Raw genomic sequence first — 40,401 nt, 5'->3', positions numbered from 1 at the left:
AAATAAAGTTAACAATTTACCAATATTTTTTGATTATCGACAAGGCTTATGAAAAACAAGATTTTCTCCGTTAGAGATCAGATAGCAGACGTTTTGCGCTCAGATATTATCTCTGGAGAATTAGCTTCTGATACTAAATTAAATGAAATACAGTTGGCTAAACGCTTTGAGGTGTCTCGGGGGCCAATAAGAGATGTTATTTTGAAGCTGACCAAAGAAGGGTTGCTTATAAGCAAAAGCAACGTAGGAGCATCGGTGAACCGCCCTCTGTCGCCAGAATTACAAAAACTCAGTATCGAGCTAAGGAGAAAAATAGAAGAATTTGCGGTTAAGGAGGTGATAGGCAAAGCAACAACTGAACAAGTTGCCTACATGGATACTTTAATTGACAGGATGGAAGCGCATTTTGAGAAGCAGGAATATACTGAATTAACCAAAACAGATATTGCATTTCACCAGTACTTTATTGAATTGGCGGGCGGTGAGGATTTATTTAACCTATGGTACCCAGTTGTCATCAGAATGCGTATGAATTACCAGCGTATTAAAACTTCCGGTAAACTAGTAGAAGAACATCGTGATATTGTCGAGGCCTTCAAGCTAGGTGATGTTAAACAAGCTATGGCGGCTATACGTAAAAATATAAAGTAACCATATGTACATCACTAGCTGCAAACGCTAATGCGCGGTCGAAGTGTCTTTTACGCGCGCGTGTTAAGTTTCATAAGCTATTCATAAATTCAATTTTTTGGTGAGTAAATGTGCGGTTTGTTTCATTAGCTCGAGACTTCCCGCCTCATCGCCGCTATTGTTAATTTTAGTAAGGTGACTAACCATTAATGCGGCGATTTGCTTTCCTTCGGGCTGCCCTACTAAACAAACTGATTCCCTGATGCCTAACAAATGTTGGCTTGGCGCCTCCCATTGCTCTGTTTTAGCGATATATGCCAGTTTATCCTCAAATGCGTTTCTGTCTTCGCATGATAACTCATGCCAATCAGGCACTTCATCTAAGATCACTTGTTGTACATATTTACTGCTGTGGGCAAGTAATAAGTTTCCCGGGTTGGACGCATAGCAAGAAAAAAGGCTTCCCTCTGCATAATTGAGCGACACACTATATGGATTTCGTGCCTGCACCAGAACCATTGCCTGGCTTTGGTATAAAACAAATAGCTGACAAGACAATTTTCCATATGCAGCAAGCTCTTCCATTAGTGGTAGCGCGTGTTTTCTTATTTCATCTAAGGGGGATATTGAGCGGGAAAGGTTATATAGCTTGAACGACAAACCGTATTTACCATTAGACTCATTTCGATTTAAGTACCCACTGGCTGTTAGGTTAACCAATATTCGATATATTTGATTTGTTCCCTTGTTAATACCTTTGGCAATTTCTGATTGCGAGCAGGCTTTGCCTGATTGCGCAAGAAAATCCATAATTTCAAAGCATTTATCTACTGCAGGAACCGCATACTTTTCTTTTTCCACAAGGTTTTTTCCAAAGTTGATTTACCAATAAATTAGAAAAAAAATTTTCACAGGCAAGCCAAGCACAATCAATGACAAAATTATTCATATATGAAAGCCACATATTTATATGAATTTCATATTGCATTAACGCAAAAATCGCTCAATATTGTCAACATTAAACATGAAAATATATTTGATAGAACTGGATTGATGGAGTGAAAAAATGAGTAAGCATGAGTCTAAAAAAGAGTTAACTGACGCGCAGATTGCTGATTTCAATCGTGATGGATATGTAATAGCGAAGGGATACTATAACCAAAGTGAGATCGAGAAACTGCAAGATAAAGCGTTTAATGATGATAGCCTTTATCAGAATGCCTGGGATAAAAAAGACGCGTCGGGGACTGTCAGTAAGGTGTGTTTGTGGCAAGAACTAGGAGACGATTTTTATTCAATGTTCTCTCGCGGCAGACGTTTAGTTGATGCGGTAGAAGATATACTGCAAGAACCAGTATTTCATACAACCACGAAAATAATGATGAAGGAACCGTTTGTCGGCGGAGCTTGGGAATGGCATCAGGACTATGGTTATTGGGCAACCGACAACTACCATTTATACCCAAAGTTAGTAAGCTGCATGATCGCAATTAACCGTGCTACCGTTGAAAACGGCTGTCTTCAAGTACTTAAAGGGTCACACCATATTGGCAGAATAAACCACGCTAAGACAGGTGATCAAAAAGGGGCTGACATGTTATTTGTTAATGAAGCTCTGAAGCATTTAGAACTCGTAAATGTTGAGCTTGAGCCGGGCGACACTCTCTTTTTTCATTGCAATTTGCTGCATAAATCAAATCAAAATAAATCCAAAGACCCTCGTTGGGTAATGATTGCAGCATACTGCGCAGAGTCTGCCAAGCCTTTCAAAGAAAACTCTTTGAAATATCGCCCGTTGCGAAAAGTTGAGGACTCGGCAGTCTTATCTTGGCCTAATATTTCGTAGTCGGAGACTGAATAGATACCTTTGCTTTTGTTTAATAGCCTGTAGCCTAGGTACTGGCTATTTTTCCTTTTAACACCGTTGTAAACGCAGTGGATGAAGCCCGTTTGCCTTCCACTGTGCTAAATATAAATTGCCTTGTTGGTCTTGCTCGATACCATGACAATGAAAGAAATGCTTTTGGTCACTTTTCACGGGCTGACCATCGCTTGGAAGATCGCCCCCTAGAACCGATACCAGAGTATCATTTTCATCAAAAATACAAATGACGCCCGAGTTATCTTCTGGTTTTGAAGGATCGCCTGTCCAGCACACTGTAGCAATCATGTGATGTTCGTTAAAAATAGGCGCATGAATAAAGGCGCCTGGCACATGCAACGTACGCACGAACTCACCGTCAAGCGTATACCATTTTAAACAATGATCGGCCCGCGAACTCACTAGTAGTAAAGGTTCGTTACCTCGATAGTCGAAAGTAATGCCGTGACCATTTTTAATGTTTTCTTCGCTATTAGCACTTCCATTTGCGAATTTTCGTATAAAACGTCCATGCTTGTCGTGCTGTAATATAAAGTCGCTACCGTAGCCATCTACAATATACAAGTCACCTTTCTCACTCACAGCGATATCAGTAGGGTTATAAGGCATATCGCTACTATAAACCCCTATGGTTTGAGGATGCCCAATTGAGAACAGTACTTTCCCTTGCGCATCTAGCTTCGCGATAGAGCCAGCCTGGCGAAGCATTTTATTGTAGGGCGAATCCCATTTATCGTAGCTCTGTCCATCCCAATTAGGATTTACCACCCAACCACTATCAACTATAAAAATAGCCGATGTGTTACCTTTACCTACTACCTTAATACCATGAGCGCCTGGCCATTGCTTTCCCCATGTATTCACCACTTTTCCCTGATTGTTATACTCGATAACATTGTGATCTGTATGGTCGGTAACCAGTAGCAATCTGTCGTCTAAAAAAGCCAGTGCGTGTGCATTTTCAGGTTTAGGTTTGGTCGGGTCATGTTCCCCCCAACTTTCGTCAATCTTGAACGTCCATAGGTTTTGTCCTAGCAAAAGATTACCCCTTAAGTCATTTAATTAAATTTGATTGCAAGCCAGTTTTAATAGAGTTTCACTTTGCCTATTGCGTCTTCATACATATTCCCATCACTTGAAGTGAATATTGCACGTAGCATATAGTAGTGCCCTTTCGGTAAGGAGTCTGAAGGTACTAGCCCCTCAGTTGAAATAACTACATTTGCTTGCCCGGTAACGTTATAGAGAGCAGCGCTATCAACAGCGACTCGATCCTCTACTGGGACATTGCTGGGCGTTTGGTGACGAAGCCAGAATTGCACTCCACCTTCATCTGCTGCGACTACTCGATGCCTTCCCCCCGCGTAGTATTGCGCTTTAATATGAAGAGGCTCGCCAATTTTGATACCTTTTCTATCAAGTTCACCTTTTTGTAGTATACGAATAAATGGTTCACGCAAATTTTCGCTGCTTTCACCGCTTGAATTAAGTTGCTTAATGACTGGATGCACAGAGGGGTGTACAGGCTTTTCAACGCCTACACTAAGTACAGTATTATGCTGTGGTTGAGTTATCTCAGTGGTTTCACCGTTTCGCCAGCGCACGGTAACTTTTTTAACTCGATGAGAGGCCCCTAGGCCGAAGTGCGCAATATTTAAAAAGCTCTGTGAGAAAACCTCCCCAGCGGAACCCACGCGACGAAATTGTTTGCCGTTAGTTGTTTCTAATTCAACATGTGCGCCTATCGCATCAACGTTTTCAATTGGTGAGTACCCTACGTTTATGAGTGCATAGTTTGCAGAAGTACTAGAGTCATTGGTGAATAAATTCCAATACCCGTGTTCACTTCCTGAGAGTAAATCAACCCGTCCATCTAAGTTAAAGTCAAAAGCCTGACCCATATCGCCAAAGCCAGGCCCACCATGGTCGCTTGCACCATGCATTGTTGTCATTTCAAAATATCGTTGCTGCTCATTACCACTATGCTTAGTAACTGCATTTTGTGTTTCAGTATTGCCCACCGTAGCACCTGAGTTAATAAGCATACTGTCTGCAATACGCTTATCTACCCGCCCCCAACGATAAACAAATAGATCCTGAAAGCCATCATTATTGAAATCACCCGTAGTCACACCCAGTGCGTTTCCACCCTTAGGGATACGCCACCGCTCAGAAACATCGACAAACTTCCCGCCTTTGTTTTCTAGCAGAACGTCATCCTCGTTGCGATTTTCTGGTTCAAACGCGGTCTCAGCGGTTTCAACGCCTTTTAGGGTAAAAAAGTAAGACCAAAATATATTGCCGTTTCTTACTAACTCAGCCTTCCATTTTCCTTCTTCGTCGACACCAAAATACACCCCATTTTCTTCTCGCTTTGAAGGCCAGCCCTCTGCCATAGATGCGTTAAAGGTGAACTCGCCGCCTGAAGGAACAATATGTGGTTGCTTGTTGCTACCAAGGTATAAAGGATAATCTTTTCCCCTGAAGCCTTGTTGACCTAAGAAGTAATAATTAGTCAATAGAATGTTGCCTTCGGCGGTAAAACCAAACGCATCAGAACCGTTATACCCTCTCGTTTTAATTGAAAAGCTTTTTTCAATTGGGTCAAAATCGACGGATGGATTTTCACCAAAACCGTGCTCGAACTTTTTACCTCTGGCCAAATACAGATCCAAATCGCCGTCGTTATCAATATCTATATCGGTAATTGCCATAACACCTCTAAGATCAGCAAGTGAAGCTGGCAACATTTCAGAGACATCAGTATAGGAAAAGTCACCATTTCCTTGCCAAAGCGACAAGGGACTGTACATGATAATGTCGTCGATACCGTCTCGATTAAAGTCAGTTACTGTGGTGCGCGACGCTCTTATATCTTCAAGCCCATCAACTCTTCGTTGATTAAATCTTCCATTTCCAACATTTTCAAAAAATAAATGTTGCGGCGACTTTTTAAATAAACTTGTTTCGTTCATGATAAATAAATCGAGATCGCCGTCTAGGTCCATATCTATCCATCGCGCCCCTCGACCTCTGCCTCCCATGTTGATTCCCGCATCACCGGTGAACCGAACTAAGTTCATTTCATCGTTCAAATAGAAATAGGACACCGAGGGGTTTTTACCATTGCCGCCGCCGCGGCTTAGAAACAAATCAAGGTCGCCGTCCTTATCATAATCACCTAACGCAGTGCCATGGAGATCCTGCATAAACCAACGAGAGAGTGCTGTGGGGTGCTGGGTAACTGTACCGTCGCCATTATTCATATAGACTTTACTGGTCTCAGCATTGTGATTATTAACAATAAAATCATAGTCGCCATCTTGATCAATATCGGCAACGCTTGGCCCGCCATATTTTAAAGACTTTACCTTCGCTATCCCTGCAGCCTCAGTGCTATCTATAAAATTGGGAAGCGCTTCAATAGAAGTATTTTCGATATGCCACGAAATTACTTTTAGTGGCGTATTCAATGTTCGTAGGCTTAGCGTGACTTCGCCGGTTTTGTCTAAGTCGATTAATGTACTAATAACCTGATGACCTTGTTCTGATACATTTAAATTATCAGCAAGTATTTTAGGGCCTTGATAAAGCGAAAGACTTGCGTAAGACGCTGGGTTATCTACCACGAAAGTAATGCGCTTTGGACCCGCACTTTCGATATTGATGGTAAATTCTAAAGGGCGCGCAGGTGCTGCCTCTGTACTCTCGGATGACTTGTTGCTATACGCAGAGTTCTTATTCGCAACTGAGGTAGCATGATTTCCTGCACCACATCCCGCCAATAAAGCCATACCGCTAGCAATTGCTAACGTCTGCACTATCTTGCGCCCCATACTTTCACCTTTTCTTGAAGACAACCCTTTATGCACTCAGAGGACTTTGCATTTTCTACTATCCTCTGCATCCTTTCCGAACCCCCACATTGTATACAATTTACATTAAACAACAATAATTAAATAATTTATCAACACATTGGTTGCAACATTTGGATGAGCTTCTGGTTTAGTTTTTGTTACCTAAATCTTAAGGGGCGTTTAGCGAGATTAAGCTTACCGACGTATCCGCCAGTTGGGCTTTATCTATATTAATTTTCTCAGCGATCCATTTACTTCCAAGCACATAGGCTTTGGGCGAATTGATTGCTTCAACGCAGCGCAGTACATCGCCTTCAAAATGCCAAATAGAGCACTCTCTATCTGAATCAAATCGCGTAATTTGGTTGTCTGTATTTTTAATTAAGCCGGCTATTTGCAATTTGCTATCAAACTGATCTGACCAAAACCACGGCGTTGCATTGTATCGACTTGGGGTTGAACGAGAAGCATCAATATTAAACTGCTCAAGCGTTGAAGAAGGAAGTTCAACATCAGCGGTTTGGCTATATTCTTTAGCGCTACTGGCAATAGACTCTGCGGCGATTTTAGCCTGATCTACAGCATTTTGTACCGATTCTATATGGGTGCTGTCACCGTATTCATGGTGTTCAAATACCGTGCAATCACCAATAGCCCAAATGTTTGAATTACTGGTTTTCATCCTCCCATCTACACGAATATATCCTTCATCTAGCTGTAAGGCTGCATGTTGCGCAAGGTCTGTATGAACTATGACACCCACCCCAACAATTAGGCAATCAACATTATATTTCGCGCCGCTTTTGCATAGAACTTGGTAGCTAGCGCTACCTCCCTTTGTGTTGGAATTTTGTGAGAGCTCTATAACACTATCATTGCAGATGAGGTTTACCCCTCGGTTGCTATGTAAGGCGCTTATAAACTTCGATACTTCTTCACTCGCTACTCGTGCAAGAGGGCGTCGCGCTCTTTCAATAACCGTAACTTCAGCGCCTATTTTTCGAAGTGATGCTGCTGTTTCCAGACCAATATAGCCAGCTCCTAAGACTAGCGCATGAAACTCTTGCTTCGTTTTATGCGTATTGTTTATGAGTAATTTCAATGCTATCGCGTCATCCGCGTTGCGCATTACCAAAATGTTAGTCGACGGTTTTTTTCTAACATCCTGAATTTTGATATTTAGTCCTTTAATTGGCGGGATTACAGGGCTTGCCCCCGTCGCTAGTACTAAGTAGGTGTAGGTTAATGAACGCTTTGTCGTAGGGTCTTCAACAGATGCATATCCAGCAGCTTATTGTGAACGTTAACATCCATCACTTTAAAACCTAGCATCAAGGTTATATTGGCTTTCGCGTAAGCATTTTCAGACTTAATTTTCAAAGGCGGCTCATCTACAGGCGTATCGAGGTAGGCTTTAGACAACGGCGGACGATGATAGGGCAAGTACTCGTCAGTATCGATGACTACTATTGAGCCTTCAAAACCTTGCTTACGTAATGCAAAAGCGCAGTTCACTCCTGCGTGACTCGCACCAACAATTACGCATCGCTGCAGCCCGTCATTTTTGCTTTCTCCTTCATCTATATTGTTGTCACTGGATATAGTTTGCCTTGTGCCCGCGACTACTTCTGAGAAGTTCATGTATTACTCCCTTACTACTTTCACTTCAAGCCCATCAATATCTTCAGATAGTGTAATTTGACAACAAAGCCTGCTTGCCTCCGATACGTCGTCGGTGAGCTCTAACATATCTTTTTCTATTTCGCTGGCTTCACCTACCCTAGCTAAGTCTTTTTTTGCCACATGTACATGACAGGTAGCACAAGAACAAACGCCGCCACAGTCTCCACCTATTCCAGGCACATCATGTTCAACAGCCAGCCCCATTACAGATCCAGCTAGCCCTTGAGTTTTTATTTTCTCGCCATCTGCTGTTAAAAAAGTTACGTTAATCATTAGATTCTCCATGTAGTCAGTGTGACTTAACAAAAACACGCCATTTTCAAAAGTTTCTTAAACGCGTCCAGTTAACCGAACAAGCAAAGTTTGAAAACCAACTTTGCGCTTCACGCCCCCCCACTGCTCAATATTTTCAGTGGCTTCAATAACGTCTACTTTGGCCACCCTGTGGGCGAGTTCCTTCACCCAAATGCGCATCAGTGCGCGCGCGTGAGTGGCACCTAGGCAATTGTGTATACCAAATCCAAAAGCCACATGGGGGTTCGTCTTGCGGGTTAAAACTAGGTTATTGGGTGTATCGAAAACTGTCTCATCGCGATTTGCCGAAGCCCAGCAAAGAGAAATACGGGAATCATCAGGAATATGTTGCTTTGCAACCTCTCCTTCTGCCGTAGCTACACGACCCATATGAGTAAGAGGGGAGAAGTAACGAAACAGCTCTTCAACCGCAGAATTTAGGTGCTCAGGATGCTGATTAATAAAATTGAGCGCATCTGGATTATCGGAAAAATAAGCTAGCGTATTAGTAAGCGAGTTGATCACGGTATCCCTCCCACCGGCAAACGTTAAGACCAAAATCCCTTTAATCTCTTCATCAGAAAGGGCCCTCCCCTCTACCTTTGCATTCAGTAATAAACCATAAATGTCATCTCTTGGTGCGCCTTTAGCTTTTTGTATTTGAGCATCCAAGTAGTCGTAAAGTACGTCCGCTTTTTCTGCATCAAGAGGATTATCATTGCTCCTGAAAACGTGCGTTCCCCAACTTATCCACGTTTTTGCTTCATCCATGGGAACGTTCAAGAGCACTGAAAGCGCGCGAGATTGAATCGTTAACGCTATATCAGTTACTGCATCATAACTATTCTGCTTGTTTTTATGAGCCGTGCCATCATTAATTGTTTGACTTACCACATGCTCAACAATCGCCCCTAGCTTATCTTGATACTCCAGGGTGGAGGGTCTTTTAAACCAAGGCTCTAATAAACTTCTGAAGTATTTATGTGATGGCGGATCAAGTTCAAAGGGTATTTGGCGTATGTCTCGAATAGAGACTTCAGAGGGGACAACTATTCTTCCAGGCTTTGCTTCAGATTGGAATAAATTCCAGTTGTGCGCGGCTTTTCTCACTTCTTTTAGGCCCAGCACCATTTTTACTGGGTCATTTTGATCATCAATGTCTAAAAATCCTTGATTTTGACGCAGTAAACTAAATGAATCCTTAAACTGTCCAACTTTGTTCTCATCAAAGTTAGAGAACGGACACTTTTCGGTGGTAATTTCGCGCGCTTGGCTAGGCGCAACGCTGTCGCTGTCGCACCTTAAAGGTTCTTGGTGGTTGTTGCTACATTTACTCGGTTGCACTGATTGTTCCCCATCAAAGCCTTTTAATAAGGCATTACGTATGGGGAAACTCTAGCAACATACGCTTGATATTAATGGCAGCTTTTTGCAGAAAAGTATCACGAAAATGACGTAATTATAGTGCGCAGTGTTAATGATAAAATTTTGGTATCACCACGCCTTACTTGTAAACGAAGAGCGGTACTGGCGAGGTGTAACGGAGAAGTTTTTTCTAAACTGTGAAATAAAGTGCGATGGGCTGGAAAAATTCAAGTCGTAACCAATTTGCGTGATAGATAGACTTGATTGACTAAGTAGTCGCGCAGCGCTGTGTAATTTGTGTTTCATAGTGTATTCAGAGTAATTAACTTTGAAAATATGTTTGAACATCCTTGAAAAATGACAGGGAGATAGGTGACACAATTTTGCCGCTTCAGTGACGGATAGATCCACCGTAGTTTTGCTTTCGAACAACTTAATGAGCGGTAGCATTTTTTCATATAAAGGTGAACGAGTGATAGGTAGCGTTTGGTTAGTTTCGACCGACGTGCCGTATTCAGCGATAGTACTAATAAGTAAATGCAGCAACGACTTACTTCTCGGGCTCAAAGGATTGTGATGATAACTCTCGTATAACCACTTTACCTGTTGTTGGATTTCTCGAATGCGTTTGTTAGGTAAGCGTAGATGTAAGCCTTGATTGAAAAAAGCACTCACTTCTGCAATGTTGCTCCCTTCGAGCACCTCTGGCTTGAACTGCACGATAAACCAAGACTTAGCTCTTTGGCTGCACTCAAAGTTATGAGTTTCTGCTGCGGGGGTGAAAACAATATCAGCGTCATGCAGTTCAGATTCGCCTTGGCTATAAAAGTAGTTCCCCTCAATTTCTTCAAATATGATGAACTCATGAACTTGATGGAAGTGGGTCGAGCACTCGTACGGTTCGTCTTCTGCAAACTTGACATGATGAACCTCGAACTCATCGCCATCTTCTATACAATAAGGCTCACAGTATGCAACTTGGTTCATTTTAGCCCCCTTTTTCATATCCAACGTAGTGCGAGAGCGCTTAGTTTGTAGCAGTTCAAACGCTCACGTTCTATACAGTTTTTAATGTGTAAATTTGGTTTAACTCCGGTACTTAACTTGCTGCATTTTGGAATGTTCCCGCATCCAATACTTGCTTACGAGGAATAAATTTACATATATAGTTCCAGTTCCAACTTGCGTCGTATTTGTGGCAAAGTCCCCAACTAAGTCCTGGAGGGGGAGTATCTGCTTCGCCATCTCTATAAAGACCAATGGCTTCAGGCGCCCCTTTGACATAAGCTTTAATGTCGAAGTTGATGCCATCTTCGGCAAACTGAATAGTATTTTTCTCAGGCCCATCGGTCGTCAAAAGTGAGACTATGCCGTGGCCATAATTCCACACCACCACTTCATGACCGCTGTTAGATATAGGGTTGTATTCAGATTTTATGTAAGGTCCAAGAGGCGAATCTGAAATGGCAACACCATGTTTTATTTCCCTACCTCCCATGTTCATTCCTTCGCCCATCGTTTCGCCTTTGTAGTAAAGGTAAAACCTATCTCGAAAAAACACCAAACAAGGGTCGTGCACCTTGTGACTATCAAAGCTTCCTTTCGATTTCACTTGGAATCGATTATCTTGTGTACCCAACCATTCCCCATCTTGCGCTGGTGATAATATTGGCTCACGCGATTTCTCCCAGGGTCCAAAAGGTGTATCTGCAACCGCTATCGCTATATGCTCAAACTGTCGGTTATTATAAGGCGCTTGCACGGTTTGATAGACAAGATAGTACTTGCCCTCGTGCGCTAGAACTTCTGGCGTAAATACTGCTCGGTCGTCATAATTACCCGCTTCTCCGCGATCAATAGCCACACCATGTTCCGTCCAAGTTTCACCATCTGTAGAAGATGCGTGCCATACCGACGTTAAGTCCCAAGGAAAAACCTTGTCGTTTGGATTGCTTGAACTAAAGCCAACTGTCTCGCCCTCGCCCCGGGTATACCAGCAGTGATAAACCCCCTCTACCTTTATTACGGAAGAGGGATCACGCCTTATTACGCCTTCTTCAAAAGCAAAGTCACCTTTTAAAGGCTTAACATCAAACTCTGTCATCCATTCTGGGCCTTGTGCATCATATCCTCGTTCCAATGCACGCTTGCTGGCCAAACTTAGTTTTTTACTCATAAACGTCAACCTCCTCTAAACGTTGCGCACAAAACTCGTTGCGAACCCGCTCGATAGCATTGGCACTAACAATTGCACCTGTGTGCTGTACCACTTCCCTCGCGGCCATATCAGCCGCTTGAATACTCTGTGCCATCGTATCGCCAGTTAAACGACTTATTAAATAGACACCCGCAAATGAATCTCCTGCTGCTGTGGTATCAACTTGGGTGGGCGCCGGATTAAATACCCGGTGGTGTACTAAACGCTTATCTTTGTATCCGTACATTCCTTCGGTACCGGCTTTAACTACATATTCACTGCAGCCAACTTTCGTTAAGTACTCCACCACGTCATTTACATTTTGGTGCTGATAAACACTTTTATGATCGTCTAGCCCCGGAAGGGCAATATCTGAAATACGATAGGCTTTATCGAACCATATTTGAGCGTGCTGAGACCCGTTCCACATAGACGCTCGATAGTTCGAATCGAAAGCCACTAACGCCCCTTTCGCTCGGTGTGCTTCGATAAGAGCTAAAAGCTCTTCTTTATCGGCATCGCTTAAAATACTCAATCCAATTCCGCTGAAATAAACCATATCCATAGCTTCCAGCGCATTTGATTGGGCTTTATGCAACGACATCATGACTTTTGCCGCTGACTGATCTCTCCAGTAATCGAAGCTTCGCTCTCCATATTGATCGGTAACAATACTATACAAGCCTACGTTTCTGTTTTTACTGCGCGCTACCATTGATGTATTGATGCCGTGTAGTTCGAAAAACTTCATCATTTGATTACTAAAGGTATCAGTCCCTATTGCACTAAAAAACGAACATTCTGTATCGGGCTTCCATCGTTTAGCATAAATTAGGGCATTTAACGTATCGCCTGCGAAACCTAGTTGATAGCTATCGCCTGCACTATGCACAAGTTCTACCATGCATTCACCTATAGCCATTAACCGTTTCGCGTGTGGTTGTGCTTTCATGCTCATCAATTTTATCCTTTTGCTAGTTGCTTACTGGCAAAGTAGGCCTCAATCTCTTCAATGGTCTTGTTTTTGGTTTCTGGCATCAGCTTGAACAAAACTATAAACCCCACAACCCCACAAATTGTATAAAACAGGAAGATGTCGGCGGCCCCCATGTTACTAAGCTGCCAAGGGAAAAATTGCTGCACTAAATAGCTTACTAAGCTAGCAATCAAAGCAAAAACAGGAATAGCAATTCCGCGAACGCGTGTTGGGAATATTTCAGAAAAAAGTACCCACATAACCGGTCCGATAGAAAAGTGAAAAGCGGCGATAAAGCTAGAGATACCCACCAGCACTAACATACTATTCATAGTGGTAGACGCCTGTAGTATTTCACTTTCGAATTCTTTTGCTAAACCAGAGCCGATGGTTTGCTGCAATGCGTTTTTAAATGAAATATCAGAATGATAGATAATGCCCTCTAAACTCTTAAGCGCACCTAGCTCATGGTTGGTATTTAGCTGTGCTAAAGCATCAACATTAATCTCATACACAGCACTATCAAATCCTAGGTAGCAAGCGAACAAGCTTAAAGCGGCCCACGCTAACCCCCAAATAATTAAAGGTCTTCGCCCGATCTTGTCAATTAACGTTATTGCCAAAGCCGTGAAAAAGAGGCTAATTAGCCCTATAATAGCAGCTTGAAAAAACGCAGCGTCAGAACCTATTCCAACCTGTTCAAAAACAGTAGGAGCATAAAACATAATGGCATTAATGCCTGTAATCTGCTGTACAACAGCTATCGTAAACCCTACTAGCGCAGCCGTTTTAGCAGGCCCTGAGAATAGGATTTTAAATGACTCTTTAAGTGTGGCACTGCTGCCACCTTCTGCGGCAAGCGTACGTTTAATTTCACTTAGCTCTTGATTGGCCTGAGTCTCTGGCATCATACTCTTCATTACTGCGAAAGCCTCTTCATCGCGCCCTTGCATAACCAACCAACGCGGACTGCGAGGCACTTTAAACAGTAATATGAACCACAGCACCGCAGGAACTATTTCTACGGCAAGCATCCAGCGCCATGTCTCAGTGTCGATGGCGAGAGCTTGTACCCAAGGCAACGCGGACTTACTTAACTGCACAATTCCGTAATTAGCAAAGTAGGCGCAAGAGAGACCTACTACAATATTTATTTGAATCATGGAGACCAGCTTGCCACGCCATTTGGGTGGGGCAACTTCACCTATGTACATTGCTGCTACAGAAAGAGATGTAAATGCTAACCCACCAATAAATCGCGCCGCGACTAGCGTTTCGAAAGAATAAGCCATTACTGAAAAAACGGCTGAAAACAGGTATAGGAAGGCGATAAGAATTAAGGTTGTTCGACGTCCAAATTTATTACAGAGGTGACCAGTTACTAAAAGCGCGAATAATACGCCAAAGCCAGGCGCACTAACCACAGCTCCAATCTCCAAATCACCCAAGCCAAATTCAGTACTTATGAATTTAACGGTACCCGATATTAATGCAGCATCTAAACCGAAGACAAAACCACCTAAGGCTACAATTATCGCGTTAGTAAAAATTTGTCTGGTGTTCATTAATCCTCACCCTTATAGTTGTTAAGCCCACGTTACTCTCCGCAAACCTTTTGTAACAATCATAGTAACTCAACAACCAACAATTGTTAACAATAAAATATATACAAAATAGATTTGCTCATTAATAACCCAATAAACAATAACTTAAAGGAAGAAAGAGCTATTCTTACCTTTTTCCTTAGCATAATGAAATTGCTCATAATTTCACTCAAAAATTGACACCCCCCCCAACTTTACTCACAAAATATTTACATTATTCATTTCCTCGGCGATAAAAGTTTGCTATTAATTGTTAACAATGTACAATTAATATATTGATTTATGTAAAGGATAGTATCGTGACAGCAGTCCCTATCAACACATCGAAGCTTTCGGCAAGTTATATCAAAGATGTCGAAGTCAACTACTACCTCATTCCTCTGCCTGAAGTGTTGAGTGACGCTAAGCATGGTGATCATACGCATTTTGAGCTAATTACCTGCACTGTCACTTGCAGCGATGGTATGTCAGGGACTGGCTATACCTATACGGGGGGAAAAGGCGGGAAAGCAATTTACAGTTTAGTCAAAGATGACTTGTCTAATTTCCTCAAAAATAAAAATGCCGATTGTGTAGAAGCTATTTGGGAACAAATGCAATATCACTTGCACTATGTTGCTCGCGGCGGGCTGGCTAGTTTCGCTATTTCCACCGTCGACATTGCACTTTGGGACATTCGATGTAAGCGGATAAACCAACCTCTGTGGCGACTTGCCGGAGGGGTCGCTGATCGTACTCCCTGCTATGCTGGCGGTATCGATTTAAACTTTGATAAGAAAAAACTCATAAGTCATATTGACGGATACCTTAATAAAGGATTTAAAGCGGTAAAAATTAAAGTTGGCAAAGAGAACGTAGAAGAAGATATAGACCGAGTAGCAGCTATAAGGCAACACATAGGTCCTGATATTAAATTTATGGTTGATGCGAACTATTCCATGTCTCCGGCCCACGCCATTAGTTTTGCAAAAGCCATTGAGCAATACGACATATATTGGTTCGAGGAACCTACTATACCTGATGATTATCAAAGCTATGCGCGAATTGCAGAAGCAACAACTATCCCCATCGCTATGGGAGAAAATCTTCACACTCTTTATGAATTTAACTATACCGTTCAGCAATCAAAGCTGGCCTACTTACAGCCCGACGCTTCCAATATAGGTGGCATCACAGGTTGGCTCAAAGTCGCCTCATTAGCCCACATCAATAATCTGAAAGTATGTAGTCACGGCATGCAAGAACTTCACGTTTCACTTATGGCCTCACAACCTAACGCTGGAATGATGGAATACCATTCATTTCCAATAGATGCCTATACAACTCATCCCGTTTCACTCGATCACCAAGGCTACGCCATTGCGCCTGAGACAGTGGGTACCGGTGTAATTTTCGATGAAGTGAAACTCTCACCTTATCAAGAAAAGTAAGGATAATTAGCTATGTTCGCAGCACAATACGCAGGTGACAAGACGTTTAATATACAACAAGGGACTGCAATCCCTCCTGGTCCTGGCGAGGTTCGCTTGTCGGTTGGCTATGTAGGAATTTGCGGCACCGACATGCATATTTATCACGGTGTGATGGATGCACGGGTGTCGCCACCTCAAATTATTGGACATGAAATGTCTGGTGTCGTAGCGGAAGTAGGCGAAGGCGTTGACAATGTAACGATAGGTGACCATGTCGTAGTTCGTCCTTTAGACTACTGCCTAGACTGTCCCGCTTGCGATGCGGGTCATTCTCACGTTTGTCAAAATCTTAAGTTTATGGGAATAGATACACCAGGGGCTTTCCAAAGCTCTTGGACCGTAAAAGCAAGAACACTGCACAAATTACCTAGCAACGTATCTTTGAAGATGGGCGCATTAGTCGAACCATTAGCTGTTGCTTGTCACGATGTCTCTCGAGCTCGTGTTGCAAAAGGCGAAGACGTTGTTGTTATAGGCGGTGGTCCAATAGGTCAACTTGTTGCAATGGTTTCTAAAGCTAGGGGCGCGAACGTTATTATTTCTGAAGTTAGCGAGACGCGCCGAAAGTTCTCTGAAGAGCATGGCATTGATACCGTTGATCCTATCAATGAAGATATCGTCGAGAAAATAAATAACGCCACCAATGGTAAAGGGGCCGATGTGGTATTTGAGGTTTCAGGCGTGCAGCCTGCCGTGGATGTTATGACAGACATAGCTGCCGTACGCGGGCGAATTTGTATGGTAGCCATTCACTCGCAGAAGCCCCAAGTCGATTTGTTTCAATTCTTTTGGAAGGAATTGGAGCTTTTAGGCGCTCGCGTGTATGAGCATGAAGACTTTGAGCAAGCAATAAAACTGATTGCTGATGGCGCGCTTGATCTATCTCCATTAATTAGTTCAGTGAGCAAACTAGACAATATTGCTGACGCATTCGCTTCTATGGATGGTAACCCCTCTGGTATGAAAGCCCTCGTTTCACTGGGAGATGAGAATTAAATGCAAACTTTATTCGATTTATCTGGAAAAACTGCACTAGTAACTGGCTGTAGCCGGGGGATAGGGCAAGCTATGGCGATAGGGCTGGCAAAGGCTGGCGCTGATATTATCGGCGTGTCTGCGAGCCTTGCTTCATCAGGTTCTGATACCGAAAAAGGCGTGCTTGAAGCCGGTCAGAACTTTACCGCTTATCAGTGTGATTTTAGCAATAGAAAAGACCTTTATCGTTTTATAAATGAGGTAAAGGAGGCGCATTCAAATATTGATATCTTGGTAAATAATGCGGGCACTATTCTACGCAATCCAGCTATTGACCATAGCGATGAATATTGGGATACGGTGATAGAAGTAAATTTAAACGCCCAGTTTATATTAAGCCGTGAAATAGGTAAGCTCATGGCTGCGAGCCAGCGTGGCAAAATTATTTTTACCGCTTCATTGCTGACATTTCAGGGCGGGATTACAGTACCAGGCTATGCCGCAAGTAAAGGTGCTATAGGGCAGTTAACTAAAGCCCTTGCCAATGAGTGGGCAGGACAAGGTATTAATGTAAATGCTATCGCACCAGGCTATATTGCTACTGACAATACTGAAGCACTGCGCAACGACCCTAGCAGAGCAGAAGCAATACTTGCGCGCATTCCTCAGGGTCGATGGGGTGAGCCGGAAGACTTCATTGGCCCTACCGTATTTTTAGCATCTCAGGCATCAGACTATATGAACGGCGCAACGATTTTAGTCGATGGCGGATGGATGGGAAGATAAAGTATGTATCAACATAGCAAAAAACACTTCATAGATGGCGAGTACGTCGCTTCTGCCTCACAAGAGCATATTTCAATTACGAGCCCAAGTGACGGTAAACTAGTCGGCGAAATCCCTATGGGTTGTGAACAAGACGCTCAGTTTGCTCTTGAATCAGCGCAAAGCGCTCAGCCACTGTGGGCGAAAAAAACTGCCAGAGAGCGTGCTACAGTGTTGCGCAAGTTCGCACAAGAAATCAGAGAACATAGCGATACACTTGCCCCTTTACTTGTTAAAGAACAAGGAAAGCTAATTGGTGTTGCCGAAATGGAAGTAGCGGTCACCGCAAGTTTTATCGATTATGCATGCGATAATGCATTAACTATCCGTGGCGATATTCTGCCTTCAGATATTGAAGACGAGAAAATTTACATTCACAAAGTCCCTCGCGGTGTCATAGTTGCTATCACCGCATGGAACTTCCCACTGGCATTGGCCGGACGTAAAATTGGACCAGCGCTTGTTACTGGAAACACTCTCGTTTTAAAGCCGACCGAAGAAACGCCACTAGCAACCCTCTTGTTAGGCGAACTTGCAATTAAAGCTGGCTTACCAAAAGGTGTTTTGAACATTGTAAACGGAACGGGCGCCAGTGTGGGGCAATATCTCTGTGAGAGCCCCATCACCAAAATGATCACGATGACAGGAAGCACCCGCGCAGGCGAAAGCATTTACAAGTCTGCAGGTAAAAATATGATCCCTGTGATGCTTGAACTAGGCGGTAAAGCACCATTTATCGTTATGGATGATGCTGATTTAGAAAAAGCGGCAAATGACCTTATTGATACTCGTTTCGCGAACTGTGGGCAAGTATGCACCTGTGCTGAGCGCCTTTATGTACATGAAAATGTTTACGATGCTTTTGTAGAAAAGCTAATTCCTAAAGTACAGGCCATAAAAGTTGGTGATCCAATGTTAGCCGATACGCAAATGGGACCTAAAGTAAATGCTCGTGAAATTACAAACATCCGCCATTTGTTAGAAGAAGGTTTGAAACAGGGGGCGAGAGTATTGTGTGGTGGCAAAGAGGCAACCGTTGAAGGGTTTGAAAAAGGTCATTGGTTTGAGCCGACGCTAGTTGGCGATGTGGCCCAAAGCAATGTGCTCATGCACGAAGAAACCTTCGGTCCTATTTTGCCAATAACAAAAGTAACGAGTATTGAGCAAGCCATCGCGTTTACGAATGACAGCGATTACGGCCTTTCTGCATACCTTTATACCACCTCGCTAAGTAATATAAACAAGGCGATTGCGGAAATGGAAGTTGGTGAAGTCTACGTCAATCGTGGAATTGGCGAGCAACACCAGGGCTTTCACAACGGTTGGAAAAAAAGCGGTATGGGCGGAGAAGATGGCCAATACGGGTTAGAACAGTACCTCGAAAAGAAAACCGTTTACATGAACGAAGCTAAATAATAAGTATCATTTTCAAAGCAATTCAAACCTACTAAGCCTCCTATATCTAGCTACCGCTATTTATATGGAGGCTCAACTTGCCAATGGTTATTTAGATAACAATCTGTGCGGCCCAATTAGAAAAACAATTGGCACGATATCAAGAGGCAGCAACTATTATGAAAATAGAAACGTTCAAAGTAATTGCCATACTGACACTAATGGCATTATCGACATTTAGCTTTGCTCAAAATAATAGTCAACCCAATATCTTATGGATTGTTACAGATGATCACCGTCCAGATTCGATACAAGCTTATAATCGAGCGACAACAGGCAAAAGTGAAAGCCCATTAGGCTATGTCTCGTCACCAAATATCGACATTCTCGCCTCTGAAGGCGTCATGTTCACACGCGCTTACAATAACTCTCCAGCGTGCGGACCGTCTCGAACGTCAATGCATACTGGTCGTTATCCGTTTCGCAATGGGAAGTATGCCTGGGAGCATACGCACCAAGAAGCAGATTTTACGAAACCAGCTATATCACAGAGCTTACGGGATGTTGGCTATTCCACAGCTATAATAGGAAAACATCATCACGGTATTAGTGAGAAAAAAGACGAGCCAAGCTCTATATTTGATTTTTCTCTAGAGTTCAATCGAGACTTACACCAGCAAGGTTTTGGAGGGCTTTATTCAACAGGCTCTCATGGCTTGATAGATGGTGTTCTGCTAAGACGTGATGCCACCGAGACGGTTTTTTACCCAGACGGAACAAAGAAAGAATATGTGATTTCTAAAGCCGATAGAGAGCTAAACGCACAGGAGCAAGCTGTAAAAAGCAGTGTTGAAGAAGAGTTTGATATATTACGAGCCTATACTCGCATCAATACGGGTCTCATATTAGGCGGGGTAAACCCGCAGCCATCAGAAAAAACAGTAGATGCATTAATTGTAGAAGAATTCGAAAGCTACCTTGAAAACACGGGGAATCAATACAAAACTCTAGCTGGGAAGCCGGTTAATGGCCCCAAAAGCAGTAGTCCTGTTTTTGTTAACCTTGGCTTTCATTTACCCCATACCCCAGTGCTTCCTCCTAAATCTTTTCGCGACCAATTCAAAAACAAACAATATCGCTTGCCAGATTTTAGCGCTGATGAAGTTGCGACCTTCCCCACCCAGCTTCAGCAAATCTACAATGAGTCGAAAACAAATGGAATGAAAGAGAGCGAGAAACAGCAAGCTGTTCAAGATTACTACGCCTTTACCGCTTTTGGTGATGCACTGATAGGTAAAGCAGTGGAAGCATTCAAAGCCCACAGTAAGCAACAAGGGCGGGACTATTTAATCGTTTTTACTGTAGGCGATCACGGCTGGCACTTAGGTGAACAGGGGATAATGGCAAAGTTTGGGCCTTGGAAGCAGTCGCTAAACGGTGCAGTTATTGTTGTATCCTCCGACAAAGAAACCTATCCACCGGGGAAAGTAGTAAACAGTTTAGTAGAGTATGTAGACTTAGCGCCCACGCTATTATCAGGTGCAGGTATCGATGTTGAAGTGTCAGCATACGACTATTTAGATGGCGTTGATTTAGCTGTCGTATCAAACGATGAAAATTATCAGAGAGACTATATTCTTGGTGAAATGAATTTAGTTAGCGGTCATAGAGCTTACATGCGCACCAAAGACTTTGCATTTTCTATGCGCACTAGAGACCGCCGTGAACCCGCTGTAACTCCCTATCTTAATGATAATATTACGTGGGCGTTAACCGCGCACCCGTTGAAAGTTGATTTGGCATTGTATGATCTAAGAGTCGACCCTTTGGAAAGAAAAAATGTCGCATACACAGTTGAGTATTTAGAGCTAGCAAAGTGGTTCCGCCAAAAGCTTGGGCGTATTGTGCTAGGAGATGGTCGAGTAGAAATGGATTGGAATACGCGCAATAGTTATAACATTAGCAATTTTGCCAGTGGGGCTGATGACAAAAAAATTGATGTACCTAAAGCGCTTATACCAAAAACTGGAATAACAGATCCACAAAGATTCAATTTATAGACATTGGGAGTCAGGCAGGTAAATAGCTTTATTCAAATAAAGCTGCGTATATCACTTACGCCGAAGGATTGAAAGAACCTTACTTATACCAATTGGTTTTTACTGGACAATTTAAAGAAAAAGGTTAACATTTCGCAAACGCGTATAAGTATAAAATTTGGAGTTATCAATGAAGCCAAAAATTCTTTCTGTTCGAGATCAAATTGCTGACCTAATCCGCTCAGATATAATTTCTGGTGAACTAGCACCGAATACCAAACTGAACGAAATTCAGCTAGCAGAAAGGTTCGACGTATCTAGAGGTCCAATTCGAGACGTCATTTTAAAGCTGACTAAAGAGGGATTATTAGTTAGTAAAAACAACGTAGGCGCATCTGTAAACGCCCCGCTACCGTCAGAATTACAAAAGCTAAGCATTGATCTTCGTAAAAAAATTGAAGAGTACGCAGCCAAACAACTCGCAGGCCACTTAACGTTAGAACAACTAGCTGATATGGATGCGATAATTGACAATATGCAAGAGCATTTTGAACGAGAAGAGTACACAGAACTCACTAAAGCTGACATTGCTTTTCATGAATATTTTGTAGAGCTTGCTGGGGGCGAAAGTCTTCTAAATCTTTGGTATCCAATAGTCATTCGCATGCGAATGAATTATCAGCGTATTAAAACTTCAAGCAAACTGGTAGACGAACATAGAGATATCGTCAATGCCTTTCGCGAAGGTGACGCAAAAGCCGCTATTGCCGCAATCCGCAAAAACATTAAGTAAAAACTTTACATAAATCCCTTTAACAAGCCATCTAAGACTCTTCTGCTTGCAACATACGTAAGTGCTAACTTTTCTTTCTTTATTGAATACGCTGCACTACCAGCCTGGTAGTGCGCTTTAGACGTACTAATCACAATATTCCTGCAAACAACTATTTGTTTACCTTCATATTCATTCGCCAAGCGAATTATATCTGACACGCTTCATAACCCCTTGATTGGTTAGGCTCGCGTTTTTCCTATTGCTAGCAGCATTTAAAAATTCAACTTTACTTGATGACAATTGTTGACAATATACATAATACATACAACAATGACGAAACAATAGATTCACATAAAATTTACAGGTCTGTTTATGAAAAACGTAAAGTTAAACGCAGTCTCCTTCGCTGTTGCATCTTCTCTTTTCAGCAGCGCCTTAGTGGCTCAAGAGGATACGTCTGTCGAAGTCATTGAAGTAAAGGGGATTCGAGGATCTCTTACCTCAGCTATGGACATTAAACGCGAGTCGTCTGGTGTAGTAGAGGCCATTTCTGCAGAAGATATCGGAAAGTTTCCAGATACCAATCTTGCTGAATCGCTACAGCGAATTACCGGGGTATCCATTGACCGTTCGAACAACGAAGGGAACCAAGTTACTGTTCGAGGTTTTGGTCCCAGCTTTAACTTAGTGACCCTCAATAATCGCCAAATGCCTAATTCTTCTTCACTTATTTCAAAAGGCATTTCCCGTAGCTTCAATTTTCGCGAAATTGCTGCGGAAAGCGTGTCTGGCGTTGAAGTTTATAAAACGGGTAAAGCTCATGTAAGCTCTGGAGGGCTAGGCGCTACAATAAATATCAATACAGCTCGTCCTTTTGAATTGGATGAATTTGTAGCAGCATGGAGTGCAAAAGCGGTTATGGACACTAGCGTAACGGTGGGCGACGATGTCACTCCTGAACTAGCCGGATTGTTGAGTAAGACGTTTGCGGATAAAACCTATGGCATTCTCGCATCGCTCTCTTATGCTGAGCGGGACAGTCATGTTGACCGCATTGGAACACAAGGCTGGGGGCGCGGATACCCAGGGCAAGCCAACCCAGATACTAGCAAAATAGATACCTCGAAAAACCCTACGCTTGCCACATGGCGCACTCCAACTGTAGATTTCGAAGAAACAAACTTTAATAGAGACCGTATAAACGGTCAGCTCGTCTTTCAGTACGCCCCCACAGAAACTCTTACAGCCACGCTAGACTATGTGGTATCTCGATTAGATGAACAAGGTAAAATGAACCGTATGAGTTTCTGGTTCGACAATGTTCAAGACGGTGCAGCTGATGAAAACGGCACTATTGTTAACCCGAGTCGAATGAACGATGAGCTCAACTTTTGGGCCTGGGAATACAACTTTGAAACTGAAAACGACTCGTACGGCGCCAATTTTGAATGGCTAGCAACCGAGGCGCTTAGCTTCGAATTAGATGTACACGATTCAACATCTCACTCTAATCCGGGAGCTTTACCAGCCGAACGTATCGCCAACCTTAAGAACCCCTTTGGCGAACTCGCTCCGGTGCATATTAGTGCAGATTTTAGCGGCGATATTCCTATGGCCTTTTACGATGACAGCGGCGTACCTGGTGGCGCCTATGCTGCTGAAAATATAGAAGCTGATTTGTATCAAGAGCGCGGTTACGAGATCGAAAATAATATTCAGCAATTGCAGCTTTCCGGTAAGTGGCTAAACATGGAAACCGGTGCTCTTGACGCTATCAACTTCGGCTTTGCACACACTAAATACGACGTAGACAGCAATAATATCTACAGCGATAACTTTGCTTTAGGCAATGGAACGATGGATATCAGTGCACTTGACTACAGTTTTAGCCCTGGTGGTATAGGCTTCGACTTTCTTCCAGTATTTAGCGCCAACGAATTTCTTGATTTAGTACGCGAGCAATCGCTATACAATGAAGCTGATATCAAGCAAGACGGTATATCTGAGAAAACCACTGCCGCGTACATCTCTTTCGATTTCGTTACAGATTTCAATGATATGCCAATAAGTGCAAACTTCGGAGTGAGGTATGAGGAAACAGATGTCGAGTCGTACTCTGTACAAAGACCCGTCGTTGGCTTTAACTGGATCACACCAATTCAAGTTGCAAAAGTGCTAGCGGATGAAGAGGTCACTGAAACCCTTGAGGGGGCGTACGAGCATTTTCTACCAAACTTAGATTTTAGTTTAGAAATGACTGACGAATTTATCGCAAGGTTTTCGTACAGTAAGACTATTGCTAGAAGTAGTATAGGTGCGATGTTTCCGGCCACCAGCTTAAACCTACATCGCGCGGGCGGTCCCTTTCGAGCGTCTCGAGGAAACCCTAATTTACTGCCCTTTGAGTCGGAAAACATTGATTTATCTTTAGAGTATTATTATCAAGAAGGCAGTTATGCTTCTTTAGGACACTTTCGCAAGCAAGTTGACAATTTTATTTCTACAGGGCAAATAGAAAGTGAGCTAGTTGGGCCTAATGGCCCATTAACGGATCCCAGCGCAAACCCAAGAGCAACCTGTCCTAATGGCACAGTAACTAATCCGGTTGCTGATTGCCTTTCCCAGCCAGGGGACCCCGTTATTCAATGGGAAATTTCTACACCTCAAAACCTTGACGCGACCCGAGTTTACGGATGGGAGTTTAATGTTCAGCACCTGTTTGGCGAATCTGGTTTTGGCAGTATAGTTAACTATACCCTGGTAGACAGTGAAGATGAATACGACGTGTATTCGTTAGAAAATGATTTTGCGCTTACCGGCTTAAGTGACTCTGCGAATGTCGTTATTTTCTATGAGAAAGAAAATTATGAGGTAAGGGCGGCCTACAACTGGCGTGACGAATTTTTACTTTCTGGAGGCCTAGAACCTACGTTCACTGAATCTTATAGTCAGCTCGACGTTTCTGCTAGTTACGATGTTAATGAGAATATATCTGTCTTTTTAGAAGGGATTAATGTCACTGACGAAAGTACCCGTAGACACGGTCGATTTAGCAACCAGCTTATTGATTATGAGACATATGGTCCACGTTATAACTTGGGCGTAAGGGGTAAATTCTAAGCACCTGAAGCAAACTGTTATTTAGAGCAAACAAAAACGATAACGCGCTTGTGCCAGACACTTTTAAGTGTCTGGCATTTTTCGCTTAAGTGAATCTTTGTATTAACTTAATGTTTAAAACAGGCTTCTTGCCATTCCACCATCAAGCACAAGGTTTTGACCTACGGTGAATTTGGCAGCATCTGAACAGAGCAATGTGACAAATTGCGCCAGGTCTTTCGGATTGCCCAGTGAGTGAGTAGGAATGTCGAACAAGTCCAAGGTCATCTTGTGTACCATTTCAGGCGTTATGTTATCAGCCGCGCCTTTCCCATATTTTTGTTCAATTTTTTCTTTATGAGGTAAGGCTAACTCGATCATCCCTTCGGTAGCATACATACCTGGTAATACGTTGTTTAAGATCACCCCATACTTAGCTAAGTCTCTTGATACAACCGAAGTGTAGTTCGCCAGCGCAGAGCGTGCAGGTCCCGACATCAACCTCATTTCTAAAGGGTACTTTGCGGCCACGGTGGCGATATTCACTATTCTTCCCCACCCTTTCTCTTTCATAGGTTTACTAAATGCTTTTATAAGCTCAACCGGCCCAATAAGACCAAGCTTAACTGACTCAAGCCAGTTCTCTTCTTCTATATCGTCGTATTCCCAAATAATCGGTGGCGGAGATATGGTAATAATAAGAATATCAGGGCCTGGACAGGCCGCTAACAGCTTTGCACGCCCCTCTTCCGTGGCGTGATCTGCAACCACAGCAGTAACTTCTACGCCGTAGCGAGATCTAATTTCTTCTACTGTATTGTTTAGTCGCTGCTCGCGTCTGGCAGATATAATTAAGTTTACCCCTTCTTCAGCAAGGGCTATAGCACTTGCTTTTCCCATACCTGCGCTACCACCAGCAACAATTGCAGTCTTTCCCGACATATTTGTATTCATAACTCGTTTTCCTTGAATCAATTCTACCTAGAACATCAAGTACGGATTATGGCGGGCATTTCCAACCTAGAGTAAGTTCAGAAGTGGTCATGCCATGGTTAAAAGAGGACAAACAGCCACACTAATTAATTTTTTATAGAAAAATATCGCAATTATTGTCCGCGCTCTCGCCAACCTACAGGAGAAACTCCAGTCCAAGCTTTGAAAGCTCTACCGAAATTAGAGGGGTCAGAAAAATTTAATTGGAGCGCTATTTCTGCCATAGTTAAATTTGTTTTTGAAAGCATCTCCTTTGCGAATTGGGCCTTTTCTTCATTAACAATTGATTTGAAATGTGTGCCGCAAGAAGACAGCGCGCGGCGAAGCGTTCTGGGAGAGATATAGAAAAACGCAGCCGCATCATCTAAAGAAAGAGAAAAACGATAACTCTCTTTAATACACTTTCTTAAAGCTGTAACAACATCCTTTCTCTTGCCGAAGTTAGAAGATTGTTCTGCGCATAACGCATACATGGCTTTTTGAGAAAAAGAATCTGCAGTAGGTAAAGAAGCATTCAGCAACGTATTGTGAAGGTAAATACGCGTAGACAGCTTGTTAAACACGATTGGAACTCTACTGGGGAGATAAGCCTCACAGTTTGATTTGGGAGTTTGACACTGCATCTCGATTTTTGACACAACACTTGTGTTTGGATAACAGAACTGAATAACATTCATAGCTGCGCTTACCGCCGCGGTAAGCAAAAAGTATTGAGAATTACTAAAAGAGGTCAATGGTTTTACTTCTAAATAGCTCTCATCTTTTACGCCATTATTTTGCTCCCCCAATCTAACGCTGAAAAGAGCCGTTCGCAGGTGAAGAAACTGGCTGATAAATTCAAGGGCCTCCTTTAATGTTTCGCTACTGAGCGCACCATAACCAACAGTTCCAAGCGTCGTTAAATTAATGCACTTTCCGAAATTCCAGCCGATATGCTCATTCTGACTGACTTCAAGAACATTTTTAATGAATTGCTGGTGCTCGTTAAGTGATAACTTAATATTTTCAACTTCAAAGTCATTTTCCTTTAAACCGCAGCCGGCAAGCAACCCGTCAGGGTGGTATCCCTCATCACATAGCATGCCAAACAGGACTTTGGGAAAGTAGATAGGTAATACTGCTTCATTGTAAGTGAAAACACCTTTTCTCATTCTTAGCTCAGGTATCTAGAAGTTATACAATATCCTAAGACGCCAAGCATGAAATGTTAACAGGGCATTAACAATTTAATCAAAATGAATAGAGGTTGTCCGGAAATGACCAGCAAATAGATGTTAACTATAGTACTTTGGGAAACAAGAGATAACGACGTTGAAGAAAACTATAAAGCCGCTACTACTCCAAGCTATCTCCAGTGATTGGCGTTTACAAGTTCGTAGACAGTTTTTTAAGGCCAAACGCATTCTACTTCGCAAGTCAGCTCAACTATCAGTGTACATAAAGGTTGATGATCCCTATTCATTTTTACTACTTCAGGCATTACCGAGTATAGAAGAAAGGTTTAAGGTCGACTTTTCGATAAAGGTCATAAGCACGACTGACAATGTTATGTTCCCAGAGCCAACCCTTTGGGAAAACCATGCCTTAAATGACGCAATGTTTCTTGCACAACTGTACAACTTTTTACCCGTACCCGCTCAGGAAACCGGTTTAAAAGAACCTAATTCAGAAAGAACTATGGCGTATACCATAAAACTTCAAGATGCCATTAATAATAAGGAAAGTTGGCCTAAACTTATTCGCATTGTTTATGAATTCTGGGAGACATCAGAGGGTTCAGAGCTAACTGAATTGACAATCGATGCTGGTAAGAAAAATTCAATTAAAGAACAAGTAAAAGCAAACACCATTGAGCTAAGTCAGCGTGGTCATTATTTACCCGCAACGGTTTACTACGATGGTGAGTGGTATTGGGGCGTGGATAGACTGGATCATTTAGAGCAAAGACTATCTCAAGAGCAATTGAAATTAACAAATGTAACGTCAGTGGTTTTCAATAGAACTTACAACTTAGAAAGAAAGCGCCCAGATATAGCAGCATTACCAACGGCTATAAACGATGACGTAGAGATTAAAAACGGAAAACCTATAGAGCTATTTTGGTCGGCGCGAAGTCCATACTCCCACATAGCACTGTTAGAAGGAATATCTCTGGCTAGCACCTATCAAGTTCCGTTAGTTGTTCACCCCGTGTTGCCAATGATGATGCGTGGTCTTTTTGTTCCTTTCAAAAAAGCACTCTATATATTTTTAGACACAAAGCGCGAAGCAAAAAAATTAGGCTGGCCGTATGGAAAACTAGCAGATCCACTTGGAGATGGTGTGAGGCGCTGCTATTCACTTCTTAATTATGCTCGAGAAAATGGGCGTTTCCTACATTATTTGGTGGCCTTCTCAGAAGCTGTAAATACTAAAGGGATCCGCGCAGAAACAGACAAGGGATTAAAGAAAATCGTTGAAAAAGCAGGATTAGATTGGGAGCAAGCCAAACAACATTTAACTAACCGTTCATGGCAAGATGAAGTAGAACGAAACCAACAAGACATGTATTCAAAAGGAAGTTGGGGCGTACCAGTGTTTCGCTACCATGATATTCAGGTTTGGGGACAAGATAGAATTTTTGTCATCGAAAATGCAATAAAAAAAGACCTGGTAGGCTGAAGACCAGTACAAAATCATCTCTTTTATAAACAAGGGTTAAGCATTAATTCTTACGTTTCACCAGCGTTTTAGCCACCCTCGGCTATAATTAAACTTTACACATGTAAGCAGAACTTATCCGGGTTTTGCTTGCCTGAAGCCTCGTAAAAAGATAAATTAGCGAACAGTTGTAAGCCAAGTTGTATAAAATGAAAAAACCTCCTCTTATCCTAACGAATGTGCTGGTATTTATAATATCGGGCGCAATTGCATTTATTGGTGTGCCGCTTTGGGTGGCATATAAGGGTATCGATTGGGCAGAAATCGGTACCGCCATATTCCTATTCTATTTCACCGGTATGTCGATAACTGCTGGGTATCATCGCTTGTGGTCACATAAAACATACGATGCCAACATTGTAGTTCGTGTCGTATTAGCGATTGGTGGGGCGATGGCCCTGCAAAATAGTATTTTGCACTGGTCGTCAGATCATCGCGTTCACCATCGCCATGTAGATGACAACGACAAAGACCCCTACTCTGCAAAGAAAGGACTTTGGTTTGCGCACATCGGCTGGATGTTACGCGAGTATCAAGCTAAGCGTTACGATGATTACAGCAACTGTAAAGATCTACAAAAAGATAGCGTTGTGATGTGGCAGCACAAATACTACTTGCCTATCGTACTCGCTGCTAACTTTGGTATTACTGGTCTGCTGGGTTATCTGAACGGCGACGTCATGGGCATGATTTTAGTAGCTGGTGTATTGCGCTTGGTGCTAGTTCACCATGTTACTTTCTTCATTAACTCACTTGCGCACTTCTGGGGTAGCCAGCCTTACACCGATAAGAATACGGCACGTGATAATGGCGTTTTAGCATTCTTTACTTTTGGTGAGGGTTATCACAACTATCACCATATATTTGAGTACGACTACCGCAATGGCATTCGTTGGTATCAGTTTGATCCCACTAAATGGCTAATAAAAGGGCTGTCTTATGTAGGTTTAACGTCGAATCTTCGCAAAGTACCTGAAGAGCGCATCGAAAAAGCCCTGGCAGCGATGCAGCTGCAAAGAGCAAGTGAAAAAGTATCATTACTGCCGAATGCGGAAGAAATGATGCATACCATTCAGGAAGAATACGACTTGTTAATGCAGCGTATGAGTGAGTACTACGCAACCAAAAAACGCGTTATGCGCGTTAAGAAGCGTACATTGAAGCGCAGCATTGAAGGGTTAGAGCTTGCTTACAAATACAAAGAGATGAAGCACGCCTTTGCAATGCAGAAAGAAAAATGGACTCAGCTGCAAAGCCTGTCACTACAAATGGCTTAGCATTACTTATTCTTTCAGCTAATTCGATAAAACAAAACCACATAAGTATCTGCTTATGTGGTTTTTTTTATTCTATAGTTGGATAAGGTAGTTATACTAAAACCAGAATCACTTATTTTGTATTGCGGCTCACTATTTTCATAAGCCACGCAATACAAATATAACAATATGGGAAAGTAAGATGGCAACGAAGCAAAAAACTAAAGCTCCGTCGTATCACTACGACGCAATCGTTATAGGCACTGGCCCTGGTGGAGAGGGCGTTGCAATGCAGCTTGCCAAGGCCGGTAAAAAAGTTGCTGTGGTAGAGCGCTACGAAGCAGTAGGTGGTGGCTGTACCCACTGGGGAACCATCCCCTCAAAAGCACTTCGTCACTCCGTTAGCCGTCTTATTGAATACAACTCTTCTCCCCTGTTTGCCGACAACCATTTAAGCAAGAGCCTTACGTTCTCTGACATCATGAGTCATGCTAGCGGTGTTGTAAAAAGCCAAACTCGCCTGCGCTCTTCTTTTTACGACAGAAACCGCGTTACCCTCTTTCATGGCGAAGCCAGCTTTGTCGATGCACACACTCTAGAAATAACACGAGAGGATGGTTCGAAAGACACAGTCACAGCAGCACAAATAGCAATAGCCACAGGTTCGCGCCCCTACTGCCCGAAAGATATCGATTTTAATCACCCTCGTATTTATAACTCTGACACCATCTTATCTTTAGACCACGATCCGAAGTCCATCATAATTTATGGTGCAGGTGTAATTGGGTCTGAATATGCCAGTATTTTTAGAGGCCTAGGGGTGAAAGTCGATCTGGTTAATATGCGAGACCGCTTACTGTCATTCTTAGATGACGAGATCTCTGATGCGCTAAGTTACCACTTGTGGAATAACGGCGTACTTATTCGTCACAACGAAACCTACTCTTCTGTAGAAGCTACCGAAGATTCAGTGATTTTAAACTTAGAGTCAGGCAAGCGCATGCGGGCTGATTGCTTACTGTTTGCCAATGGGCGTACGGGCAACACAGATACCCTTAAACTTGAGAATATTGGTTTGAAAGCTGATGGCAGAGGACAACTTAAAGTTAATCAGAATTATCAAACTGACGTAGATAATGTATTCGCTGTTGGCGATGTGATTGGTTACCCAAGTTTAGCATCGGCAGCATACAACCAAGGACGATTTGCCGCTGAAGCCATGCTTGGCATAAATACACATTCAGCGTTAGTAGAAGATATTCCGTCGGGTATCTATACCATTCCAGAAATTAGTTCGGTAGGTAAAACAGAACAAGAACTTACCGCAGCCAAAATACCGTATGAGGTGGGAAGAGCCCAGTTCAAACATTTGGCCAGAGCGCAAATTGCATCAACGCAAACAGGTAGTCTTAAAATTCTCTTTCACCGGGAAACGAAAGAAATATTGGGTATTCACTGCTTTGGTGAACGTGCCTCTGAGATTGTTCATATCGGTCAGGCCATCATGCAGCAAAAAGGCGAAGGCAACACCATAGACTATTTCGTTAATACCACGTTTAACTATCCGACTATGGCGGAAGCTTACCGTGTAGCTGCCATCAACGGACTTAATAGGATTTTTTAACAGATACAAAAAAGCCGGCGAAATTGTCGCCGGCTTATATGCGTTAACTAAAAATTAGTTACGGTTCGCAGCAAGCGCGTTAAGCGAATCTTTATGTGCTACGATGTCGATGTGCATATTTTCTTGATCGAATGTCATTGTTGCTATGGCGTAGTCACCCTGACTTTCGCTTGCAATGTCGATCAGCTTTGCTTGTGCATCACGGAAACGAATGTTATTGCCGATTTGATCCGACATACATTGGTTATTCATTTCGAATGTTTTCGCATCCATGCAATCGAAAAGCTGGTTCTCACCAGATTCCGCATGCGCAATACCAAAGGCTGCTGATAGAGCTAATGTTAGTACTACTTTACGCATGTTTCTTCTCCTGTGCTACAGTCTACTACTGTCACTATTAAACATACTGTATATACATTAGATAGTCAAATTGAGATCATACAATTGTGACAAAAGTATTACAAAGAGAAATAATTGGAGAAAGTTTTGGAAGGTCATGATGCGTTGGTGATGAAAGCGAGGAATTGCTCACTATGTGCCCCTCATCTACCTCACAAACCTAATCCAATATTCAATACTGCTCCATCAACTAAAATACTTATTATCGGGCAAGCACCCGGGCTTAAAGCTCATGAAAGAGGCATCGCGTTTGATGATCCCAGCGGGGACCGCCTGCGAGAATGGTTGTGTGTATCTAAAGAAACCTTTTACAACCCACATTTAATCTCGGTGTTGCCCATGGGCTTTTGCTTTCCAGGGTATAAAAACGGTGCTGATGCGCCACCTAGAAAAGAATGTGCACCTGTATGGCACGATGAGTTTCTTAACTATTTAAAGCCTAAAATCACGCTTTACGTGGGTCGATACTCGCAGCAATATTATTTACCGCAGTATAAAACCTTAACTGAAGCCGTAGGCACCCCAACAAACACACACTTTGTGTTACCCCATCCGTCAGGCAGAAACAACAGATGGCTAGCTAAAAATCCGTGGTTCAAGCTAGATATACTTCCCAAAATGCAGCGCGCTATTTCGTCAGCCTTAACAAATTAATCATGCGCTTCAAGAAACGCTAGAAGCGAATCGAACGGCATGGGCTTAGCGTATAGAAAACCTTGAGCCTCATCACACCCTAGTTTAATCATGTAGCTTGCTTGTTCTCTTTTTTCCACGCCTTCCGCAATAGTGAGTAATCCTAACTTATTCCCTAATGTCACGATGGTTTCGGCAAGCACGGCACTGGCACCCGGCTTGATGTCTTTAACGAAAGACCGATCGACTTTTAAACGGTCTAGAGGCAACTGCTGCAAATAACTCATTGAAGAAAAGCCTGTTCCGAAGTCATCAATTGCAATTTGAACGCCGAATTCTTTTAACGAGCGCAACGCATCTATCACAATTTGCGGCTCATCCATGACCACACTTTCAGTTATTTCAAGCTCTAATAGACTGGGGTCACAGTTCGACTTTGAGAGTGCTTGTTTGACTTTGTCCACAAATAACCTATCGCGAAACTGTGGAATAGATATGTTCACAGCAACTCTAAGGTGTCCATATCCCTTTTCTCTAAGCTCTAGCAGCCGGCGACATGACTCTTCGAGTACCCATTCACCAATATCAACAATGAGCCCAGAGTATTCAGCAAGCGGCACAAAAACAGCTGGCGATATATAGCCACCCTCACCATCGGGCCAGCGAAGTAAGCCTTCCATACCTACCACTTTTTCATTGAGCAAGTCTATTTGCGGCTGAAACCATAGTTCTAGTTTTCTAGCCGCAAAGTCGCTTCTTAGCTGGCGAATCATATCTAAACGCCAAGTCGTTTGATCCTCAATATCTTTGGCATAATATTCAAAGTTATCAGTCAGGTTTTTCTTGGCGCGATTTAGCGCAATATTAGTACGCTTTAGAATCTCAATGCCAATGTGGCGCTTATTGTCTAACTTGCAGAGTCCAAGGGTAACGTTGACGGGTAGTGTATGATCGCCTACCTGGAAAGAAGACTGGAAAACATCGTTGATAGACTCTGGGCAAACAAGCTCATCAGGTCCAATTAAACCAAATACGTCAGCACCTATACGACCCTTTTTAACCTTGTCATCGAAAGATGAATGAAAGCGATCACTTACCGCACGCAGCAGATCATTGCCAACCTCTTGCCCTAAGCCGTCATTAACATCAGAAAAATGATTAACATCTATGAGAGCGACAGTGTAGTTTTTGCCTGCGAATATATGAGGTTTATCTAGCATGTTGATAAACTCATTGCGGTTTGGCAATCGAGTCAACCAATCTCTAAAAGCAGCATTTCTTAATTCGTGGAACAAATTAACGTTTTCATAGCCTACAGAAATACTCGATAAAAATACTTCTAGGAGATTTTTATCGAGCTCGTTTATTTCGTGAGTCTGGCGTATATAAACAGCAGCCTCAAATCCAGCTCGGCTAATATAAAGTATGGAACATGAAGGCTCAAATAGATGTTTTTTAAGACGCAGACAGCGACTTACGTTTTCTTCAATTTCGCTGTTGTTAAGGTCATCAACCGGGTGGTTGATAAATTTTGCGTATTCGCCCGCAGCACCAAGAACATATACTTGTTCGTCGTCTTGGTCTAAAAGCGACCCTGCTCGTGCGCACAAAAGCCCCTCAGAATCGAGGCCTATAAGAGAGCTAATTTGGGTAACAACGCCTTCACAGAATTCTTTTACCGAGTGCTCTTCAAATAAATTAGCCGATGACGTAATTATTTTTTCTAAACCTGCGCGGCTTTGGCTGATGGTTATGATTTGCTGATAAGAGCGAAGAGAGGAAATAATGGTCGTCAGCAGTTTTGCGCGCGTAAGCTCCGTCTTTGTTTTGTAGTCATTAATATCATAAATTTTAATAACCTGCTCTTCAGGAGCATAGCCTGGTTGCCCTGTGCGCAATATTATTCGAGGCTCGTACAGCTTCATGTCTTCACGAATGTATTTTACTACGTCAAAGCCCGCATCATCAGTTTCCATGACAACATCAAGAAGAATAATGGCGATGCTGTTACCATGTTCGTGAAGCTTTTCTTTGGCTTGTTTAGCAGAATAGGCGTGAATGAAGTTTAACTTGCGATCGTTAACGACAAGATCAGACAGCGCGAGACGCGTTACTGTGTGAATCTCTTCATCATCATCGACGATAAGAATGTTCCAGTCTTTGCCTAATAATACCGGCTCTGCAACTGAATCATCATCATCTAAAAAAATTAACTCGTCGTTATCGTAATCCATTGCCGACATTACCGCTCATTTCCCAGATACATACAAAACAAGAATGCACTACTTAATGTATTAAGGAGACGATTACATTGATAAATGCGTTACGCAATGCAATAGTGCTCTCATGGTACACGCTAGTTTACATTCATTTACTTAAGTAGATATGAAGATTTCACCTCAGCATTTCCCACCTGAGATTAAAAAAACTCAGAATACGGAAGTCAGTAGCGCTAAAGCAACTAATGACCAACCCGCTGCTGAGAAAGTCGCAAGCTCGGAAAAGTCGGTTGCAAGCCGCCAACGCATGTTGTCATGGTTTGCTAGAGTGGGTATTAGCCCTTCTATGTTGTCTCCTGATCCTAAAAAGCAAAAACATGCGCTAGAACGTAGGAAACAAATTCTAGAAACTCAAAAAGCGAGCAATCTTCAATCTGTACTAAATATAGCACTAAATGTGTCAATCAACGAACAAACTAGCGATAATCTTGATGCAGATTGGTTTTTTGCTTTTAGTACCATGGCCGAAGAGATTTACAGCCAACCAATGCAAGAATTGTGGGGCAAGATTTTTGCCGTTGAGGTCGCCCGTCCCGGTAGTTTTTCACTTCGCACGCTACAGTTGCTCAAAACGCTGACGCATAGAGATGCAAAAGTATTTAATAAAGCCGTTAATGTAGCGAGTCGGAAAAGTAATGATACCGTACCGCGCATATTGGTGGGATATCATAAACGTAAAGGCTTGCTTTCGTTTCTTCGAAAACCCATTCCAGAACAGTTAAATCTGGCATCTGTCGGACTTAGTTATCCCGACCTATTATCGCTGCAGGAAATGAAATTAATCTATGCCAGCGAAATTGAGAGCGCCGAATACACAGAGGGACAACAAGTCACGTGGCGATGTGTTAATGAAAACATAACACTAACGTGTAAAACGTCAGGGGTTGCTTTGGTGTATTACAAATTTACTTCAGTGGGAAGTGAGCTTTACAAGCTGGTGACTAAATCTTCTAACGATACGTATCTGCAAGAATTGAAAAAAGTATTAGGCGAGGTATTCAACATAAGTTAAATACCGTCACCAAACTCGTGCAATCCGCATTCACGCTTTAACCCAAAGAAGCGGGTATCTTGTTCACTCATACCCTCTTGTAGCGACTGCGTTGTATGCCAATCGCCAATTGAGACGTAACCTTGTTCCCAAAGCGGGTGATAAGACAAGTCATTGTCTTTAAGGTAGTAGTGAAGGTCTTTGTTGCTCCAATCAATAATTGGGTATAGCTTAAACTGCTGCCCTACTTTTTGTAACACAGGTAGTTTGCCCCGAGTATCAGATTGGCTTCTGCGCAAGCCGGCAAACCAGGTGCCGGCTTTCAGTTCACCTAGTGCACGCTGCATTGGCTCGACTTTGTTCATCTTGTTGTATGTTTCAATACCCTCAATGCCTTGTTCCCAAAGTCGACCAAATCGTGCTTCTTGCCACGCAGAGGACACTTTGGCGCTGTAAACGTGCAAGTTTAAATCAAGCTTCTCAACTAGCTCATCTATAAATTTATACGTTTCAGGAAACAGATAACCGGTATCGGTAAGCACAACGGGTATATCCGGCTGTGCTTGGGTAAGCATGTGCAGCATAACTGCCGACTGCGCTCCGAAACTCGAAGACACAATATGAGTATCAGGCAAGTTATCCAGCGCCCAAGCAACTCGCTCTTGCGCTGTCATTTTTTCCAGCATGTCGTTGATATCAGCAAGGGCTTCCTTGCTAATATCAAGCGTAAGTGGCTGCTGCTTTTCTGCTGTGTTATTCGTCATAGAAATCCCGTGCGGAGTCTACTACTGGTTTTACAACACCAGCGCGAACGACATAATCACCAAAGGCTTCACCAGCTTCACGCTCTTTAGCCCATTGACCAAACAGCGTATCTAACTCTGCCATGATTTCTTGTTCGCTAATGTTTTCACGATACATACGTGGGATACGTGTACCTTCTCGGTTACCACCAAGGTGCAAGTTGTACTTGCCAGGACCTTTGCCTACCAAGCCAACTTCAGACAACATCGCACGACCACAGCCATTCGGACAGCCAGTTACGCGGAAAATTACACTGTCTTCTTCCAGATCGTGTTTGGCAAGCAAGCCTTCTAACTCGGTAACAGCATCTGGCAAGTAACGCTCTGCTTCTGCCATCGCTAGCGGACAGGTTGGCAATGCAACACAGGCCATTGAGTCTAAACGCTGATTAGAGATAGATGGCGCTATGAGACCATGCTCACGAGCTAAAGCTTCTATCTTGTCTTTGTCTTGTGGTGGAACACCGGCAATAATCAAATTCTGGTTTGCGGTTAAACGGAAATCACCTTTGTGTATTTTGGCAATTTCTGCACAACCTGTTTTTAGCGTTTTACCTGGGTAATCTAAAATACGACCATTTTCGATGAACACGGTAAGATGATATTTGCCGTCAATGCCTTCAACCCAGCCAAAGCGGTCACCACGGTCGGTAAATTCGAAAGGACGACTTTCTTCAAACGTTACGCCCGCACGCTTTTCAACTTCAGCTTTAAAGTTGTCTACGCCAACACGCTCTAGGGTGTATTTAGTTTTCGCATTCTTACGATTAACACGGTTACCCCAATCACGCTGCGTAGTAACAACCGCAGCGGCAACGTCTAGCGTGTTTGCCAGCGGTATAAAACCAAAGTCAGATGCTTTACGCGGGTACGTGCTCTTGTCACCGTGAGTCATCGCAAGACCACCACCAACAAGTACATTAAAGCCAACTAGCTGACCATTTTCCGCAATCGCAATAAAGTTAAGGTCGTTCGCATGAACATCAACATCGTTTTGCGGAGGAATAACCACAGTAGTTTTAAACTTACGTGGTAAGTAGTTATCGCCTAAAATAGGCTCAACTGGCTTTTCAGTTGTTTCGACCTTTTCACCGTCTAACCAAATTTCAGCATACGCGCGGGTTTTAGGTAGTAAGTGTTCACTTATCTTTTTAGCCCATTCAAATGCCTGAAGATGAAGCGCAGATTCAACCGGGTTAGAGGTACAAAGTACGTTTCGGTTTACATCACCTGCCGTTGCAATAGAGTCGATGCCAGCTTTGTTCAACATTTGGTGCATAGACTTAATTTTAGGCTTTAACACACCGTGAAACTGAAAAGTTTGACGAGTGGTTAAGCGAATGCTGCCGTACATAGTGTGGTCGGCTGCAAACTTATCGATAGCTAGCCATTGATCAGGTGTGATAACGCCGCCCGGTAAACGAGCGCGAAGCATCACATTGTGAAGCGGCTCAAGTTTTTGCTTTGCACGTTCAGCGCGAATATCACGGTCGTCTTGTTGGTACATTCCGTGAAAGCGAATAAGCTGGAAGTTATCAGCCGTGAAACCACCAGTGAGATCGTCTTTAAGATCGGTAGTGATGGTACCGCGCAAATTATTACTTTCACGCTTTAAGCGCTCGTTGTCAGCCAGTTTGCCCTCAACGATAAATGGTGATTTTTCGTTACTCATTAATAGACATCCTTCTGATAACGTTTCGCTTTTCGTAACTCTACAATATAAGCTTTTGCATCGGCTTCAGATTTACCGCCGTGCTCCTGCACAATACTAATTAAGGCGTTTTCTACATCTTTCGCCATGTGCATCGCATCGCCACACACATAGAAGTGCGCACCCTGCTCTAGCCATTCGTACACTTCTTTGCCGTTTTCTAACAAACGGTGCTGAACATATACTTTTTCTTCTTGGTCACGAGAGAATGCAAGCGTAATTTTATCTAGCAGACCTTCTTTAACGTAACCTTGCCACTCTACTTGATACAAGAAATCTTGCGTGAAATTAGGGTTACCGAAGAACAACCAATTCTTGCCTTCAGCGCCTTGTACGTCACGCTCTTGCATAAAGGATCTAAACGGTGCAATACCGGTGCCTGGGCCTACCATGATAACGGGCGTATTCGGGTCCGCTGGTAAACGGAAGTTATCGTTGTTTTCAACAAAAACTTCTACGTCGCCATTTTCTTGTAAATACTCACACAAGAAGCCAGACGCACCACCTTGATGACGGTGACCAAACGCTTCATAGTCAACGTGAGCTACCGTCAAGTGCACTTCTTCTTCCACATCTGCTTGGCTTGATGCAATAGAGTACAAGCGAGGCGTGAGCGGACGAAGTGCTTCTACAAGCTGCTGTGCTGAAATTTGACCTGGATGGTCACGCACAATATCAATGATTTGGCGCTCAGCCATATAGGTCCGCAGTTGCGCTTTATCTTCCATCAGCGTCGCTAACGATTCAGAGCCCGTTGCAGCCTGATATAATTTAATAAAATTAGGGTAACTTAGCGTTAATTCAAGTTTAGAGGTTAATGCTTCAGTTAACGACATTGACGCATCACCTACAGAAACTTCAGCATTCCCATCTAACGACAAAATGCTAATAAGTTCTGATACCAAAGAAGCTGCGTTCTTGAACCAAACACCTAGCGCATCACCTGGCTTATAGGTAATTCCGCTATCTTCAAGGCTAATTTCAATGTGACGGATATCTTTAACTGAATCACGACCTGTAATCTTCTGCGCGTCAATTAACGTTGCTTTAAACGGTGCCTTTTTGGTGTAGGTCTGTGCTGCCACACCTTGCACTGCTGAACCCGTTTGCGCCGCTACTGCGGTTTGTGGTGCTGCACTGAAATCATCCTTTAACGAATCAATTAGCTTATTCAGCCACGCCTCGGCTTCAGCTTCATAGTCGACATCACAATCCAAACGCTCAATGATAGCTTTACCGCCTAGCTTGCCTAAGCGCTCATCAAAGTCTTTACCTGTTTGGCAGAAAAACTCGTAACTGCTATCACCTAATCCCACAACAGCGTATTTGGTATTAGCAAGCTTAGGTGCTTTTTTACCGGCTAAGAATTCGTGCAGTTCAATGGCGTCGTCTGGCGCATCACCTTCGCCGTGTGTACTTACAAATACCGCAACGTGGGTTTCCGCCTTCAAGTTACGAGGCTTGTAATCAGCCATGCTAACAAGCTTACTGTTAAAGCCGGCTTCTTCTGCTTTAGCTTGACACTGCGCAGCCACACCTTTTGCATTACCCGTTTGTGAGCCGTACAAAATGGTTAGCGTTGGCGCATCACCCGCTACTGCAGGCGCGCTTTGTAACGCAGGGGCAACCGAACCGCCTTGCGCAGCTGCCATGCCCGCTGCATAGCCACTTACCCAAGTAAGTTGATCACGATTTAAGCCTGCAATGGCTTGCGTAATTGCATTCCATTGCTGTTCGTTTAATACCGCGCCTGGCGCTGAGTTCGAATTAGAATCTTGTGACATAGTCTTTTAGCCTTTTATCAATGGCGCTAAGGCTAACGGCTTTCTTCAAGAAGAGAAAAGAATAAATGAAACTTTTTTATTACTGAAAGTGCTAATGACTATGTGAATAAGGTATAACAAGCTTGAATTGTATATAAATTAAGTAAAAAAGGCGTGAACT

The 40,401-nt window shown here is 43.0% G+C and carries 33 protein-coding genes; 14 read left to right on the top strand and 19 right to left on the bottom strand.

Annotated elements, in window-relative coordinates; translation table 11 throughout:
- The first annotated feature begins 48 nt into the window (after positions 1-48).
- The gene (locus tag KL866_RS15145) at positions 49-651 is read left to right on the top strand and encodes a GntR family transcriptional regulator (RefSeq protein ID WP_025254064.1); all 603 of its coding nucleotides are present in this window, start codon (positions 49-51) and stop codon (positions 649-651) included.
- Positions 652-732: 81 nt separating this feature from the next.
- Here KL866_RS15145 and KL866_RS15140 read toward each other — a convergent pair whose 3' ends face one another.
- Positions 733-1,491, bottom strand: a complete 759-nt coding sequence (locus tag KL866_RS15140; protein ID WP_025254063.1) for an IclR family transcriptional regulator — start codon at positions 1,489-1,491, stop codon at positions 733-735.
- Between the two features lie 205 nt (positions 1,492-1,696).
- Here KL866_RS15140 and KL866_RS15135 point away from each other — a divergent pair, with 205 nt between their 5' ends.
- Positions 1,697-2,476 (top strand): phytanoyl-CoA dioxygenase family protein, encoded by a 780-nt coding sequence (locus KL866_RS15135; protein WP_025254062.1) that lies wholly within the window; start codon positions 1,697-1,699, stop codon positions 2,474-2,476.
- Positions 2,477-2,545: 69 nt separating this feature from the next.
- Here KL866_RS15135 and KL866_RS15130 read toward each other — a convergent pair whose 3' ends face one another.
- The 10 genes from KL866_RS15130 to KL866_RS15085 all read right to left on the bottom strand — a co-directional run bounded on the left by KL866_RS15130 (position 2,546) and on the right by KL866_RS15085 (position 14,449).
- Positions 2,546-3,550: a 6-bladed beta-propeller gene (locus KL866_RS15130; protein WP_214995794.1), complete on the bottom strand. Its 1,005-nt coding sequence runs from the start codon at positions 3,548-3,550 to the stop codon at positions 2,546-2,548.
- A gap of 47 nt (positions 3,551-3,597) precedes the next feature.
- A complete protein-coding gene (locus KL866_RS15125; protein WP_251140091.1) occupies positions 3,598-6,348 on the bottom strand; it encodes a CRTAC1 family protein in 2,751 nt (916 codons plus the stop codon).
- Positions 6,349-6,538: 190 nt separating this feature from the next.
- Positions 6,539-7,570: an FAD-dependent oxidoreductase gene (locus KL866_RS20500; RefSeq protein WP_311236158.1), complete on the bottom strand. Its 1,032-nt coding sequence runs from the start codon at positions 7,568-7,570 to the stop codon at positions 6,539-6,541.
- 41 nt (positions 7,571-7,611) lie between these two features.
- Positions 7,612-8,010: an FAD-dependent oxidoreductase gene (locus tag KL866_RS15115; RefSeq protein WP_214995790.1), complete on the bottom strand. Its 399-nt coding sequence runs from the start codon at positions 8,008-8,010 to the stop codon at positions 7,612-7,614.
- Between the two features lie 3 nt (positions 8,011-8,013).
- Positions 8,014-8,325 carry a 2Fe-2S iron-sulfur cluster-binding protein gene (locus KL866_RS15110; RefSeq protein WP_025254058.1) on the bottom strand — a complete coding sequence of 104 codons (312 nt, stop codon included), beginning with the start codon at positions 8,323-8,325 and terminating at the stop codon, positions 8,014-8,016.
- Between the two features lie 57 nt (positions 8,326-8,382).
- Positions 8,383-9,606: a cytochrome P450 gene (locus KL866_RS15105; protein ID WP_409173991.1), complete on the bottom strand. Its 1,224-nt coding sequence runs from the start codon at positions 9,604-9,606 to the stop codon at positions 8,383-8,385.
- Between the two features lie 234 nt (positions 9,607-9,840).
- A complete protein-coding gene (locus tag KL866_RS15100; protein ID WP_025254056.1) occupies positions 9,841-10,698 on the bottom strand; it encodes an AraC family transcriptional regulator in 858 nt (285 codons plus the stop codon).
- A gap of 112 nt (positions 10,699-10,810) precedes the next feature.
- The gene (locus KL866_RS15095; RefSeq protein ID WP_029661315.1) at positions 10,811-11,887 is read right to left on the bottom strand and encodes a family 43 glycosylhydrolase; all 1,077 of its coding nucleotides are present in this window, start codon (positions 11,885-11,887) and stop codon (positions 10,811-10,813) included.
- Complete coding sequence (locus KL866_RS15090) at positions 11,880-12,866, bottom strand: sugar kinase (protein ID WP_025254054.1); 987 nt, start codon at positions 12,864-12,866, stop codon at positions 11,880-11,882. The genes KL866_RS15095 and KL866_RS15090 overlap by 8 nt, the downstream gene beginning before the upstream one ends.
- Positions 12,867-12,871: 5 nt before the next feature.
- Positions 12,872-14,449: an MFS transporter gene (locus KL866_RS15085; RefSeq protein WP_214995788.1), complete on the bottom strand. Its 1,578-nt coding sequence runs from the start codon at positions 14,447-14,449 to the stop codon at positions 12,872-12,874.
- Between the two features lie 335 nt (positions 14,450-14,784).
- Between KL866_RS15085 and KL866_RS15080 the strand changes: the two genes are divergently transcribed.
- From KL866_RS15080 to KL866_RS15055, 6 genes are all read left to right on the top strand, one after another.
- Complete coding sequence (locus KL866_RS15080) at positions 14,785-15,918, top strand: enolase C-terminal domain-like protein (RefSeq protein WP_034325437.1); 1,134 nt, start codon at positions 14,785-14,787, stop codon at positions 15,916-15,918.
- Positions 15,919-15,930: 12 nt separating this feature from the next.
- Positions 15,931-16,956, top strand: coding sequence for a zinc-binding dehydrogenase (locus KL866_RS15075; RefSeq protein WP_214995786.1), 1,026 nt, complete (start codon positions 15,931-15,933; stop codon positions 16,954-16,956).
- On the top strand, positions 16,957-17,721 hold the full coding sequence (locus tag KL866_RS15070) for an SDR family oxidoreductase (RefSeq protein WP_025254050.1): 765 nt from the start codon (positions 16,957-16,959) through the stop codon (positions 17,719-17,721).
- Between the two features lie 3 nt (positions 17,722-17,724).
- Positions 17,725-19,176 carry an aldehyde dehydrogenase gene (gene aldA / locus KL866_RS15065; RefSeq protein ID WP_214995784.1) on the top strand — a complete coding sequence of 484 codons (1,452 nt, stop codon included), beginning with the start codon at positions 17,725-17,727 and terminating at the stop codon, positions 19,174-19,176.
- Positions 19,177-19,334: 158 nt separating this feature from the next.
- Positions 19,335-21,215 carry a sulfatase-like hydrolase/transferase gene (locus KL866_RS15060; protein ID WP_214995782.1) on the top strand — a complete coding sequence of 627 codons (1,881 nt, stop codon included), beginning with the start codon at positions 19,335-19,337 and terminating at the stop codon, positions 21,213-21,215.
- Positions 21,216-21,384: 169 nt separating this feature from the next.
- A complete protein-coding gene (locus KL866_RS15055) occupies positions 21,385-21,987 on the top strand; it encodes a GntR family transcriptional regulator (protein ID WP_025254047.1) in 603 nt (200 codons plus the stop codon).
- Between the two features lie 5 nt (positions 21,988-21,992).
- Here the strand turns inward: KL866_RS15055 and KL866_RS15050 are convergent, their stop codons facing one another.
- Positions 21,993-22,187, bottom strand: a complete 195-nt coding sequence (locus KL866_RS15050) for a hypothetical protein (protein WP_025254046.1) — start codon at positions 22,185-22,187, stop codon at positions 21,993-21,995.
- 154 nt (positions 22,188-22,341) lie between these two features.
- On the opposite strand from KL866_RS15050, the gene KL866_RS15045 reads away from it, so the two are divergent.
- Positions 22,342-25,089 (top strand): TonB-dependent receptor, encoded by a 2,748-nt coding sequence (locus tag KL866_RS15045; protein WP_025254045.1) that lies wholly within the window; start codon positions 22,342-22,344, stop codon positions 25,087-25,089.
- A 114-nt stretch (positions 25,090-25,203) separates the two neighbouring features.
- Here KL866_RS15045 and KL866_RS15040 read toward each other — a convergent pair whose 3' ends face one another.
- Both KL866_RS15040 and KL866_RS15035 read right to left on the bottom strand, forming a co-directional pair.
- Positions 25,204-26,022 carry an SDR family oxidoreductase gene (locus tag KL866_RS15040; protein WP_214995780.1) on the bottom strand — a complete coding sequence of 273 codons (819 nt, stop codon included), beginning with the start codon at positions 26,020-26,022 and terminating at the stop codon, positions 25,204-25,206.
- Positions 26,023-26,174: 152 nt separating this feature from the next.
- A complete protein-coding gene (locus tag KL866_RS15035; RefSeq protein ID WP_214995778.1) occupies positions 26,175-27,212 on the bottom strand; it encodes an AraC family transcriptional regulator in 1,038 nt (345 codons plus the stop codon).
- A 160-nt stretch (positions 27,213-27,372) separates the two neighbouring features.
- On the opposite strand from KL866_RS15035, the gene KL866_RS15030 reads away from it, so the two are divergent.
- The 3 genes from KL866_RS15030 to sthA all read left to right on the top strand — a co-directional run bounded on the left by KL866_RS15030 (position 27,373) and on the right by sthA (position 31,641).
- The gene (locus KL866_RS15030) at positions 27,373-28,722 is read left to right on the top strand and encodes a DsbA family protein (RefSeq protein WP_025254042.1); all 1,350 of its coding nucleotides are present in this window, start codon (positions 27,373-27,375) and stop codon (positions 28,720-28,722) included.
- A gap of 188 nt (positions 28,723-28,910) precedes the next feature.
- Positions 28,911-30,038: a fatty acid desaturase gene (locus KL866_RS15025; protein WP_025254041.1), complete on the top strand. Its 1,128-nt coding sequence runs from the start codon at positions 28,911-28,913 to the stop codon at positions 30,036-30,038.
- A gap of 181 nt (positions 30,039-30,219) precedes the next feature.
- Positions 30,220-31,641, top strand: a complete 1,422-nt coding sequence (gene sthA, locus KL866_RS15020; RefSeq protein WP_025254040.1) for a Si-specific NAD(P)(+) transhydrogenase — start codon at positions 30,220-30,222, stop codon at positions 31,639-31,641.
- A gap of 54 nt (positions 31,642-31,695) precedes the next feature.
- On the opposite strand, the gene KL866_RS15015 is transcribed toward sthA, so the two are convergent.
- A complete protein-coding gene (locus KL866_RS15015; protein ID WP_025254039.1) occupies positions 31,696-32,001 on the bottom strand; it encodes a hypothetical protein in 306 nt (101 codons plus the stop codon).
- Between the two features lie 114 nt (positions 32,002-32,115).
- Between KL866_RS15015 and KL866_RS15010 the strand changes: the two genes are divergently transcribed.
- The gene (locus KL866_RS15010) at positions 32,116-32,694 is read left to right on the top strand and encodes a uracil-DNA glycosylase family protein (protein ID WP_025254038.1); all 579 of its coding nucleotides are present in this window, start codon (positions 32,116-32,118) and stop codon (positions 32,692-32,694) included.
- Here the strand turns inward: KL866_RS15010 and KL866_RS15005 are convergent.
- On the bottom strand, positions 32,691-34,916 hold the full coding sequence (locus KL866_RS15005; RefSeq protein ID WP_025254037.1) for an EAL domain-containing protein: 2,226 nt from the start codon (positions 34,914-34,916) through the stop codon (positions 32,691-32,693). The two genes, KL866_RS15010 and KL866_RS15005, sit on opposite strands and share 4 nt — an antisense overlap.
- Positions 34,917-35,058: 142 nt before the next feature.
- On the opposite strand from KL866_RS15005, the gene KL866_RS15000 reads away from it, so the two are divergent.
- A complete protein-coding gene (locus KL866_RS15000) occupies positions 35,059-35,964 on the top strand; it encodes a TIGR03899 family protein (RefSeq protein WP_025254036.1) in 906 nt (301 codons plus the stop codon).
- Here the strand turns inward: KL866_RS15000 and KL866_RS14995 are convergent.
- The 3 genes from KL866_RS14995 to KL866_RS14985 are packed head-to-tail and all read right to left on the bottom strand — an operon-like array spanning position 35,961 to position 40,241.
- The gene (locus KL866_RS14995) at positions 35,961-36,707 is read right to left on the bottom strand and encodes a phosphoadenylyl-sulfate reductase (protein WP_025254035.1); all 747 of its coding nucleotides are present in this window, start codon (positions 36,705-36,707) and stop codon (positions 35,961-35,963) included. The genes KL866_RS15000 and KL866_RS14995 overlap by 4 nt on opposite strands.
- The gene (gene cysI / locus KL866_RS14990; RefSeq protein ID WP_214995776.1) at positions 36,697-38,418 is read right to left on the bottom strand and encodes an assimilatory sulfite reductase (NADPH) hemoprotein subunit; all 1,722 of its coding nucleotides are present in this window, start codon (positions 38,416-38,418) and stop codon (positions 36,697-36,699) included. Before cysI ends, KL866_RS14995 begins: the two co-directional genes overlap by 11 nt.
- Complete coding sequence (locus KL866_RS14985) at positions 38,418-40,241, bottom strand: assimilatory sulfite reductase (NADPH) flavoprotein subunit (protein WP_025254033.1); 1,824 nt, start codon at positions 40,239-40,241, stop codon at positions 38,418-38,420. The genes cysI and KL866_RS14985 overlap by 1 nt, the downstream gene beginning before the upstream one ends.
- Positions 40,242-40,401: the final 160 nt, after the last annotated feature.

Origin of the sequence: Alteromonas sp. ALT199 (genome assembly GCF_018619335.1) — a bacterium.
Taxonomy (GTDB): domain Bacteria; phylum Pseudomonadota; class Gammaproteobacteria; order Enterobacterales; family Alteromonadaceae; genus Alteromonas.
This window is presented reverse-complemented; position numbering and strand designations above follow the sequence as displayed.

Excerpts from the sequence above, each read along its gene's own strand:
- KL866_RS15145 (WP_025254064.1), top strand. The coding sequence starts at position 49 with ATGAAAAACAAGATTTTCTCCGTTAGAGATCAGATAGCAGACGTTTTG.
- KL866_RS15135 (WP_025254062.1), top strand. The coding sequence starts at position 1,697 with ATGAGTAAGCATGAGTCTAAAAAAGAGTTAACTGACGCGCAGATTGCT.
- KL866_RS15125 (WP_251140091.1), bottom strand. The coding sequence starts at position 6,348 with ATGGGGCGCAAGATAGTGCAGACGTTAGCAATTGCTAGCGGTATGGCT.
- KL866_RS15115 (WP_214995790.1), bottom strand. The coding sequence starts at position 8,010 with ATGAACTTCTCAGAAGTAGTCGCGGGCACAAGGCAAACTATATCCAGT.
- KL866_RS15110 (WP_025254058.1), bottom strand. The coding sequence starts at position 8,325 with ATGATTAACGTAACTTTTTTAACAGCAGATGGCGAGAAAATAAAAACT.
- KL866_RS15100 (WP_025254056.1), bottom strand. The coding sequence starts at position 10,698 with ATGAACCAAGTTGCATACTGTGAGCCTTATTGTATAGAAGATGGCGAT.
- KL866_RS15095 (WP_029661315.1), bottom strand. The coding sequence starts at position 11,887 with ATGAGTAAAAAACTAAGTTTGGCCAGCAAGCGTGCATTGGAACGAGGA.
- KL866_RS15090 (WP_025254054.1), bottom strand. The coding sequence starts at position 12,866 with ATGAGCATGAAAGCACAACCACACGCGAAACGGTTAATGGCTATAGGT.
- KL866_RS15085 (WP_214995788.1), bottom strand. The coding sequence starts at position 14,449 with ATGAACACCAGACAAATTTTTACTAACGCGATAATTGTAGCCTTAGGT.
- KL866_RS15075 (WP_214995786.1), top strand. The coding sequence starts at position 15,931 with ATGTTCGCAGCACAATACGCAGGTGACAAGACGTTTAATATACAACAA.
- KL866_RS15070 (WP_025254050.1), top strand. The coding sequence starts at position 16,957 with ATGCAAACTTTATTCGATTTATCTGGAAAAACTGCACTAGTAACTGGC.
- aldA (WP_214995784.1), top strand. The coding sequence starts at position 17,725 with ATGTATCAACATAGCAAAAAACACTTCATAGATGGCGAGTACGTCGCT.
- KL866_RS15060 (WP_214995782.1), top strand. The coding sequence starts at position 19,335 with ATGAAAATAGAAACGTTCAAAGTAATTGCCATACTGACACTAATGGCA.
- KL866_RS15055 (WP_025254047.1), top strand. The coding sequence starts at position 21,385 with ATGAAGCCAAAAATTCTTTCTGTTCGAGATCAAATTGCTGACCTAATC.
- KL866_RS15045 (WP_025254045.1), top strand. The coding sequence starts at position 22,342 with ATGAAAAACGTAAAGTTAAACGCAGTCTCCTTCGCTGTTGCATCTTCT.
- KL866_RS15040 (WP_214995780.1), bottom strand. The coding sequence starts at position 26,022 with ATGAATACAAATATGTCGGGAAAGACTGCAATTGTTGCTGGTGGTAGC.
- KL866_RS15035 (WP_214995778.1), bottom strand. The coding sequence starts at position 27,212 with ATGAGAAAAGGTGTTTTCACTTACAATGAAGCAGTATTACCTATCTAC.
- KL866_RS15025 (WP_025254041.1), top strand. The coding sequence starts at position 28,911 with ATGAAAAAACCTCCTCTTATCCTAACGAATGTGCTGGTATTTATAATA.
- sthA (WP_025254040.1), top strand. The coding sequence starts at position 30,220 with ATGGCAACGAAGCAAAAAACTAAAGCTCCGTCGTATCACTACGACGCA.
- KL866_RS15015 (WP_025254039.1), bottom strand. The coding sequence starts at position 32,001 with ATGCGTAAAGTAGTACTAACATTAGCTCTATCAGCAGCCTTTGGTATT.
- KL866_RS15005 (WP_025254037.1), bottom strand. The coding sequence starts at position 34,916 with ATGTCGGCAATGGATTACGATAACGACGAGTTAATTTTTTTAGATGAT.
- KL866_RS15000 (WP_025254036.1), top strand. The coding sequence starts at position 35,059 with ATGAAGATTTCACCTCAGCATTTCCCACCTGAGATTAAAAAAACTCAG.
- KL866_RS14995 (WP_025254035.1), bottom strand. The coding sequence starts at position 36,707 with ATGACGAATAACACAGCAGAAAAGCAGCAGCCACTTACGCTTGATATT.
- cysI (WP_214995776.1), bottom strand. The coding sequence starts at position 38,418 with ATGAGTAACGAAAAATCACCATTTATCGTTGAGGGCAAACTGGCTGAC.
- KL866_RS14985 (WP_025254033.1), bottom strand. The coding sequence starts at position 40,241 with ATGTCACAAGATTCTAATTCGAACTCAGCGCCAGGCGCGGTATTAAAC.